Annotated in this window: 52 protein-coding genes (1 of these 52 running past the window's edge); 24 read left to right on the top strand and 28 right to left on the bottom strand. The window is 57.5% G+C overall.

The genetic code is table 11. The annotated features are described in order from the left end of the window. On the top strand, positions 1 to 718 hold the 3' portion of the coding sequence (locus EDF73_RS00270) for a proteasome-type protease (protein ID WP_132724589.1). 23 nt of this gene lie to the left of the window's left edge; 718 of the gene's 741 nt are visible here — the last part of the coding sequence; the start codon falls outside the window, past its left edge; it ends in the stop codon at positions 716 to 718. Here EDF73_RS00270 and EDF73_RS00265 read toward each other — a convergent pair. After that, complete coding sequence (locus EDF73_RS00265; protein WP_132724587.1) at positions 715 to 1494, bottom strand: helix-turn-helix transcriptional regulator; 780 nt, start codon at positions 1492 to 1494, stop codon at positions 715 to 717. The two genes, EDF73_RS00270 and EDF73_RS00265, sit on opposite strands and share 4 nt — an antisense overlap. A 94-nt stretch (positions 1495 to 1588) precedes the next feature. Between EDF73_RS00265 and EDF73_RS00260 the strand changes: the two genes are divergently transcribed. Then, positions 1589 to 2743 carry an MFS transporter gene (locus tag EDF73_RS00260; protein WP_132724585.1) on the top strand — a complete coding sequence of 385 codons (1155 nt, stop codon included), beginning with the start codon at positions 1589 to 1591 and terminating at the stop codon, positions 2741 to 2743. A gap of 14 nt (positions 2744 to 2757) precedes the next feature. Here the strand turns inward: EDF73_RS00260 and ugpC are convergent, their stop codons facing one another. Genes ugpC through EDF73_RS00235 form a run of 5 tightly spaced genes read right to left on the bottom strand, consistent with a single transcriptional unit; the run spans position 2758 to position 7789 of the window. After that, a complete protein-coding gene (ugpC, locus tag EDF73_RS00255; RefSeq protein WP_132724583.1) occupies positions 2758 to 3843 on the bottom strand; it encodes a sn-glycerol-3-phosphate ABC transporter ATP-binding protein UgpC in 1086 nt (361 codons plus the stop codon). Then, a complete protein-coding gene (locus EDF73_RS00250) occupies positions 3830 to 4792 on the bottom strand; it encodes a carbohydrate kinase family protein (protein WP_132724581.1) in 963 nt (320 codons plus the stop codon). Before EDF73_RS00250 ends, ugpC begins: the two co-directional genes overlap by 14 nt. Positions 4793 to 4794: 2 nt before the next feature. Continuing rightward, on the bottom strand, positions 4795 to 5634 hold the full coding sequence (locus EDF73_RS00245; RefSeq protein WP_132724579.1) for a carbohydrate ABC transporter permease: 840 nt from the start codon (positions 5632 to 5634) through the stop codon (positions 4795 to 4797). Next, on the bottom strand, positions 5624 to 6532 hold the full coding sequence (locus EDF73_RS00240; RefSeq protein ID WP_132724577.1) for a sugar ABC transporter permease: 909 nt from the start codon (positions 6530 to 6532) through the stop codon (positions 5624 to 5626). Before EDF73_RS00240 ends, EDF73_RS00245 begins: the two co-directional genes overlap by 11 nt. A 9-nt stretch (positions 6533 to 6541) precedes the next feature. Then, entirely contained in the window at positions 6542 to 7789 is a 1248-nt protein-coding gene (locus EDF73_RS00235; protein WP_132724575.1) for an extracellular solute-binding protein, read from the bottom strand. A 211-nt stretch (positions 7790 to 8000) separates the two neighbouring features. On the opposite strand from EDF73_RS00235, the gene EDF73_RS00230 reads away from it, so the two are divergent. Further along, entirely contained in the window at positions 8001 to 9173 is a 1173-nt protein-coding gene (locus tag EDF73_RS00230; RefSeq protein WP_132724573.1) for an ROK family transcriptional regulator, read from the top strand. Positions 9174 to 9307: 134 nt separating this feature from the next. On the opposite strand, the gene EDF73_RS00225 is transcribed toward EDF73_RS00230, so the two are convergent. Continuing rightward, complete coding sequence (locus tag EDF73_RS00225) at positions 9308 to 9751, bottom strand: 6,7-dimethyl-8-ribityllumazine synthase (RefSeq protein WP_132724571.1); 444 nt, start codon at positions 9749 to 9751, stop codon at positions 9308 to 9310. Between the two features lie 297 nt (positions 9752 to 10048). Here EDF73_RS00225 and EDF73_RS00220 point away from each other — a divergent pair, with 297 nt between their 5' ends. Next, positions 10049 to 11029, top strand: coding sequence for a fatty acid desaturase (locus tag EDF73_RS00220; protein WP_132724569.1), 981 nt, complete (start codon positions 10049 to 10051; stop codon positions 11027 to 11029). Further along, positions 11022 to 11822, top strand: a complete 801-nt coding sequence (locus tag EDF73_RS00215) for a PhnD/SsuA/transferrin family substrate-binding protein (RefSeq protein ID WP_132724567.1) — start codon at positions 11022 to 11024, stop codon at positions 11820 to 11822. The genes EDF73_RS00220 and EDF73_RS00215 overlap by 8 nt, the downstream gene beginning before the upstream one ends. Positions 11823 to 11858: 36 nt before the next feature. Here EDF73_RS00215 and EDF73_RS00210 read toward each other — a convergent pair whose 3' ends face one another. From EDF73_RS00210 to EDF73_RS00190, 5 genes are read right to left on the bottom strand one after another with little or no spacing between them, the layout of a single operon-like run. Further along, positions 11859 to 13211 (bottom strand): LLM class flavin-dependent oxidoreductase, encoded by a 1353-nt coding sequence (locus EDF73_RS00210; RefSeq protein ID WP_132724565.1) that lies wholly within the window; start codon positions 13209 to 13211, stop codon positions 11859 to 11861. A gap of 43 nt (positions 13212 to 13254) precedes the next feature. Beyond that, positions 13255 to 14154 carry an ABC transporter substrate-binding protein gene (locus EDF73_RS00205; RefSeq protein ID WP_132724563.1) on the bottom strand — a complete coding sequence of 300 codons (900 nt, stop codon included), beginning with the start codon at positions 14152 to 14154 and terminating at the stop codon, positions 13255 to 13257. A 45-nt stretch (positions 14155 to 14199) separates the two neighbouring features. Next, positions 14200 to 14868 (bottom strand): ABC transporter permease, encoded by a 669-nt coding sequence (locus EDF73_RS00200; protein WP_132724561.1) that lies wholly within the window; start codon positions 14866 to 14868, stop codon positions 14200 to 14202. Further along, positions 14868 to 15497 carry an ABC transporter permease subunit gene (locus EDF73_RS00195; RefSeq protein WP_132724559.1) on the bottom strand — a complete coding sequence of 210 codons (630 nt, stop codon included), beginning with the start codon at positions 15495 to 15497 and terminating at the stop codon, positions 14868 to 14870. Before EDF73_RS00195 ends, EDF73_RS00200 begins: the two co-directional genes overlap by 1 nt. Then, positions 15490 to 16578 (bottom strand): ABC transporter ATP-binding protein, encoded by a 1089-nt coding sequence (locus tag EDF73_RS00190; protein WP_132724557.1) that lies wholly within the window; start codon positions 16576 to 16578, stop codon positions 15490 to 15492. The genes EDF73_RS00195 and EDF73_RS00190 overlap by 8 nt, the downstream gene beginning before the upstream one ends. A gap of 759 nt (positions 16579 to 17337) precedes the next feature. On the opposite strand from EDF73_RS00190, the gene tdcA reads away from it, so the two are divergent. From tdcA to tdcG, 7 genes are all read left to right on the top strand, one after another. Then, positions 17338 to 18276: a transcriptional regulator TdcA gene (gene tdcA / locus EDF73_RS00185; RefSeq protein ID WP_132724555.1), complete on the top strand. Its 939-nt coding sequence runs from the start codon at positions 17338 to 17340 to the stop codon at positions 18274 to 18276. Between the two features lie 187 nt (positions 18277 to 18463). Beyond that, a complete protein-coding gene (gene tdcB / locus EDF73_RS00180; protein WP_132724553.1) occupies positions 18464 to 19453 on the top strand; it encodes a bifunctional threonine ammonia-lyase/L-serine ammonia-lyase TdcB in 990 nt (329 codons plus the stop codon). A gap of 21 nt (positions 19454 to 19474) precedes the next feature. After that, a complete protein-coding gene (tdcC, locus tag EDF73_RS00175; protein ID WP_132724552.1) occupies positions 19475 to 20806 on the top strand; it encodes a threonine/serine transporter TdcC in 1332 nt (443 codons plus the stop codon). 28 nt (positions 20807 to 20834) lie between these two features. Next, complete coding sequence (tdcD, locus tag EDF73_RS00170; protein WP_132724550.1) at positions 20835 to 22043, top strand: propionate kinase; 1209 nt, start codon at positions 20835 to 20837, stop codon at positions 22041 to 22043. A 32-nt stretch (positions 22044 to 22075) separates the two neighbouring features. Then, positions 22076 to 24370, top strand: coding sequence for a formate C-acetyltransferase (gene pflB, locus EDF73_RS00165; protein ID WP_132724548.1), 2295 nt, complete (start codon positions 22076 to 22078; stop codon positions 24368 to 24370). Between the two features lie 13 nt (positions 24371 to 24383). Continuing rightward, positions 24384 to 24773 carry an enamine/imine deaminase gene (locus tag EDF73_RS00160; protein WP_132724546.1) on the top strand — a complete coding sequence of 130 codons (390 nt, stop codon included), beginning with the start codon at positions 24384 to 24386 and terminating at the stop codon, positions 24771 to 24773. 84 nt (positions 24774 to 24857) lie between these two features. Continuing rightward, complete coding sequence (tdcG, locus tag EDF73_RS00155; RefSeq protein ID WP_132724544.1) at positions 24858 to 26222, top strand: L-serine ammonia-lyase; 1365 nt, start codon at positions 24858 to 24860, stop codon at positions 26220 to 26222. Positions 26223 to 26278: 56 nt separating this feature from the next. Here the strand turns inward: tdcG and EDF73_RS00150 are convergent, their stop codons facing one another. Next, on the bottom strand, positions 26279 to 26977 hold the full coding sequence (locus EDF73_RS00150) for an RluA family pseudouridine synthase (RefSeq protein ID WP_132724542.1): 699 nt from the start codon (positions 26975 to 26977) through the stop codon (positions 26279 to 26281). A gap of 325 nt (positions 26978 to 27302) precedes the next feature. Here EDF73_RS00150 and EDF73_RS00145 point away from each other — a divergent pair, with 325 nt between their 5' ends. After that, a complete protein-coding gene (locus EDF73_RS00145) occupies positions 27303 to 27995 on the top strand; it encodes a type II CAAX endopeptidase family protein (protein ID WP_132724540.1) in 693 nt (230 codons plus the stop codon). Between the two features lie 15 nt (positions 27996 to 28010). On the opposite strand, the gene EDF73_RS00140 is transcribed toward EDF73_RS00145, so the two are convergent. Then, positions 28011 to 29045 carry a malate/lactate/ureidoglycolate dehydrogenase gene (locus tag EDF73_RS00140; RefSeq protein WP_132724538.1) on the bottom strand — a complete coding sequence of 345 codons (1035 nt, stop codon included), beginning with the start codon at positions 29043 to 29045 and terminating at the stop codon, positions 28011 to 28013. A gap of 316 nt (positions 29046 to 29361) precedes the next feature. On the opposite strand from EDF73_RS00140, the gene EDF73_RS00135 reads away from it, so the two are divergent. Genes EDF73_RS00135 through EDF73_RS00120 form a run of 4 tightly spaced genes read left to right on the top strand, consistent with a single transcriptional unit; the run spans position 29362 to position 33191 of the window. Continuing rightward, complete coding sequence (locus tag EDF73_RS00135; protein WP_132724536.1) at positions 29362 to 30393, top strand: ABC transporter substrate-binding protein; 1032 nt, start codon at positions 29362 to 29364, stop codon at positions 30391 to 30393. Between the two features lies 1 nt (position 30394). Further along, positions 30395 to 31249, top strand: a complete 855-nt coding sequence (locus tag EDF73_RS00130) for an ABC transporter ATP-binding protein (RefSeq protein ID WP_132724534.1) — start codon at positions 30395 to 30397, stop codon at positions 31247 to 31249. Next, a complete protein-coding gene (locus EDF73_RS00125; RefSeq protein WP_132724532.1) occupies positions 31221 to 32087 on the top strand; it encodes an ABC transporter permease in 867 nt (288 codons plus the stop codon). Before EDF73_RS00130 ends, EDF73_RS00125 begins: the two co-directional genes overlap by 29 nt. A gap of 27 nt (positions 32088 to 32114) precedes the next feature. After that, positions 32115 to 33191 (top strand): iron-containing alcohol dehydrogenase family protein, encoded by a 1077-nt coding sequence (locus tag EDF73_RS00120; protein WP_132724530.1) that lies wholly within the window; start codon positions 32115 to 32117, stop codon positions 33189 to 33191. Between the two features lie 43 nt (positions 33192 to 33234). Here the strand turns inward: EDF73_RS00120 and gap are convergent, their stop codons facing one another. The 11 genes from gap to EDF73_RS00065 form a co-directional block, all read right to left on the bottom strand. Next, positions 33235 to 34245, bottom strand: a complete 1011-nt coding sequence (gene gap / locus EDF73_RS00115; RefSeq protein ID WP_132724528.1) for a type I glyceraldehyde-3-phosphate dehydrogenase — start codon at positions 34243 to 34245, stop codon at positions 33235 to 33237. A 78-nt stretch (positions 34246 to 34323) separates the two neighbouring features. Then, positions 34324 to 35304, bottom strand: coding sequence for a helix-turn-helix domain-containing protein (locus EDF73_RS00110; protein ID WP_132724526.1), 981 nt, complete (start codon positions 35302 to 35304; stop codon positions 34324 to 34326). Positions 35305 to 35502: 198 nt separating this feature from the next. Then, entirely contained in the window at positions 35503 to 36780 is a 1278-nt protein-coding gene (locus tag EDF73_RS00105) for a TonB-dependent receptor (RefSeq protein ID WP_132724524.1), read from the bottom strand. A gap of 116 nt (positions 36781 to 36896) precedes the next feature. Continuing rightward, positions 36897 to 38303: an FAD-binding oxidoreductase gene (locus EDF73_RS00100; RefSeq protein ID WP_165905608.1), complete on the bottom strand. Its 1407-nt coding sequence runs from the start codon at positions 38301 to 38303 to the stop codon at positions 36897 to 36899. 26 nt (positions 38304 to 38329) lie between these two features. Next, on the bottom strand, positions 38330 to 39145 hold the full coding sequence (locus EDF73_RS00095) for an ABC transporter permease (protein ID WP_132724522.1): 816 nt from the start codon (positions 39143 to 39145) through the stop codon (positions 38330 to 38332). 1 nt (position 39146) lies between these two features. After that, positions 39147 to 39977: an ABC transporter ATP-binding protein gene (locus EDF73_RS00090; RefSeq protein ID WP_132724520.1), complete on the bottom strand. Its 831-nt coding sequence runs from the start codon at positions 39975 to 39977 to the stop codon at positions 39147 to 39149. Continuing rightward, positions 39974 to 40963, bottom strand: a complete 990-nt coding sequence (locus EDF73_RS00085) for an ABC transporter substrate-binding protein (RefSeq protein ID WP_132724518.1) — start codon at positions 40961 to 40963, stop codon at positions 39974 to 39976. The genes EDF73_RS00090 and EDF73_RS00085 overlap by 4 nt, the downstream gene beginning before the upstream one ends. An 11-nt stretch (positions 40964 to 40974) precedes the next feature. Beyond that, positions 40975 to 41844, bottom strand: coding sequence for a creatininase family protein (locus tag EDF73_RS00080; RefSeq protein WP_132724516.1), 870 nt, complete (start codon positions 41842 to 41844; stop codon positions 40975 to 40977). Positions 41845 to 41866: 22 nt separating this feature from the next. Then, complete coding sequence (locus tag EDF73_RS00075) at positions 41867 to 42322, bottom strand: RidA family protein (protein WP_132724514.1); 456 nt, start codon at positions 42320 to 42322, stop codon at positions 41867 to 41869. Continuing rightward, positions 42312 to 43595 (bottom strand): amidohydrolase family protein, encoded by a 1284-nt coding sequence (locus tag EDF73_RS00070; RefSeq protein ID WP_132724512.1) that lies wholly within the window; start codon positions 43593 to 43595, stop codon positions 42312 to 42314. The genes EDF73_RS00075 and EDF73_RS00070 overlap by 11 nt, the downstream gene beginning before the upstream one ends. Before the next feature lie 11 nt (positions 43596 to 43606). After that, positions 43607 to 44575, bottom strand: a complete 969-nt coding sequence (locus EDF73_RS00065; protein ID WP_132724510.1) for a PDR/VanB family oxidoreductase — start codon at positions 44573 to 44575, stop codon at positions 43607 to 43609. A gap of 208 nt (positions 44576 to 44783) precedes the next feature. On the opposite strand from EDF73_RS00065, the gene EDF73_RS00055 reads away from it, so the two are divergent. The 7 genes from EDF73_RS00055 to metK all read left to right on the top strand — a co-directional run bounded on the left by EDF73_RS00055 (position 44784) and on the right by metK (position 53385). After that, on the top strand, positions 44784 to 45683 hold the full coding sequence (locus EDF73_RS00055) for a LysR family transcriptional regulator (RefSeq protein ID WP_132724508.1): 900 nt from the start codon (positions 44784 to 44786) through the stop codon (positions 45681 to 45683). 302 nt (positions 45684 to 45985) lie between these two features. Then, a complete protein-coding gene (locus tag EDF73_RS00050) occupies positions 45986 to 46975 on the top strand; it encodes an ABC transporter substrate-binding protein (RefSeq protein WP_132724506.1) in 990 nt (329 codons plus the stop codon). A gap of 11 nt (positions 46976 to 46986) precedes the next feature. Beyond that, positions 46987 to 48405, top strand: coding sequence for an amidohydrolase family protein (locus EDF73_RS00045; protein ID WP_132724504.1), 1419 nt, complete (start codon positions 46987 to 46989; stop codon positions 48403 to 48405). Between the two features lie 21 nt (positions 48406 to 48426). Beyond that, positions 48427 to 49416 carry a 2OG-Fe(II) oxygenase family protein gene (locus EDF73_RS00040; protein WP_132724502.1) on the top strand — a complete coding sequence of 330 codons (990 nt, stop codon included), beginning with the start codon at positions 48427 to 48429 and terminating at the stop codon, positions 49414 to 49416. Positions 49417 to 49778: 362 nt separating this feature from the next. Beyond that, a complete protein-coding gene (locus EDF73_RS00035; protein ID WP_207896570.1) occupies positions 49779 to 51008 on the top strand; it encodes a PocR ligand-binding domain-containing protein in 1230 nt (409 codons plus the stop codon). Positions 51009 to 51025: 17 nt separating this feature from the next. Continuing rightward, positions 51026 to 52078 (top strand): AraC family transcriptional regulator, encoded by a 1053-nt coding sequence (locus tag EDF73_RS00030; protein ID WP_132724498.1) that lies wholly within the window; start codon positions 51026 to 51028, stop codon positions 52076 to 52078. Between the two features lie 134 nt (positions 52079 to 52212). Beyond that, positions 52213 to 53385, top strand: coding sequence for a methionine adenosyltransferase (metK, locus tag EDF73_RS00025; RefSeq protein WP_132724496.1), 1173 nt, complete (start codon positions 52213 to 52215; stop codon positions 53383 to 53385). 186 nt (positions 53386 to 53571) lie between these two features. Here metK and EDF73_RS00020 read toward each other — a convergent pair whose 3' ends face one another. The 3 genes from EDF73_RS00020 to EDF73_RS00010 are packed head-to-tail and all read right to left on the bottom strand — an operon-like array spanning position 53572 to position 57531. Beyond that, positions 53572 to 54300 (bottom strand): hypothetical protein, encoded by a 729-nt coding sequence (locus EDF73_RS00020; RefSeq protein ID WP_132724494.1) that lies wholly within the window; start codon positions 54298 to 54300, stop codon positions 53572 to 53574. A gap of 3 nt (positions 54301 to 54303) precedes the next feature. After that, positions 54304 to 56637 carry a sialate O-acetylesterase gene (locus EDF73_RS00015; RefSeq protein WP_132724492.1) on the bottom strand — a complete coding sequence of 778 codons (2334 nt, stop codon included), beginning with the start codon at positions 56635 to 56637 and terminating at the stop codon, positions 54304 to 54306. 9 nt (positions 56638 to 56646) lie between these two features. Further along, entirely contained in the window at positions 56647 to 57531 is an 885-nt protein-coding gene (locus tag EDF73_RS00010; protein ID WP_132724490.1) for a tail fiber assembly protein, read from the bottom strand. Between the last annotated feature and the right edge of the window lie 140 nt (positions 57532 to 57671).

Below are 57671 nucleotides of genomic sequence, written 5' to 3'. Positions count from 1 at the left end.
TTTAGCGGATGGACTGGTGTTTGCCTCCGACTCCCGCACCAATGCGGGTGTGGATCATATCGCGACCTTTAAAAAGCTCCATGTCTTTGCCGAGGACGGCGAACGGGTCCTGGTGCTGCAGTCCGCAGGCAACCTGGCCACCACCCAGAGCGTGATAAGCCTGCTGAGTACGCGGATAGCGACTCAGCAGGAGCCTAATCTGATGCAGGTCAACTCGCTGTATGACGCGGCGATGCTGATTGGCAAAACGCTGCAGGAGGTGATTCAGCGCGATAGCAGCAATCAGCAGCACTGCGGCAATACTAACTTCAACTGCAATCTGCTGCTGGGCGGGCAGATTGCCGGCGAAACGCATCGGCTGTTTCATATTTATCCGGAAGGGAACTTTATCGAAGCCTCGCGCGATACCCCGTACTTCCAGATTGGCGAGAGCAAATATGGCAAACCGATCATCGATCGGGTGTTAAGCCAGGAGACGCCGCTGGAACAGGCGATGTGCTGTGCGCTGATCTCGATTGATTCCACGCTGCGCAGCAATCTCTCCGTTGGCCTGCCGCTGGATACGCTGCTGTACCGCAGCGGGAGCCTGAGCAGCGCGGGGCAGCATCGCATCACCGAAAGCGATCCGTACTTCAACACCATCCGCAAGGCGTGGTCCGAAGGGCTGCAAAGTACCTTCCTGAAGCTGCCGCCCTTTGCGCCAGAGTGCGAGCGTTAAACCCGCGCCGATGACGAAAAATAGCGCCCCGGCGTCATGCCGGTCATGGTGCGGAAAAAGTAGATAAAGGCGCTGTCGCTGGCGAAGTCCAGCGCCTGCGCGGCGTCGGTGATGCGTTTTCCCGTCGCCAGCAGCTCCACCGCCTTCATCAATCGCCACTGCTGCCGCCACTGCTGATAAGACATCCCGGTGTCGCGGCGAAAAAGGCGGCTGATGGTCTTTTCGCTGGCTCCGCAGTCCGCGGCAAGGGCCTGTAAGGTCGGCGGCAGGGCGTGGCCGTCCAGCGCGGCAAGGCGTCTATCCTGCGGCAGAGCGAGCATCATCGGCTCATGCGCCGCCGCGCCAATCTCCGCCTCGCACAACGCGGCCAGGTGCCAGCCGGTACCGCTCTCCCAATCGCTTTCCCACGGGCTTGCCGCCATGCATTCCAGCAGCTCGCGCAGCAGCGGACCGACGTTCAGGATCGCCGGGCGCTGAGGGAGAGCAGGGAAGCGCGCCGGCTGAAACCAGACCGAACGATAGTCGACGATATTTTTCATTTCCGCGCGATGGCGCATCCCCGCCGGGATCCACGCCGCCCGGGTGGGGGGCAGCAGGCACAGCAGGGCGCCGTCGTTAAGCGTCAGACGCACGCAGCCCTGACGGGTAAACAGTATCTGCGCCATGCTATGCCGGTGGCTGCCCGAGTCATGGCTGCCCAGCGCCGACTGGACACCGACCACCGCGTTGTTCAGCGCCTCGGGGTTGAAAGCCTCATGGGCATCGAGCCACGCCATAATGTCCGATTTCCGATAGATAAAGTCATTATGTTTATAATGTCCGGTTGACGGCCTGCTTACAATAGCGCCTCTTATTTATCAGGAGGTGGATATGTTCGGGCGTTCGGCCATGGTGCTGGTCACCGCATTACTGATGTTTCCGCAGATTGTGGAAACGATATACAGCCCGGCGCTGACCGATATCAGCCGCTATTTTTCCGTCAGCGCGCCGCAGGCGGCGCAAACTCTGGCGGTGTACTTTGTCGGTTTTGCCCTCGGTGTGCTGATCTGGGGACGGGTGAGCGATCTTTATGGCCGGCGGCCGGCGCTGCTGGCGGGGCTCGCGGTATATGCCCTGGGCTGCCTGATGGCGTTGATGGTGGCGGATTTTACGCTGCTGCTACTGGCGCGGGTGGTGGCGGCGTTTGGCGCGGCGACCGGGTCGGTGGTGAGTCAGACGGTGCTGCGGGATTGCTGTCACGGCCGCCAGCTTGCCAGCCTGTTTTCGATTATCGGCCTGGCGCTGGCGGTGAGTCCGGCGGCTGGCGTCTATATCGGCGCTTTACTCACCGCCGGATGGGGCATGCACGGCGTGTTTTCCGCCCTGGCGCTGCTGGCCGCTGCCTTACTCCTGCTTTGCGGCTGGTTAATGCCGGAGACGCGCCCGGCGCAGAGCGTCAGTACCGCATGGCTGCCGGTGTTGCGCCGGATGGCGATGGACGGGCAGATTGGCCTGGCGGTGGTGCTGGTGGCGGTATTCAACATCAGTCTGTTCAGCTACTACAGCCTGGCGCCGTTTATCTTCGCCCGGCTGCGTCAGCCGGGCGATCTTTTTGGCGTCAGCGGCGTTGCGCTGGCCGTGGGGTCCGTGGCGGGGGCGCTGTTGAATCGGTGGCTGTTACGTCAGGGCGTCGCTCAGGGACGCATGCTGTTGCTCGCCTGTTGCCTGCATTTTGTCAGCGGCGTGGCGGTTTACCTCTGGCGTGACTCCGTGCTGTTTCTGCTGCCGATGGCCGGGGTTACGCTCGCCTATGCCATGGCGATTCCGCTGGTGCTCGGTTCGGCATTGAGCGCGTATAGCGATTGCCGCGGCACCGCCGGGGCCCTTTTCGGGCTGGCCTACTATGTGCCGATCGGCCTTGGGCTGGCGGCGGCCGGATGGGGGCAATCGCTGGGGGGAGCGCTGATCGCTTGTGCCATCCTCGGCGGTTTCGCCGGGATGCGCTACCTGGCGTACTTTGGCGAAAGCCGGGCGGGCGTCGCGTAACCCGCCCGCGGCGGTTATGAGGTCTGCGCCAGTCGTTCGCCGCTGGCGGCATCGAAGAGATGGATTTTTTCGCGCCGGGCGGCGAGGGATAATGGCTGCCGCACCCGGGCCCCGGAACGCCCGGCGACCTGTACGTGAATCGGGAAGCCCTGCCAGTCCAGGTGCAGCAAGGTGGACTCGCCGGTGACCTCCATAATATTGACCGTGCCCGGTAGCCCATCGGCGGCAGGCTGGATATCCTGCGGCCGCAGGCCGACAATCACCGGCGCCGCCCCCTGCCGCGCGGCGGCCTGATGCCAGCGTTCGGGCAGCGCCAGCCAGAGCTCGCCGCACTGCACCCCCGGCTGACCGTCGCGAGCGGCAATCTGACCTTCCAGCAGGTTCATCGGCGGCGAACCGATAAAGCGGGCGACAAAGGTGTTGCAGGGGCTGTCGTAGATGGCCAGCGGCGCGCCTTGCTGGATGATAACCCCATCGCGCATCACCACGATTTGGTCGGCGAGGGTCATCGCCTCGACCTGATCGTGGGTCACGTAAATCATGGTGGTGTTAAAACGCTGATGCAGCGATTTTATTTCGGCCCGTAGCTCCATGCGCAGCTGGGCGTCAAGGTTGGAAAGCGGCTCATCAAACAGGAAGACCTGCGGGTTGCGCACCATCGCCCGGCCCATCGCCACGCGCTGGCGCTGGCCGCCGGAGAGCGCCCGCGGATAGCGGGCGAGCAGCTTATCGATTCCGAGCATGCTGGCGATCTGCTGTACTTTGCTTTTTTGCGTCGCCTTATCGACCTTTTTGACCTGCATATGAAAGGCGAGGTTTTCCGCCACCGTCAGGTGGGGGTAGAGCGCGTAGCTCTGAAAGACCATGGCGACATCACGGTCAGCGGGGTCGAGATCGTCGATCGGCTGACGGTTCATCAAAATGGTGCCGGATGACAAGGCCTCCAGCCCGGCCAGCAGCCGTAGCAGGGTCGATTTTCCGCAGCCGGAGGGGCCCACCAGCACCGTGAAACTGCCGTCAGGAATGGTCAGATCCAGCGGATGCAGCACCGTCTGTTTACCGTAGTGTTTAGCGACTTTTACCAGTTCAACGCTGGCCATCGGCGACCTCCTCAAGATGCTGTTGCAGGGTGCGCCAGTCGGGATACTGACGCGGGGACGAGCTGATGGCGTGCGCGGCAACGGCATTGCCCCAGCGTAACGCCTGCGACGCCGGCTGGCCGTTTAACAGCCCGGCGAGAAAACCGGCATTAAAACTGTCGCCGGCGCCGATGGTGTCGATCACCTCAATCGTCGTGGCTGGCGCATGATGGCCCGCCGCCGCCGTCCACCACCAGGCGCCGTCGGCGCCGCACTTGACGATGCAGCCCCCCCGGCCGCTCAGCCTGGCCGCCAGCGTACGGGCCGCCTCTGCCAGCTCGCGGCTATCGGCCAGGCCCAGCGTCTCTACCTCATTGAGCAGCAGCCAGTCGCAGTCCCCGAGCCACCGATTCGCCGTCTCGCGCAGGGCAGGGGTCCAGCCGTGTGGCGGCCAGCCGGTATCCACCGCCACCTGAAAACCGCGCGTCTGCAGCGCCCTGAGCAGTTGAGGATACTGCGGCAGCAGCGTGGTGCATAAAAAGGTGCCGCATAGCAACAGGATATCGCCAGGCGTCGCCTGAGCCGGGAGCTGGGCGACAATATCGTCGGCGGATAATCGGGTGATATGCCCGTAGTTGCTGAGAAACGATCGCTCTTTATCCGGATGCGTCACCGCCACCGTCAGCGAGGTCTCGCACGGATACTGCGGCCAGCGTTCGGCGCTGCCGGGAAACCGCGACGCCAGCCAGGCGGTAAAGGCGTCGTCCCCCTGGCAACCGACGGTGCAGTGCGGGATCTGCATTGCCGCCGCCGCCAGGGCGCAGTTGCCCGCCGAGCCGCCGGGGCGCAGCGCGCTATGCTCCAGCATCACTTCGGTGCCGGGGGCGGGCCAGTGCGCCAGGGTACCCATAATTAAATCAATATTGTAATTGCCTGCGATATACAGCGCGGGCGCGGTGAGCGTGTGCATAGTTATCCTTTACTTCCACCGTTAGTGAGGCCGCTGACCAGCGTTTTTTGTAACCAGATAGCGATAAACAAGGGCGGGACCGAGGCGAGAATACCGACCGCGGCCACCAGACCGTCGTCGGTGGCGCGCCCGGCGGTAAAACCGGCGATGGTAACCGGTAGCGTCTGGGCGGCGATATTGCTGGTAAACAACAGCGCGTAGAAAAACTCATCCCACGCCAGCAGCCAGCCAAACAGCGCCGACGCCCCCAGCATCGGTTTTGCCAACGGAATGGTGATCCGCAGCAGGACCTGCCAGACCCGCAGCCCATCCAGCCGCGCGGCCTGTTCAATGTCCTGCGGCAGGGCGTCGAACTGGTTTTTCACCATCCAGGTGAGGAACGGCATGATCAGCGAGCAGTAGACCAGCACCAGCCCGCTGCGGGTATTCAGCAGCCCGAAGTGTTCGAGAATAAAATAGAGCGGCAGCACGAAGGCCACCGGCGGCACCATATAGATACCCAACCCGGCGTACAGCCAGCCGTCGCGTCCAGGATAGCGCGAGAAGCTGAAAGCGGCGGGGACCGCCAGCAGCAGCGAAACCAGCGTCGCGCCGGCGGCCACCAGCAGGCTGTTGCGCAGGGCCGGGAGAAACAGCGCCCCCGGTTCGCCGGGCTGCAGCGACAGCAGGCGGCCGTAGCGGCTAAAGTCCCACTGGCGGGGTAGCCATTCCAGCGGCACCCGGGTCAGATCGGCGGTGGCGCTGACGCTCATTAAAAATAGCCACGCCATCGGGGCGAGAATCGACAGGGCGACCAGCAGCGCCGCCAGATAGCGCAGCAGAGTGCGGATTTTACGCTTCATATTCTCGGCTCCGACGACGCTGGCGCAGCAGCATAAACAGATACAGGGCGATCAGCAGGGCGCACATCAGGGTCATCAGAATGGCATACGCCGCGCCGCTGCCGGCGCGGAGATAGCTAAAGGACTCCTGATAAACGAAAAAGCTCAGCGTGCGGGTGCTATCCAGCGGGCCGCCGCGGGTCATCACGTAGATGATATCGAATACCTTGAAGGCGTCGATGGTGCGCAGAACCAGGGCTACGCCCAGCGGCGCGGCAATCGCCGGGAAGGTAATGGCGCGGAACCGCCGCCACGCCGAGGCGCCGTCAAGGCGGGCCGCCTCGTACAAATCTTCAGGAATGGACTGCAGCGCCGCCAGCACCAGTAAGGTGACCAGCGGATAGTTCTTCCAGATATCCGCCAGCATCACCGCGTTGAGGGCTGAGTCCGGCGATCCCAGCCAGCTGCGATAGCCGTCGATGAGGCCCAGCTGGCTGAGCAGGGCGTTGACGCTGCCGTAGTCTGGGTTGAAGTTGAGCCGCCACATCATCGCGTTAACGATAGTGGGCAGCGCCCAGGGCAAAATGACCAGCACCCGCAAAAGGGTGCGCCCGACAAAGCGCTGATTGAGCAACAGCGCCACCAGCACGCCGATGACCCCTTCGATGGCGACGGAGACCACGGTGAAATAGAGCGTGCGGGCGAAGGCGGCGCGAAAGTCCGGGTCGGTTAACGCATACAGATAGTTATCCAGCCAGACGTAGTTCGTCGCATCGCCATTCCCCACCAGCGCGGTATCGGTAAAACTCAGCCACAGGGTGCGTGCCAGCGGCCAGGCCGTCAGCAGGAACATCACGATCAGCATGGGCGCCAGCAGCACCCATGCCTGACGATGCTCGCGTTGTTGCAAACTCAGCATCAAAAGTCCTTAACGCAGGCGCGCCGCGCTTTTATCGACGGCTTGCATGGCGGCTTCCGGGGCGGCTTTACCTTGTAAAACGGCCTGAAGCTGCTGTTGCAAGGTGTTGGAGAGTCGCGAATAGTCCGCGGTTTCCGGCCGTGAGAGCATGACGTTCAACGACTTATCCGCCGCGGCGATCAGGCTCTCCTGACCGTTGGCGACCGCCGGGTCGCGATAGGAGGATTTCCACACCGGCAGGCTCAACTTCGCGTATTTATCCTGGACCGGTTGCGAGGTCAGATAGTGAATATACTGCCACGCCTGCTCCGGATGCTGGCTGGCTTTGGCAATCCCTAACCCCATTGACCCGTTCACGGCTCCGGGTTTGTCCGGCGTATCGCCGGGCGCAGGAATAATGCCGACATCGCCGGCCACTTTACTCTGTTTCGGGTCGTTGGCCATGTTGTACATGTAGGTCCAGTTCAGGGCGAAGGCCGCATCGCCGTTGGAGAAGGCCTTGCGGACGTCCTCTTCCAGGTATTCGCGGGACGCCGGGTTGCTCAGCCCCTCATCCAGCGAGGTTTTCATCAGCGTCACGGCTTTCAGCGAGGCCGGGGTCGAGAAATCCAGTTTGCCGTTCTGATAAAACTGACCGCCAAAGCCGGAGACGAGGGTCGTGTAGTCGCACACCAGCGCCTCCGCCTGCGACCAGCTCCATACCAGCGGGTATTTCACGATGCCTTTATCCTTGATGATTTTGGCGTCGTCCAGCACCTGTTGCCAGCTGGTCGGCACCTGCTTGATCCCGGCTTTGTCGAGCATCGCCTTGTTGTAGTAAAGATACTTGGTGTCGAGGATCCACGGCATGCCCAGCGTTTTGCCCTTATAGACCACGGTATTCATCGCCCCGGGGAAGACTTTCTCCCGTTCATCGGCGGGGATGCGGGCGGAGACATCCTGCAGGAGATCGAAATGGCTAAATTCGGCAGGCCAGATGGCATCGAAGAGCACCACGTCATAGCCGTTGCCGCCGGCGCCGCGCGCGGCGACGATTTTGTCATGCAGCGCTTCGTAAGGGACGAACTCGAGGTTGATTTTAATATCCGGGTTCTGCTTTTCGAAGTCGGCGGTCATGGCGCGAATATCGTTTTCACTGTACGCCGCCTGGGTCATAAACAGGGCGTTAACCTGGGTAGCGGCGGCTGCCGCACTGCCGCTGATGACCAGCATCGCCAGCAGACCGACTTTCATCCGAAGTGCACTGTGGTATTTCATGTTGCTCTCCACTGTACTGAAAAGAGGGATATGATTAATTAAATCAATTTGATTGATTTAATCGGGGCGACAATACGGCCGGGACTTCATTCGTGGCCCTTGGCATAAGCGTAGCAAAGCTTATGCCAGCCGAAAGGCCGTCTGAGAATGTCATTGCGCGAATTGTGACGCTGGCTAAAATTGCAGCATGATGCGACCAGGACGGGACACAATGAAAACATCGGGAACCAACCTTGAACATGCGCGTGTGCACAACCGGCGGGTGGTGATTGAAGCCGTGCGCCTGCACGGAAAATTGACCCGGGCGGAGCTGGCGCGATTAACCGCTCTGACCCCGCAGACGGTCTCCAATATTGTCGCCGAGCTGCAGCAGATGGCGATCCTCACCAGCCACGAACCGCGGCGGGCGGCGGGGCGCGGCCAGCCTGCGGTGCCGGTGAGCCTGAACCCGGCCAGCGCCTGGTCGATCGGCATCCACCTCGATCACCAGACGCTGATTATCGTGCTGGGTGATCTCACCGGGGAGATCCATTTCCGCCGGCTCATTCTGGTGCAAAAGCCCCAACCTGGTGCCACCTTTGCCTGCATTGCCGAGGTCGTGCAGGAGATGAAAACCCTCCCCGGGCTCGACTGGAGCCGGGTGCTGGGCATGGGCGTGGTGATGCCCGGGCCGTTCGGCGTGGAGGGGATCTCATCAACCGGACCGACCACCCTCAACGGCTGGGAGGGGGTGGATGTGGCAGCCGAGCTGGCGCGGATAAGCGGACTGCCGGTGACCCTGGAAAACGATGCCACGGTGGCGGCCATCGGCGAACGTTTCCACGGCGTCGCCCGGCGGCTTAACTCGTTTGTTTATCTGTACATCGGTACCGGGCTGGGAGCCGGGATCTTTACCGACGGCCATATTTATACCGGCCATGCGCATAACGCCGGCGAGATCGGGCATATCGTGGTGCAGCCGGGCGGACGGGCCTGTTATTGCGGCAATCAGGGCTGCCTGGAGCGCTACGTCTCCCTGCAGGCGGCCTATGAATTTTGCGGGCTCGATCCCTACCGGGCGCTGCCCGAGGATCTGCTGGCGGTAGAGGAGGCGCTTTTCGACCGCTGGATTGAGACGGCGCTACCGCCGCTGCGCCAGGCGATCAACCTGCTGGAGTGCGTCTTCGATGCGGAAACGGTGGTGGTCGGGGGGATGATGCCGGCGCCGCTGCTGGAGAAAGTGCTGGCCCGCTTGCCGCCGCTGTATCAATCGGTGCGCGGACGCTACCTGCCGGCAATGCGGGTCAAGATGGGGATGACCGGCACCGACACCGCCGCCCTCGGGGCAGCCGCCCTGCCAATTTTTGATGAGTTTAACCCGCAGTTTCAGGCGCTGATGAAGTAGGGCCGCTGCGCGGGTTACGGCGTCGGCTCCGCTCAGCAAGGTCCCGGCCCGCAGTTCATCGGCGACAGGTCCCCGCAGAGGACCACCGCCGCCGGAGACCCATCGCTAGCGGGAAAGCGGTTCATTTCATCGCATTATGCTTTCGGCAGCGGCAAATTATGGATCTGGAGTACCGCCTTCGCCGCTTCCTGGCCCTTTTTGATGAAGTGCTGGCTGTAAAAATCGATGAACTCGGCGGCGGGCTGGAAGTTGTGTGGCGTCAGGGAGACGGAGAACACGGGGACTTCGGTCGCCAGCTGAGCCTGCATCAGGCCGCTGACCACGGCCTGGGCCACGAAGTCATGGCGATAGATGCCGCCATCGACCACCAGCGCGGCGCACACGATGGCATCATAGTTTCCGCTTTTTGCCAGCCGCTGGGCGAGAAGCGGCATTTCAAATGCGCCGGGAACATCCCAGCTGTCGAGCGCATAGTCGACCTGCTGACGATCCAGCTCCTGCTGAAAACCGCTCTGGGCCTGGCTGACGATGTCGCTGTGCCAGTTGGCTTTGATGAAGGCGACGTTTAACGATGGCATGACACACTCCTGTAAAATGAGCGCCTCAGGCGAGGCGCGTCTAATGATATCTCTTATATTCCGCTTTCAGCGCGAAGCAGCGGTACGGATTGGAACAGACTGTTAACATTATACTGTAATGTCAAGAGACGAAGCCCGCCTTTCTCCTATGCGCGGTACTTAATATGAATCCTGATACTGTTTAGCCCGCCTTCGCCGCTTTCTGGCAAAGCTAAGTGATTTAAATACTTTGTTATTTTTCGCGTTATCTCACATCTTCGGAGGTAAAAAAACAACGCGGAAAGAGTACCGGCAGTCATGGCAAAAAAACCGTCGATCTATTTGCATCAGCAGCAGCGCGACCTGATTCGTCAGCTTTCCCGAAGCTGGCTGTGGCGCAGTGAACTCCCCACCTGGCTATTAATTATAACGGTTTATGGCGGCTGGTTCGCGACGCTGGCCTGCTGGCAGAGGCTGGGCCTTTTCCCGGCCACCGTGCTGCTGATCTGGTTTAGCGCCTGGTATATGTCTTTGCAGCATGAGCTGATCCACGGCCACCCGACGTCGCGTCCCTGGCTGAACCAGCTCCTGGGTACCCTGCCGCTGGCGGTATGGTATCCCTACGGTCTCTATCGCGATTCGCACCTCGCGCACCATCACAACGTCAGCCTGACGCTGCCGGTGGACGATCCCGAATCCTACTATTTTACCGCGGAACGCTGGCGGCGTTTCGCCCCCTGGCAACGGCAGGTGATTCATCTGCGCAATACCTTTCCCGGCAGGCTGCTGCTGGCACCGCTGCTGGACATTATCCAGACGCTCGCCGGCGCGGTCAGCGCCTTTCGCCATCGTCAGGGCAAAGCAATGGCGATGTGGGGGATTCATGGCGTCCTGCTGGCGGGGGTCTTTGCGTGGATCGCCCGCTGTGATTTTTCGCTACTCTATTTCGTGCTGGCGGTCAGCTATCCGGCGCTGGCGCTAACCAAAGTCCGTTCCTTCCTGGAACACCGGGCCGCTGACGACCCGCTGGCCCGGTCGGTGATCAATGAGGCGGGGCTGCTGTGGCGGGTGCTGTTTCTTAACCTCAACTACCACGCCGTGCATCACGACCTGCCCGGCGTGCCCTGGTATGGTCTGCGCAAAATTTATCTGCGGGAGCGGGCGCATTACCAGCAGCGTAACCACGGTTTTCTGGTGCGCGGCTACGGCGAGTGGTGGCGCGCTTTTTGGTTTAAGGCGGTGAATGTCAACGCCCATCCCGGCGTCAGGGAAGCGCCCCCAGGAGAGAATCATGAGTGATGCGATCGATTTTCCGATGTATGCCATCGGTCTCGAGGAGACCCGCGCGCTCTGGACGGCGGTGCGGGAGCTGCTGCTGGCGCAGGGGATAGCGGTGGGTGAGGGGCCTGCGTCAGCAGCATCGCCGGATCTGCTCTCCCGCTGGCGTCAGCCGGATCTCCTTCTCAGCCAGACCTGTGGTTATCCGCTGGTCACCCAACTACCGCAGGTACAGACGGTGGGGTGCTTTCACTATTCGGCGCCCGGCTGTGAAGGGATCTATTATCGTAGCCTGCTGGTGGCGCGTGAGGCGGATAAAGGGCGGCAGCTGGCCGATTTTCGCGGCCGGCGGGTGATATGCAATTCGCCCGATTCGCAGTCCGGCTATAACGTACTGCTGAAAATGGTCGCCCCGCTCGCCCACGAAGGGCGCTTTTTCGCCGGGGTGATTTTTAGCGGCAGCCACCGACAATCGCTTATCGGCCTGCAGCAGGGGGCGGCGGATATCGCCGCCATCGACTGCGTCACCTGGGCGTTGCTGCGACGCCACGAGCCCGCGTTGCTCGATGGCCTGGCGGTGGTGGGGCAAAGTCCGCTGGCGCCGGGGCTGCCGCTGATCAGCGGGCCGCAAACGTCGGCGGCAACCCTCGCCGGCTTAAGAGCGGCGTTGCGCCAGCTGGTGAGCGCGCCGCGCTATCGCGATCTGTGCGAAGCGTTGCTGATCCGCGGTTTTAGCCCGCAGACCCGGGAAGCCTATTCTATGCTGCTGGCGTGGCGCGAAACGGCAAGAAACAGCGGCCTGACGCGGCTATAAAAGCCGGAGAAGGCCGGACCTTCTCCGCAACGTCCGTTAACCCGCGCCCTGCGCTTGCTGTAGGCGGGCAAAGCGGTTTTCCGCGGCCGGGAGGCCCAGCTTTTCCCGCAGCGTTCCTGGCCGATAGCCGTTATGCATCGCGCCGTTGCGTTGCAAAATGGGCACCACCTGCTCGACAAAGCGGTCAAAATCGCCCGGTAGGAGCGGGAACATCAGGTTAAAACCGTCGGCGGCGCCGGCCTGCCAGGTTTCGCTCAGCGCGCTGGCGACCTCTTCGGCGCTGCCCATCAACAGCCAGCTGTCGGAGCTTTGCAGCAGCAGACGACCCAGTTCGAGAATCGTCAACGCCGGGTCGTAATGGCGGATCAGCCGCAGCGCGGTGCGAATACCGTCAAAGGTCTCTTCATCCGGCAGCGGCGGCAGCGGCTGGTCGACAGGATAGGGGCTGAGATCCATCCGCAGGTAGGAGGAGAGCAGATCGATCGCCATCTGGTCGCTCATCAGGCGGTCGTTGAGCTGCTGGCGCGCCGCTTTTTCCGCATTTGAGTTGACCACCACCGGCAGGACGCCGGCAATGATTTTGAAATGCGCCGGGTCGCGTCCCTTCGCCTGCAGCCGCTGATTCATCTCCTGACGATAGGCCAACCCCTCCTCGATAGACTTAATAAACACGAAATGCATATCGGCCCAGCTCGCCGCCAGGTTTTTCCCCGCCTCCGATGACCCCGCCTGTACCAGCACCGGATGGCCCTGCGGCGGGCGCGGTACGTTCAGCGGCCCGCGCACGTTAAAGAACTCCCCCTGATGGTTGAGAGAGTGCACCTTCTGCCGATCGGCAAATAGACCGCTCGCTTTGTCATACAGCACGGCGTCGTCTTCCCAGGAGTCCCACAGTCGGGTGACAACGTCGATAAACTCACCGGCGCGCTGGTAGTGGTTGCCATGCTGCGGTAGCTGGTCGAGGCCGAAATTCGCCGCTTCCTCCTCCAGCCATGAGGTGACCACGTTCCAGCTGGCCCGGCCGTTGCTCAGCAGGTCGAGCGAGGCAAAATAGCGCGCCAGGTTATACGGTTCGTTATATGACGTGGAGGCGGTCCCCATCAGGCCAATGTGCTCGGTGACGGCCGCCAGCGCAGAAAGCAGGGTGATAGGCTCCAGTCGCGCGTTGGCGTAGTGCGTCAGACCGCTGGGCACCGTATCCCAGATGGCGATATGATCGGCGACAAAGATGGCGTCGAGACTGGCCGCCTCGGCTTTTTTCGCCAGGCTGGCATAATAGTTCAGGGTAAAGATTTCTTTGCCGGGCGCCTGCGGGTGGCGCCATGAGAAGCGGTAATCTCCCTGGGGATTAAAGAAAAACAGGTTCAGAATCATCGGGTTTTTAGACATGGATGCGGCTCGTTTTGGTGATGGCCATCCCTGGCCGGGGAGATTACCGGCGCGTGAGGTTGGCATTAACCCACTGTTCGGCGACGGCGGCCGGATCTTTGTGCTGCAGATCGACCTGCTGATTCAGTTCGATCAGCGCCGCGTTGTCGAGCTTGCCGGAGATGTCATTGAGGACGTTGCCGATCTCCGCAGTCAGGCTGGCCTTGCGCACCAGCGGCACCACGTTCTGACTGGGTTGCTCGTGCTTATCGTCGACCAGAACCACCCAGTCCTCTTTCGCCAGGTTACCCTGCGTAGAGACTACGGTGGCGACATCGATTTTGCCGGAGTTCAGCGCCAGGCGGGTCAACGGTCCGCCCATATCCAGCGACTTCACCGCCTTAAACTCAAGGCCGTAGACGCGCTTGAGGCCCGGGAGTCCAAGCGCGCGAACCGCCAGCTCCGGCGGCCCGCCGATGGTCAGCTCATGGGCGATCGGCTGAAGATCGGAAAGCGTTTTTAAATGGTATTTTTTCGCCGTCTCCGCGCGTACCGCCCACGCGGTAATTGAGGTGGCCGGCGAGGGGGCGAGCAGGGTGAAGTCGGCAGGCAGCACCTTCGCCAGCTCCGCTCTGACGTCGCGTTGCCGGGTGGCCAGCGTTTTGCCGTCATAATAGTTGAGCAGGGCGCCAAGATACTCCGGCACGATATCGATCTCACCGCTCGCCAATGCCGGCAGAATAATCTCGCGGTTGCCGAGATTGAGTCGGGTTTTCACCTCGATATTATTTTTCTTTAACGCGCTGGCATAAATATTGGCGAGAATCGAGCTCTCGGTAAAATTAGCGCCGCCGACGGTCACGCTTTCCGCCAGGGCGCTAAAACTCAGGCTCACTAATCCGGCGGCCAATAATGAAATGCGCAAACGGCGATGATGAACAGAAAACCCCGGTATATGTTTCATAGTGCCTCTTTCAGTGCAGGTGATTTATGGTTATTGGATGTTGACTCAATACTCTGGCGCGAGGGGGGTATGGGTCACGCTTCGGTTAAGAGAGGAAAAGAGCAGTTCGCAGCCGATGGCCAGCAGCGAGACCACCAGCGAGCCGGCGATAACCTGCGGGATATCCCGTTGCCCCAGACCGTCAATCAGGAAGCGGCCCAGGCCGCCAAGACCGGCATAGGCGGCGACCACCGCGGTGGCGATCAGCTGAACCAGCGCCGTGCGCATCCCGGCGAAAATCAGCGGCGAGGCCAGCGGGATACGGAGCTGCCAGAGGCTTTGCCATGGCGTCATTCCCAGCGCGGTGGCCGCATCGCACAGCGAGCGATCGGCGTGATAAATTCCCACCCAGGCGTTGGTGAGAATGGGCGGAATCGACATCGCCACCAGCGCAGTGAATAGCGGAATATCATTAAAGCCAAATAAAATAATGCACAGCAAAATCAGCCCTAATGAGGGGATGGCGCGGCCAATATTAAACAGGTTGATAATTAAAAAGGCGCCTTTACGCCAGTAGCCGAGCGCAATACCCAGCGGCAGGGCGATGGCCGAGGCGATCAGCATGCTGATGAGCACATAATAAATATGCTCGCCCAGACGGATCAAAATACCCGCCTCGCCGAGCCAGTGTTCGGGCTGTGTCAGCCAGCGGAACGTTGCCAGTAAGATATCCATTAGCGTGCCCAGGGGGTTATCCAATAGCCGACGCGCGCTATCAGTGAGTCCAGTACCAATGACAGCATGAGGCTGAGAGCCAGGCTGACAACAATGGGGGTGAGAAAATCCTGGTTAAAGCCCGCCAGCAGCAGCTGCCCCAGTCCGCCCTGGCCAATCAGGGCGGTGACGGTCACCAGCCCGACCAATGTCACGGCGGCAATGCGCAGGCCGGCAAACAGAGCAGGCGCCAGCAGATGCAGCTCAATATCAATAAAACGATACCCGCGGGTGTAGCCGAGCGCGCGCGCGGATTCCAGCACGGCAGCTGGCAGTTTCTCAATCCCGGCGACGACGTTGCGTACCAGGATCAGCAACGAATAGAGCGTTAACCCGATGACCGACGTGGTAAGCGACAGGCCGGTAAAAGGCAGCAGGAGAATAAAGAGCGCCAGCGACGGGATGGTAAACAAAATCCCGCACAGATAAATTAACGGCTGGGCGGCCGCGGGCCAGCGCAGCGTCAGGCCGATCAAGGCCCCCGTCAGGAGGGTAGCGAACAACAGCGAGACGCAGACCAGCTGCGTATGTTGCCACAGCAGTTCGCCGATCATGACGTCGTTATCGACGATCCAGCGCCAGTCAATCATAGCGGCGTATTTCCACATGGCCGTCCAGGACGTGCCGGAGCAAGGTGTGAGAAATGCTGCCCTGGTATTGCCCGTCGGCATCGACATGAACCAGCACGCCGCCGGGCGCATCGAGTAGCGCGCTGTAGGCAAAGCGCAGGCTGTTCGCCGCCGCTAACGGCGGCGCGAGCGGCAGGTTAAGGCGTTTATCCGGATCAAACCAGTGCAGCGGACGCTGCTGGCTATCCAGCACCAGCCGCAGCGGGCTGTTCACCACAGGATGGGGGCTGGCGATCGGCGCCAGACTTTCATCTATCAGCGCGACATCATGTCGCGGCAGCTGGCCGACCTGGATCATTCCCAGGCGTTGCAGATTCGGTTCCGGGCCGATAAAGCGGCGGACGAACTCGCTGGCCGGATGCGCCAGAAGATGGTCCGGGCTGGCAAATTGCGCCAGCGCGCCTCCTTCTTCAAAGATCGCGATTTTATCGCCCAGCCGAATGGCTTCATTGATGTCGTGCGTGACCAGAACGATGGTTTTATGCAGGCGCTGCTGCAGGAGTAACAGCTCATCCTGCAGACGCTGGCGCACCACCGGGTCAATCGCGGCGAACGGTTCGTCCATCAACAGAATCGGCGGATCGGCCGCCAGCGCCCGGGCAATGGCCACGCGCCCCTGCTGTCCGCCGGAGAGCTGATGCGGGTAGCGCGTCAGCAGATGGCGATCCAGAGACATCAGGTCAACCAGCTCGTCAATGCGCGCGCGGATCTGCGCTTTGCTCCAGCCCAGCAGCCTGGGCACCGTTGCGATATTTTGTGCTACCGTGCGATGGGGAAACAGGGCGGCGCTTTGCATGACAAAGCCAATGCTGCGGCGTACCTGAATAATATCGGCCTGCGCAATATTGACCCCCTGGACATACACGTTGCCGGAGTCCGGTTTATCGAGCTGATTTATCATGCGTAATATCGTGGTCTTGCCGCATCCGCTGGGGCCGACGAAAGTGCAAAACTCACCGCGATTAATCATCAGGTTAAGGCCGCGTATTGCCGCGTGCGCGCTGCCGGGGTAGGTCTTGTTGATGTTTTCTAATCTGATCATGGGGAATAGTAGCGCTCTGAATTTACTGGAAATTTATAATTTTCATCGGCGGAGATGCATAAAAAACAAATTACAGAGAGGCATCAGGGAGGGCAAATACGTTATTTGCATTTGCATAGTTGGAATGCGCGGGTTTTTGCCGTTCTTGTCCGCCTGATTAGCACGTTGTTTTCATGATTTGTGATGCTCAGCACAAATGGCTATAGGGTTGGTTTTTGTTCGTATGAAAAATTGCATTTGATTTTAATCAAGAAATTACGTGCTGGAAAAATGACAAAATGCAGTGTTAAATTTATGTTTTAAATGATGGTGGGTTTGTATGAAATAGTTTGCGTAATAATGAATAAAACATACTTTTACAAACAAATAAGGCCAAAAAGTGTGACCTCCTGCGATATTTAAACCAGGGAAAATCTTATTTGTCATTATATTTTATTATTTACGCCGTGAGTTTAATGATGATTTCGACGAATAATCCCCCCGATAGCGGTTAAATATCAAACTCCGACCCCGTAAAATAGCCTAAAAATTAACCTTTGTTATCCCCATAAAATATTTTTATCCGCGCATATTTTTTTGACTGAAATCATGATTATTTTTGGTTTTTTTAATTTAACTGTTTGAAATTTATCTTTGTTTTTTGGTTTAGCTCGCCAGGTAAAATACCGCTTCGAGGTGTTTGTGAGTGGTCTCACATAACCGTGCGATCGCCATTTGCTACACTCCACGGCGTCGAGAAAATAAATAAAGTGGGTTGCTATGAATACGATTCCTCTGCCAAAAACACAGCACCTGGTGGTTTTCCAGGAAGTGATCAGAAGTGGTTCCATTGGCTCGGCGGCAAAAGAATTAGGATTAACGCAACCGGCGGTCAGTAAAATCATTAATGATATTGAGGCTTATTTTGGCATTGAGCTGGTGGTGCGGAAAAATACCGGCGTGACGTTGACCAATGCCGGCCAGGTGCTGCTGTCGTGGTCTGAGTCGATCACCCGCGAAATGAAGAACATGGTGAATGAGATGAACAGCATGACCTGCAATACGGTCGTTGACGTCTCCTTCGGCTTCCCGTCGCTGATTGGTTTTACCTTTATGTCTGACATGATCCATAAGTTCAAAAAGGTGTTCCCCAAAGCCCAGGTCTCCATGTACGAAGCGCAGCTCTCCTCATTCCTGCCGGCGATTCGCGACGGACGGCTCGACTTCGCCATCGGTACGCTGAGCGATGAAATGAAACTCCACGATCTGCACGTGGAGCCGTTGTTTGAATCCGAGTTTGTGCTGGTGGCCAGTAAATCCCGAACACGCACCGGCACCACCACGCTGGAATCGTTGCACAACGAACAGTGGGTGTTGCCACAAACCAATATGGGTTATTACAGTGAGCTCCTCGCCACCCTACAGCGCAGCGGCATCAACAGTGAAAACATTGTTAAAACCGACTCCGTCGTCACGATTTATAATCTTGTTCTCAATGCTGATTTCCTGACAGTTATTCCCTGCGATATGGTCACGCCGTTCGGTTCCAACCAGTTTATTACCATTCCCGTTGAACAGGCCTTACCGGTGGCGCGCTATGCGGCGATTTGGTCGAAGAATTATCGAATCAAAAATGCCGCCTCGGTATTGGTGGAATTAGCGAAAGAATACTCAGCCTATAATGGCTGCAGGAGACGCCAGTTAATTGAAGTTGACTGATTAAACGAGCTTATTTTTATTAATTATAAATTCATACCAGCGCGCTGATTTTCAGCCTTTGGTAACGGCTAACTATACCCTGAATAATTTAAATTGTCGCATCATCGCCGGTTGTTTATCCGACTGCGGAACGGACAGTTTGAAGCGTGAGGGGATGATGATTTAATACCCTGATCAAGAGGCTATAATGCATATTACATACGATCTCCCGGTTGCCATTGAAGATATCCTCGAAGCAAAAAAAAGATTAGCAGGTAAGATTTATAAAACGGGAATGCCGCGCTCGAATTATTTCAGCGAGCGTTGTCAAGGCGAAATATTCCTCAAGTTTGAAAATATGCAGCGCACCGGATCTTTTAAAATCCGCGGTGCGTTTAATAAGCTTAGCTCATTAAGCGAAGCGGAAAAACGCAAGGGGGTGGTGGCCTGTTCCGCCGGTAACCATGCGCAAGGGGTCTCGCTTTCCTGCGCGATGCTCGGCATTGACGGCAAAGTGGTGATGCCAAAGGGGGCGCCGAAATCGAAGGTGGCCGCCACCTGCGATTATTCCGCGGAGGTCATTCTTCACGGCGACAACTTTAACGATACCATCGCCAAAGTTAGCGAAATTGTTGAGCTCGAAGGCCGTATTTTTATTCCGCCTTATGACGACGCCAAAGTGATTGCCGGACAGGGCACCATTGGTCTGGAAATTATGGAAGATCTGTATGATGTCGATAATGTCATTGTGCCAATTGGCGGCGGCGGTCTGATTGCCGGAATCGCCATTGCGATTAAATCCATCAACCCGACGATTAGAATTATTGGCGTCCAGTCCGAAAATGTCCACGGCATGGCGGCATCGTATTATGCGGGGGCGATCACCAACCATCGTACCAACGCCACCTTAGCCGACGGCTGTGATGTTTCGCGTCCGGGAAATCTGACCTATGAAATTGTGCGCGAACTTGTCGACGATATTGTGCTGGTCAGTGAAGATGAAATTCGACATAGCATGGTGGCATTAATTCAGCGGAATAAAGTGATTACTGAAGGGGCTGGCGCGTTGGCCTGCGCCGCATTATTAAGCGGCAAGTTAGATAGCTATATCCAGAACCGAAAAACGGTCAGCATTATTTCTGGTGGCAATATCGACCTTTCCCGCGTTTCGCAAATTACGGGTTTAGTTGACGCTTAATCTTATTGTTGAGGACAGGATATGAGTACTACTGATAGCATTGTATCCAGCGAGACAAGACAGTCATCCTGGCGTAAATCGGACACCACCTGGACGCTGGGATTATTTGGTACCGCCATCGGCGCCGGGGTGCTCTTTTTCCCCATTCGCGCCGGGTTTGGCGGGCTGATCCCGATTCTGTTAATGCTGGTTTTAGCCTACCCCATCGCCTTCTACTGCCACCGGGCGCTGGCGCGTTTATGCCTCTCCGGTTCTAATCCTTCCGGCAACATTACGGAAACGGTGGAAGAGCACTTTGGTAAGACCGGCGGGGTGGTGATCACGCTCCTGTATTTCTTTGCCATTTGCCCGCTGCTATGGATATACGGCGTTACCATCACCAATACCTTTATGACCTTCTGGGAAAACCAGCTCCAGATGCCGGCGCTGAACCGCGGCTTTGTGGCGCTGTTCCTGCTGCTGCTGATGGCGTTCGTCATCTGGTTCGGGAAGGACCTGATGGTTAAGGTGATGAGTTTTCTGGTCTTCCCGTTTATCGCCAGTTTGATTCTGATTTCACTGTCGCTGATTCCTTACTGGAACTCTGCGGTTATCGATCAGGTTCATCTCAGCGATATCGCCTTAACCGGCCACGATGGCATCCTGGTGACCGTATGGCTGGGGATCTCGATCATGGTCTTCTCCTTTAACTTCTCGCCCATCGTCTCTTCTTTCGTGGTTTCAAAGCGGGAAGAGTATGAAAAGGATTTCGGTCGCGACTTTACCGAGCGCAAATGTTCACAAATTATCTCCCGCGCCAGCATGCTGATGGTGGCGGTGGTCATGTTCTTCGCCTTTAGCTGCCTGTTTACGCTGTCTCCGCAAAACATGGCGGATGCCAAAGCGCAGAATATTCCGGTGCTCTCGTATCTGGCCAATCACTTTGCGGCCATGTCCGGCAGCAAATCGACTTTCGCCACGGTACTGGAATACGGCGCGTCGATTATTGCGCTGGTGGCTATTTTCAAATCGTTCTTCGGCCACTACCTCGGCACCCTGGAAGGTCTGAACGGGCTGATTCTTAAGTTTGGCTATAAAGGCGATAAAACACAGGTCTCCACCGGCAAACTGAACACCATCAGCATGGTCTTCATTATGGGCTCCACCTGGGTTGTGGCCTACGCCAACCCCAATATTCTCGACCTGATTGAAGCGATGGGCGCGCCAATTATTGCCTCGCTGCTGTGCCTGTTGCCGATGTACGCCATCCGTAAAGCGCCGTCGCTGGCGAAATACCGTGGCCGGCTGGATAACGTGTTCGTCACCGTGGTGGGATTACTGACCATCCTGAACATCGTCTACAAACTGTTTTAATTAAGCTCGGGACCCGCGGAGTCGTAACATGAATGAGTTTCCGGTAGTACTGGTGATTAACTGTGGATCGTCTTCAATTAAATTTTCAGTCCTCGATGCCACCACCTGTGATGTATTAATGGCGGGGATTGCCGATGGTATTAATACGGAACAGGCCTTTTTATCGATTAACGAAGGAGAGCCAGTAAAACTGCCTCACCGCAGTTACGAAGGCGCATTAAAGGCGATGGTATTTGAACTGGAAAAACGCGCTTTAATGGCCAGCGTGGCCTTAATTGGCCACCGTATTGCCCACGGCGGAAATATATTTACCGAATCGGTGATGATTACCGATGAAGTCATGGAGAATATCCGCCGGGTTTCTCCGCTGGCCCCGCTGCATAATTACGCCAACCTCAGCGGTATTGAGTCTGCACAACAGCTCTTTCCCGGCGTCAGGCAAGTGGCGGTATTTGATACCAGCTTCCATCAGACGCTGGCGCCGGAAGCGTATCTCTACGGGCTGCCGTGGAAATATTATGAGCAGCTGGGCGTGCGCCGCTATGGCTTCCACGGGACCTCGCATCGCTATGTGGCTCAGCGGGCACATAGGCTGCTGGATCTGGCGGTAGAGGATTCGGGGGTGGTGATTGCCCACCTTGGCAACGGGGCCTCTATCTGCGCGGTGCGCAACGGGCAGAGCGTGGATACCTCGATGGGCATGACCCCGCTGGAGGGGCTGATGATGGGCACCCGCAGCGGGGATGTGGACTTCGGCGCGATGGCGTGGATCGCCAGCGAAACCCACCAGACTCTGAGCGACCTGGAGCGGGTGGTGAACAAAGAGTCCGGGCTGTTAGGCATTTCCGGCCTCTCTTCTGATCTGCGGGTGCTGGAGAAAGCATGGCATGCCGGCCATGAGCGCGCGCAGCTGGCGATCGGGACCTTTGTCCATCGTATTGCCCGACATATTGCCGGACATGCCGCGTCGCTGCATCGCCTGGACGGTATTATTTTCACCGGCGGCATTGGCGAAAACTCGGTATTAATTCGCCGTCTGGTGATTGACCATCTGGCGGTGCTGGGGGTGAGGTTAGATCCGCAGATGAATAATTTACCTAATTCCCATGGTGAAAGAGTGATTTCCGCACTGCGCTCTCAGGTTATTTGCGCCGTTATTCCCACCAATGAAGAGAAAATGATTGCCCTCGATGCGATTCACTTAGGAAAAATTAACGCACCAGCGGAATTCGCATAACTTATTTTTGTCCTGTAGAGAGACTATTTTTCATGAAGGTAGATATCGATACCAGCGATATGCTGTATGCCGAAGCGTGGCAAGGTTTTAAAGGTACGGACTGGCAGCACGAAATTAATGTCCGCGATTTTATTCAGCACAACTATACGCCATATGAAGGGGATGAATCATTTCTCGCTGAAGTGACGCCGGCCACCGCGGCGCTGTGGGAAAAGGTGATGGCGGGTATTCATATTGAAAACGCGACCCATGCGCCGGTCGATTTCGACACCAATATTGCGACCTCCATTACCGCGCATGACGCCGGATATATCGACCAGGAACTGGAAAAGATCGTCGGCCTGCAAACCGACCAACCGCTGAAGCGAGCTCTGCATCCGTTCGGCGGCATCAATATGATCAAAAGTTCCTTCGATGCCTATGGCCGGGAAATGGATGCCCACTTTGCGTATCTGTTTACCGAGCTGCGCAAAACACACAACCAGGGAGTATTCGATGCCTACTCCCCGGATATGCTGCGTTGCCGCAAATCCGGGGTGCTGACCGGTCTGCCGGACGGCTATGGCCGCGGACGGATTATCGGCGACTATCGCCGCGTGGCGCTGTATGGCATCCGCTATCTGGTGCGTGAGCGCGAGCTGCAGTTTGCCGATCTGCAGGCAAATCTCGAGTACGGACAGAATCTGGAAGCGACCATTCGCCTGCGGGAAGAGCTGGCGGAGCACCGCCGGGCGCTGCTGCAAATGCAGGAGATGGCGGCGAAGTACGGCTGCGATATCTCGCGCCCGGCGCGCAATGCGCAGGAGGCGGTGCAGTGGCTCTACTTTGCCTATCTGGCGGCGGTGAAATCGCAGAACGGCGGCGCCATGTCGCTGGGCCGTACCGCAACCTTCCTCGATATCTACATTGAGCGCGACTTCAACGCCGGCTGCCTGACGGAGCGGCAGGCGCAGGAACTGATCGACCACTTCATTATGAAGATCCGCATGGTGCGCTTCCTGCGCACTCCGGAATTCGACACTCTGTTCTCCGGCGACCCTATCTGGGCTACCGAGGTGATCGGCGGAATGGGGCTGGACGGGCGTACCCTGGTTAGCAAGAACTCGTTCCGCTACCTGCATACCCTGCACACCATGGGGCCGGCGCCGGAGCCAAACCTGACGGTGCTGTGGTCCGAAGCGTTACCGGTGGCCTTCAAAAGGTATGCGGCCCAGGTCTCCATCGTCACCTCATCTTTGCAGTATGAAAATGACGATCTGATGCGGGTGGATTTTGACAGCGACGATTACGCCATTGCCTGCTGCGTCAGCCCGATGATTATCGGTAAGCAGATGCAGTTCTTCGGCGCGCGCGCCAACCTCGCCAAAATCCTGCTGTACGCCATCAACGGCGGGGTGGACGAGAAGCTGAAGATCCAGGTGGGTCCGAAGATGGCGCCGCTGCTGGACGACGTGCTGGACTATGAAACGGTGATGGCCAGCCTCGATCGCTTTATGGACTGGCTGGCGGTGCAGTACATCAGCGCGCTGAATATCATCCACTACATGCACGACAAGTATAGCTACGAAGCTTCGCTGATGGCGCTGCACGATCGCGACGTCTATCGCACCATGGCCTGCGGGATCGCCGGGCTGTCGGTCGCGGCGGATTCGCTGTCGGCTATTAAGTACGCCCAGGTGAAACCGGTACGCGACCACACCGGACTGGCGGTTGATTTTGTTATCGACGGCGACTATCCGCAGTACGGCAATAACGATCGGCGGGTCGACAGCATCGCCTGCGATCTGGTCGAGCGCTTTATGAAGAAAATTAAAGTGCTGCCGACCTACCGCAACGCCGTCCCGACCCAGTCGATTCTGACTATCACCTCCAACGTGGTGTACGGCCAGAAAACCGGCAACACCCCGGACGGCCGCCGGGCCGGAACGCCGTTTGCGCCGGGGGCCAACCCGATGCACGGCCGTGACCGCAAAGGGGCGGTGGCGTCGCTGACCTCCGTGGCGAAGCTGCCGTTTGCCTACGCCAAAGACGGCATCTCCTACACCTTCTCCATCGTCCCTGCGGCGCTGGGCAAAGAGGCGGGCGTTCGCAAAACCAACCTCGTGGGCCTGCTGGATGGCTACTTCCATCACGAAGCGCAGGTCGAGGGCGGTCAGCACCTGAATGTCAACGTGATGAACCGGGAGATGCTGATGGATGCCATCGCTCACCCGGAAAACTACCCGAACCTGACGATTCGCGTCTCCGGCTATGCCGTACGCTTCAATGCGCTGACGCGCGAACAGCAGCAGGACGTCATTTCACGCACCTTTACCCAGGCGCTTTAACGCCGGAGGAACGATGAGAAAGAGGATTGCAACACAACGCGCGCCCGGCGCTATCGGCCCCTATGTACAGGGTGTCGATCTGGGCAACCTGGTGCTGACCTCGGGGCAAATTCCGCTCTGCCCGCACACCGGCAATATTGCCGACAACGTTGCCGATCAGGCGCGGCAAAGCCTGGAAAACGTCAAAGCGATTGTCATGGCGGCGGGACTGGAAGTGGGCAGTATCGTCAAGACCACCGTGTTCATCACCGATCTTAACGACTTTGCCACCATCAACCAGGTGTATCAGCAGTTCTTCGATGAGCATCAGGCCGCCTATCCGGCACGCAGCTGCGTGCAGGTTGCCCGACTGCCGAAGGATGTGAAGCTGGAAATTGAAGCCATCGCCCTACGTGAAGTCTGAAGTTCCGGCGGCGGGGCGTGCGCTCCGCCGCCAGCAGGAGAGTGGCATCCGCTCTTTACTGAACGGTAAGCCGAGGGGGGAGATATGATTAGCACATTCGATATTTTTAAAGCGGGCATCGGTCCTTCCAGCTCGCATACCGTCGGGCCGATGAATGCCGGGAAACGGTTTATCGATCGCCTGGTAAGGCTGGGGGATATTTCCCAGGTTACGCGGATTGTGGTCGATCTGTTTGGTTCTCTGTCGCTGACCGGGAAAGGCCATGCTACCGATGTCGCCATTATTATGGGGCTGGCGGGAAACAGCCCGCAAAGCGTGGATATCGACGCCATCGCCGGCTTTATTCAGCAGGTGACCCGCAGCGGACGCCTGCCGGTCGCCAACGGTGCGCAGACCGTGGACTTCGATATTACGCAAGATATTATTTTCCACACCGAAACGCTGCCGTTTCACGAAAATGGCCTGCGTATCACCGCGTGGAACGGCATAAGCCCGTGGGAAAGTCAAACCTATTACTCTATCGGCGGCGGCTTTATTGTCGAAGAAGGGGGGACGGAGCAGGCGCATGATGCGCAACGCCCGGTACCCTTTGATTTCCGCTCGGCCGCCGACCTGCTGCACCTGTGCGCGCGCAACGGACTTTCGGTCTCCGGGCTGATGATGCAAAACGAGCTGGCGCTGCGCGGTAAAGCGGAGATTGATGCCGGTTTTATGCGCATCCACGCGGTGATGTGCGACGGCATCGACCGGGGGATGAATACCGAAGGGGTACTGCCCGGCCCGCTGAACGTTCCGCGTCGCGCGGCGGCGTTAAGGCGACGGCTGGTCTCCAGCGATAGCCTCTCCAGCGATCCGATGAACGTCATCGACTGGATCAATATGTTCGCCCTGGCGGTCAGCGAGGAGAACGCCGCGGGCGGGCGGGTGGTTACCGCGCCGACCAACGGCGCGTGCGGCATTATTCCCGCGGTGCTGGCCTATTACGATAAATTCCGTCGCCCGGTCAACGCCGGTTCGCTGGCCCGCTATCTGCTGGCGGCCGGGGCGATTGGCGGGCTGTATAAAATGAATGCCTCCATTTCCGGGGCCGAAGTGGGCTGCCAGGGGGAGATAGGCGTCGCCTGTTCAATGGCGGCGGCCGGCCTGACCGAACTGCTTGGCGGCAGTCCGGCACAGGTTTGCATTGCGGCCGAAATTGCGATGGAGCATAACCTGGGACTGACCTGCGATCCGGTGGCCGGTCAGGTGCAGATCCCCTGTATTGAACGTAATGCCATCAACGCGGTAACAGCGGTGAATGCCGCGCGGATGGCGCTGCGTCGAACCTCCGAGCCGCAGGTTTCGCTGGATAAGGTTATCGAGACCATGTATGAAACCGGCAAGGATATGAACGATAAGTACCGCGAAACCTCCCGCGGCGGGCTGGCGATCAAGGTTGTTTGTACGTAGTCATTTCCGCAAAGACGGGGCGGCGTGTCGCTCCCGGTTGCGTCGCATGATCGGGTTCAGAACGGGCTGTCATTTCTGGCGTGGATGGGCTCCCCGCTGACGGGATGGACAAAGTGCAGCTCACTGGCATGCAGCATCAGGCGCGGGGTCCTTTCGCTACCGGGAAACGACAGGCCCCCGTAGAGATCGCAGCCTAAAATCGGGTGTCCCCGCAGCTGACAGTGGATGCGCAGCTGATGGGTGCGCCCGGTCTCCGGGAACAGCTGCACCCGGGTCACCGCCAGCGCGCTACCGTCTTCCCCCCTGCGCTGCAGACGTTCCAGCACCCGATAGCGTGAGCGGGCGGGCTTGCCGCGGGTTGCACAAATCGTCATCCGTGGGAAGCGCGGCGGATCTTTGGCGATAGGCGCATCAATGACCCCTTCATCGTCAAGCAGATGACCGCACAGCAAGGCGCTGTAAACTTTACTCACCGTTCGCTGGCTGAACTGCTGGCAGAGCGCGGCGTTGATCGCCTTATTTCTGGCGACCACCATCAGCCCGGAAGTCCCAAAATCCAGGCGGTGAACCAGGGTGCAGCCGGGGAACGCCTGCACCAGCCGATAGTGAACCGAATCGAGATTTTGCGGATTTTTCCCCGACAGGCTGAGCAGGCCGCCGGGTTTGTTAATCAACAGCAGGTGTTCATCCTGATAGAGGATCGCTATCGGGGTATGGCACGGTGGCGCAACGAAAGTATCGACAAGGGTGGACATGGCGTGGCACTTAAAAAGGGTGGCAGCGGATGATAGCGAATTTTTCGCCCTCTGGCGACCGCCGGCGCTGAGCTGGGGGAGGCGTGCCGCCAGGCCGTAGCGTTCAGCCGACGGGGGAAAGGGGCGATGGCCCGGCGAAAATGCTCACCAAAAATAAGGGGGTTATGCGATGGCGCTCATTATTTCATTGATAATAAGTCTCATCTGCATTTAAATGGCGATGCCGCGACCGATCGCCCATCAGGCTATCCGGCATGCGTAGGATGGTGCGGAAGGTGCGGCGCAGACCGATATCATTGAGCAGACACCTTGTCAGGGAGAGACGATGGAAAGCGTAAAATACGGTGAAGAGTTTATTGCCAGGAGTAAAGCGGTAAGCGGATGTTTTGCGATGTTTATCCTGGCGATGGGCATCACCTTTTTTCCCCTTTTTATTAATAACAGCGCCGACCTGATGGCTCGCGGGCTGCTTATCCCGCTGCTGTTGGCGACAGAGTTTCTTATTATTGTTCCCCTTTACTACTTCTTCTTCAGGAAAAGAGAGGGGCTGGGGCGCGGGAGCGTCGATCTGAAAACGCTGCTGTCGCTGTTTGCCATCATTCTGCTTCTGCAGTGTATTTTTCCGTGGCTGACGGGGATGAGCAAGCCCGAAGGCTGGAGCGTCTCCCAGGTGGCGCTCCCGGGATATCTCTTCTGGCTCAATGCCATCGCGATGGTGGTGCTTGCCCCCGTATACGAAGAGATTGTCTTTCGCGGCTGCCTGTTTAACGCCTTCCGCTTCTGGTTCAACGATCGGATTTACGGGTCAGCGATTGCGGTGTCCGTGCTGTTTTCGCTTATGCATCTGCAGTATTCCGATTTTCGCACCTTCCTGCTGTTATTCATGATCTCATTAACCCTGGTGGCGGCCAGGGTGAAATCAAAGGGGCTCCTGATGCCGATCCTGCTGCATAGCGCAATGAACGCCATGGTGCTCGGCATCCAGTACAGCGCCTGGGGAGCGGGCGCCGCAGGCTAAAGCCGGCTTCATATCTCAACGCTGCGGCGCAAACAGGGCGCCCTCCAGCGCTTTGAACTGCTGCCAGCTGACATCATCGATTTCAATACCGTGCTGCAGGCGATATTGCCGCTGCTGCTGCTCCGCATCGCCGGGCAGCAGCAGCCCGTCGTCGTCCCGCGATGTTCGGGTCCATGCCAGCATGTCGGCCACGGCCTCGCTATAGCGCTCGCCCGCGCCGAGCAGGGTCGGGTCGAAGACGATCGACAGCATGTTGTTGATGATACCGGGCCCGGCGGGAGGCGGGGCGCTTTCGGTTTCTCCGCCGGTCAACGCCGCGCCGAGCAGGCTGCAGATCAGCGCCAGTCCGGCGCCTTTATGGGCGCCGAACGCCAGCAGCGCGCCGAGCGGCTCCTGCATCAGCCAGCGCGGATCGCGGGTCGGGTTGCCCGCATTATCCACAGCGCAGCCCGGCGGCAGCTCCCGTCCCGCGTTCCAGGCGATGCGCGCTTTGTTGCCGGCAATCGTGCTGGTCGCGAAATCAAGCACTACAGGCGGCCTGCCGGCGACAGGAATACCGACGCAGAAAGGGTTGGTGCCAAAGCGCGGGCGCTGGCCATTGAACGGCAGCACCACCGAGCGGGCGCCGACGTTAGCGAAATGTAAGGAGACCAGCCCCGCCGCCGCCGCCTGTTCTGCCCAGGCGCCGATGCGCCCAAGATGATGGGTCTGCGCCAGGCCCATAATACACACGCCAAACTGCCGCACCCGCAAAATGGCCTGTTCGATAGCCAGCCGACCGGTCAGCTGGCCAAAACCGTTGCCGCCGTGAAAGGAGATAACGGGCCCGGCATCGCGGAGCAGCCGCGGAGTGGCCTGCGGATCGAGTTCCCCGGCCCGAATGGCCTGGATATAGCGGGGAATAAGCGTGACCCCGTGCGAGTCATGGCCTTGCAGCGACGACTCGACAAGATTATCCGCCACTTCGCCGGCAATAGTCTCCGTCACTCCGGCTTCCTGCAGATGCTGGCGTAAATAACGACGTAGCTCATGATGATTGAAAACCGGCATAACCGCTCCCTGTTTATTCCACTCAACAATATGAGCGGCAAACTATAGCGCCGTTTATTTCTTAACATAACGACAGAAACTAACTTTATATATCTGAAAAACGCATAGTGATAATCGGGTGTTAATTCTTGCCGGCAAAATAGACCACGATGTCATTTAACTGTTATCACCTGACGGACGTCCGGATTAACGGGAATAATATATAGCAATAAATAATTTATTAATCCCGGGAAATGGCTTCAGGATAAATCGACTTTTTTATATACGCCTCAGGATATGACGGCGATCGGTGGGTTGATTATTGACGGGAGCGGCAATGAATTTACGGCAAGGCAACGGGATATCTTATCGATGGAAACGGTCGGCAACGGCCTTATTCCTGTTCAGTACCCTGCTGGCGGCGACCGGGGCCAGGGCAGAGGGCACCATCGGTATTGCCCAGCAATACGGCATTGGCTATCTGATCCTCGACGTGGTGAGAGATCATCAGCTGATCGAAAAGCATGGCAAGGATGAAGGGCTGGATATCAAAGTCGAATGGCGAACGCTGTCCGGGGCCACCGGACTCAATGAAGGGCTGCTTTCCGGTGCGCTGGACGTGGTGGCCGCCGGCGTCCCGCCGGCGCTGACGCTGTGGGACCGCACCCGGGGCAAGCAGAATGTCAAAGCTATCGCCGCATTAGGGTCGATGCCGAACTACCTGCTGAGTAACAACCCGGCGGTGAAGAGCGTGCAGGATCTGAGCAGCAAAGACCGTATCGCGGTACCCGCCGCCGGGGTGGGTTTTCAGTCGCGGACGCTGCAGATAGAGAGCGCGCGGCTGTTTGGCGCCGCTGACTATAAGCGCTTCGATAACATTACGGTCAGCCTCCCGCACCCGGACGCCAGCGCGGCGCTGATTGGCGGAAAATCGGAAATTACCGCCCATTTTTCCAGCCCGCCTTTTCAGTATCAGGCGCTGGAGCATGCCGGTATTCATAAAATATTAAGCTCCTATGATGTATTAGGCGGACCGGGAACCTTTAATCTGCTCTATACCACGGAGAAATTTCATGATGACAATCCAAAAACCTATCGCGCCTTTTTCGCTGCCTTAGCGGAAGCGCAGGAAATCATTAAAGCCGATAAAGCCGGGGCCGCGCAATCCTATATTCGGGTGGAACAGTCTAAGCTCCCGGCGGCGTTTATCGAGAAAATGATCGCAGACCCGGAAAATAATTTCACTATTACCCCGCAGCGGACGTTTGTTTATGCCGATAAGCTGTATCAACTGGGGATACTGAAACATAAAGCCGAATCCTGGAAAGATTATTTCTTTAGCGAAGCGTATACCCTGCCGGGGAGTTGATATGTCTGAAATATCCGCCGCATTACCGCCGCCGCTGCTGCGCGTTGAGGGCGTTAATCTGCAATACCGCACCCGCGAGCGGCTGGTGCAGGCCACCCATGACGTCAGCTTTGACGTCTGGCCGGGGGACCGGTTTGTCCTGCTTGGGCCGTCCGGCTGCGGAAAATCCAGTTTACTGAAAGCCATTGGCGGGTTTCTGCCCCCGGTCTCCGGGGCGATCCGCCTGGCGGGAGAAACGGTTAATCGCCCTGGCCCCGATCGGATGATGGTTTTTCAGGAGTTTGACCAGCTGCCGCCGTGGAAAACGGTGGCGGAAAACATCGCTTTCCCGCTGATCGCCAGCCGCCGGGCGGGGCGAGCGGAGGCGATGGAGCGCGCGGAGTACTTTCTGCATAAGGTGGGGCTCGGCGCGTTTCGCCATGCTTACCCCAATACGCTCTCCGGCGGGATGAAGCAGCGGGTCGCCATTGCGCGCGCGCTGGCGCTGCATCCCCAGGTCCTGCTGATGGACGAGCCTTTTGCCGCCCTCGATGCGTTGACCCGGCGCAAAATGCAGGAGGAGCTGCTTAGCCTGTGGCAAGAGGTGCGGTTTACGCTGCTGTTTGTCACCCATTCCATCGAAGAGGCGCTAATCGTCGGCAGCCGGGTACTGCTGCTGTCGCCGCATCCCGGGCGGGTGAAGGCCGAGCTGAACTGCCATCAGTACACGCTGGCGGACGCCGGCGGGGAGGGGTTCCAGGCCGATGTCGCGCGGATCCACGACCTGTTATTTCCGCCCCCGGCATCACCCGAGGTCGGCGCAAAGGATCATCACTCAGGGAGTCAATATGAGCAACCTACCTCCTGTCCGGCCTGAATTTCAGCGCGAGCTGCCGCCGCTGGAGAATTTCACTCTTGCCGAACCGCTGCCGCTGCTCGTGCGGCTGGGAAATCAGGCGTGGCTGCGTAAATCCCTGTTGCTGCTGGTGCTGATCGCCGTATGGGAAGGGGCGGCGCGCTGGCAAAACAATGATCTGATGTTTCCCGGTTTCTGGCAAACCTTTACCGCCCTGCATGAGGATATCGCGAGCGGCGAGCTGCTCCGCCGGGCGTGGCTGTCGGTCAGTTTGCTGTTAAAAGGCTATCTGCTGGGTACGCTTCTGGCGCTGCTCATCAGCGCGCTGGCTATCTCGACGCGCCCTGGCCGGGATTTACTGAGCACCCTGACGGCGATGTTTAACCCGCTTCCCGCCATCGCGCTGCTGCCGCTGTCGCTGCTGTGGTTCGGCCTGGGGAACGCGAGCCTGGTGTTTGTGATCGTCCATTCGGTGATATGGCCAATGGCGCTGAATACCTGGTCCGGCTTTATGGGGGTGCCGGAGACGCTGAAAATGACCGGGCGTAACTATGGATTAACCGGATGGCGTTACGTGCTGTGGATCCTGATCCCCGCCGCGCTGCCGGCGCTGCTCTCGGGGCTGAAAATCGGCTGGGCCTTTGCCTGGCGGACGTTGATTGCGGCGGAGCTGGTGTTTGGCGCGTCGAGCGGCAGCGGCGGGCTCGGCTGGTACATTTTTCAGAACCGCAACGAGATGTATACCGACCGGGTGTTCGCCGGGCTGGTCATGGTCACCGCCATTGGCCTGCTGGTTGAGGGGCTGGTATTTGCGACGCTGGAAAGGCTGACGGTGAAACGCTGGGGTATGCAGAACTAGCGCCGGGCAAGAGGGAGAAAAACGCGAATGATAGCGATGAAAGTGCCGGAAAATTATCTGCAGCAGGCGGGGGTACTCAACAAGGTGGGGGAATACGTTGCGCCGCTTGCCCGCCGGGTATTGATTGTCGCCGGCAGCCATGCCCTTGGCGTGGCCGGAGACACGCTGCGTCACAGCCTTCAGCGCGCAGGTATCGGTTTCGACGTCGCCCGTTTAACCGGGAAATGTACCCTCGCGACCGTGCAAAATCTGGCGCGCCAGGCGCAGGAGAGCGGTGCCCAGGGCGTGGTTGGCCTCGGCGGCGGCGCGGTGATGGATACGGCAAAAGGCGTGGGGGAGCTGGCCGGGCAACTGCCGGTGATTCAGGTGCCCACGGTGGCGGCAACCTGCGCCGCATGGTCGCCCTTCAGCGTGCTTTACAACCACCGGGGCGGGCATAGCGGCAGCCTGCCGCTGCGGCGGTTTCCCGCCTGGATCCTGGTGGATAGCGAGGTTATCGCCGCCGCGCCGGTGCGTTTTTTAAAAGCCGGGATTGTCGATGCGCTGGCGAAATGGTTCGAGTTCAGCCCCTATCAGTCGCCAGACGGCGACGCGCCCGGCCTGACGCTGCAGCTTAAGTTTTCGGCGATGGCGCTGGAAGTTTTTGAGTCGTCTGGCATGCAGGCGCTGGAGGATAATCGTCGCCAGCGGGTGACCCGGGAGTTAGTGCGAACCATCGATGCGGTGATTGCATTCGCCGGGCTGGCTAACAGCGTCCGCGATGAGAGCCAGCGGATTGGCGTGGCCCACGCGATTCACAACAGCATGACCCATCATGAGGCGTTTCATCACTGGCTGCATGGCGAAAAGGTGGGCTACGGGCTGGCCGTACAGGCGATGTTGCAACACCGTCATCCGGCCGACCGCGAGCCGCTGCTGGGCTGGCTGCGGCGGATGGACGTGCCGCTGACGCCTGCGGAGTGGGGAAGCGGCGATCCGCTCCCCCTGCTGGCAGGCATTGCGGCAGGGGTGCAGATTAAACCTGAGGCGCGTGAACATCTGCCCTTCCCGGTGGATAGCGCCAGCCTGCAGCAGGCGCTGCTGGCGACCCTCAACCGGCAGTAGACGGTGAACGCCCGCGTTCGTCGGGCGTTGATCCCGGGCAGGGCTAGCGCTCGCGCCGGGCCATGAACTGCGCCAGATCGACCAGACGGTTGGAGAAGCCCCATTCGTTGTCATACCATGCGAGGATCTTGACCATATTCCCGCCAATCACCAGCGTCGACAGGCCGTCGACGATCGATGAGCGCGGGTCGCCCTGATAGTCGCTGGAGACGAGCGGTTCGTCGCTGTAGCCGAGAATGCCCTGCAGCGGGCCGGAAGCGGCGGCCTGACGGAATGCCTCGTTGACTTCCTCCGCCGTCACCTCGCGTTCCAGCGTGACGGTAAGGTCGACAATCGACACCACCGGCACCGGTACGCGCAGGGAGTACCCGGTCAGGCGGCCATCCAGTTCAGGGATCACTTTGCCCAGCGCTTTGGCGGCGCCGCTGGAGTAGGGAACGATAGACAGCGCAGCCGCCCGGGCGCCGCGGAGATCTTTTTCCGGCTGGTCGTGTAACGCCTGGCTGTTGGTGTAGGCGTGGGTGGTGTTCATCAGGCCGTGTTTGATCCCGAAATGCTGATGCAGGACCTGGGCGGCGGGGGCAAGGCCGTTGGTGGTGCAGCTGCCGTTGCTGACGACCGCGTGCTGCTGCGGATCGTACCGTTCGTGGTTGACCCCCATCACGATGGTTAAATCATCATTCTTACCCGGAGCGGAGATGATGACGCGTTTTGCGCCGCCGTGATCAATATGTACCGCCGCCTTTTCGCGTTCGGTGAAGAAGCCGGTGGCTTCGATAACGATATCGACTTCGGCATCGCGCCACGGGATACGCGCCGGGTCGCGTTCGCTGTAGACGACAACCGGTTGACCATCGACGCGCAGCTGCCCGTCGGCGGCCTCCACGCTGACCGGCAGGGTGCCCAGCAGCGAGTCGTATTTCAACAGGTGGGCCAGCGTTTTGCTGTCCGTCAGATCGTTGATCGCCACAATCTGGATATCAGGATTACCCAGCGCCGCGCGCAACACGTTACGTCCAATCCTGCCGAAACCATTAATACCGACCTTAACCATGATCCACTCCTTATTTGTTGTCTCTGGTTTTACTGTAGGTTGTCGGCATTTTGGCGTAAACGACAAATAACGATCACTTTACGCCATTTTGCGGCAGTGAAAGCGCTGCCGATATTCGCCCGGGGTGAGGTGAAGCTGTTTTTCGAAGATGCGGCGCAGGTTAATGGCGCTGCCGAGACCGGATTGTTCGGCGATGTTCTCCAGGGTGTCGCTCGTTTGCTCCAGCAGCTGCCTGGCGGCGGCGAGCCGGGCCTCGGCGACATAGCGCGCCGGAGACGCCCCGGTTTCACGGGTAAACACGCGGGTAAAATTGCGTGGACTCATCGCGACTTTTGCCGCCAGCGCTTCCACGCAGAGATCGGCGGTGATATTGGCGAGGATCCACTTCAGCAGCTCGCTTATCGGACCTGAGCTGCTGATTTGGTCGAGGTTGTAGCGGCTAAACTGCAGCTGACCGCCGGGGCGACGGAGATACATCACCATATCCTGGGCGATATCGCGGGCGAGGGTGAAGCCGTAATCGTCTTCCACCAGCGCCAGCGTCAGGTCGAAACCGGAGCTGACGCCGCCGGAGGTCCAGATCGGACCGTCCTGAATATACAGCGGCCCGCCTTCCACCCGCACCTCCGGGAAGGCCGACTGCATGGTGTCCAGCAGCTTCCAGTGGGTGGTGGCCCGCCGGCCGTTCAGCAGCCCGCTTTGCGCCAGCAGCATCGCGCCGCCGCAGACGGAGGCGATGCGCCGGGCGTGGGGCGCGGCGAGGCGCAGCCAGTCGACCACGGCGATACCTTCCTGCTCGTTTTGCCCTCTGCCGGTGATGATGATGGTATCAAGCGGCTCCCGCGGATCGACCTCGTGAAGACGATGGTCGGCAAGCAGGTTCAGCCCGGACTGGCCATGGATCACCTGATGCGGCTGGGTGGTGGCGAGGGCGATGCGGTAGCGCGGGCGCTCCACTCCCTCCGCGTGCAGTCGGTTGGCCTGCATCAGAATGTCGGCAATACCAGCGGATTCAAACAGCATCCCGCCGTCGGGGACGATAATCAGTATTTTCTTCATGTCCTGAAAAGTAAACCTTTGACAAAATAAGTCAACAGGGAGTCGGGGGAATGAACGGTTCAGAGGGGGATGATGGCCGGCTAGCGGCGCGATGTGGCGCTGCCCCGGGAGATAAAAAAGCAGCAATGCGGCCATAGCGCATTGCTGCCCGGAGGTTAACTCCGCTGGCGCGCAGGCCGCTCGCCGGCCGCCAGAGGATTAAAAGTCATACTGTAACGCGAGACGGTTTTGCCAGAAATTTTTATCCGAGGTGGAGTTGGTCTGTACGCCAGCAAAGTCCGTGAGGCTCAGTCCGTTCAGCGGCCCCCCGAAACGGTAGGTGCCGTAGATCAGGTATTCGGACTGATGGCTGCTGGAAGCGCCGGCCGCGGGGGTTAAATCCATAAACGAGTAGCGGCTGCCGAGGGAAACCTGCTCCGTGGCGGCCCAGTTCAGATCGGTGGAGTAGGCGTTGCCGCTGCCGAGGTCCTGCGTACTGGTAAAGAAGGGCTGCGCGAAGTAGGGACCGGAAGAGGTATTGTGCGCGTACGGCGTCACCAGGGCGCCGTTGCCGTAAGCGTTACCGTTGGCGGCGATGTGGTTATAATTCAGCGTCCATGCCAGAGCCGGGGCCAGCTTCATACTTAACTGCGCGCCATAGCTGGTGCTGTTCACCTCGCCGGCCAGCGCTTTGCCTTCGCTCAGGCCGCGAATGAACTGGAGGCCGATTTTGGGCGCAGCGGCATATTCGTTCCACGAGAGGAAGCTGTCGGCATAGACGATCCGCGTGTAGTCGTCATAGTTTTCGTACCACATCTGGGCGTTAACTTTTTGTTCGCCGAACTGCAGGGCCCGCCCGCCGCCGACGCCCCACATCCCGTTGGTGCGTTGCTCTACGTCGGTATAAGCGGTGGTATCCAGAAACTGGTCGTCGCCCCAGGGCTTATAGCGGGTGATTTTCGTGGCATGCAGGAAATTGTCGCTATCGCCATAGCTGGCATCAACCGCCCGGAAAAGTATCGGCGTAATGCGCCAGTCGTAGTCGCCGATGAAGGGAATATTAATCCGCTGGTCGCCGGCGGTGATTCTGAACTGGTCATAATGCCAGCTGAGCCAGGCTTCGCCGACGCCGGTTTCATTGGGCCCCAGCTCGCCGATCAAATGATCATCGTTATGGGAAATCCCGCGCTGCAGAATGCCGCTGACGCCGAGGCTGACGCCATAATATTCCGCCGTGGCGTATTTTACGTTGCCGCCGTAGCTGACCGTGTCCTGCGATAGGCCCGAAACAAAATAGGCGTTATGGGTCGAATAATATAGTGTGCGCAGGCTGCCGCTGACGCTACCGCAGGTAAAGAATTCCGCTAGCGAACCGGCGACGCCGGATTCACAGTCCGAGGTTAAGGGAATTGCGGCCTGGCCGGCCGGGATGAATAATCCCTGGGAAATGAGCAACGCCCCCAGCGTCAGTCCACGTTTCATGGTTTTGCTTTTCATTTACATCACCCTGTTAAATATCGCTTCAATTTCGGGAAGAAAAATACCGGCCATTAAGATGGCGGGTAATAACGTTGTGCTTTTATTTTGTAGGGCGGCTGGTAAGCCTCGGGCTTTTATTTATCGGTTAAGGACAACGGGTTGTTGTCTAAGACTAACTGGTCGCGCAGCGCCCAGCCGCGCAGCTTACCTGGGTTAAGCAAACCGTCTGGGTCGATATATTTCTTAACGGCGACGACGTCCGGGCGAATAATTCCCTGCTTGCCGTCTTCAACCTGAAAAACATGCGGGTTATTAATCTTGATATCGTTATCGCGGAATATCTGCATAATTTCATTAAGCCGTTCTTCTGTCGAATAGCGCACCAGCTGCAGGCCGCTGGCGGTAATATTGCCATCATTATCGCGCAGGAATTCAATATGCGAGATGACCTCCCCGGCGAACCGCTGCTCCATCTGCAAAATTTGCTCCGGGAAATGCTGATAATTAAACGCCGTTTGTAAATAGGTCAGCGTATTGTCAATTTTGAGCGCATGTAGCGTGGTGTGGTTCCAGCAATATTCCATTAATGAGGCATGGTTCTCCCGGGCCTCGTCGCCGCTCTGGCGGATGGCGTTTTCTCCCCGATGCTTCGGCACCAGACCGGCGCAGAGCCCTTCACTCTCCTCGGCGATAACGCTGATGACCGCGTGCTGCCCGGCCCGATAGTGGCCCTTGAGGTGGCTAAAATAGGCGGGGATCGGCGCGGCAAGCAGCGCGAGCTGGCGCTTGACGAAGCCGGGCGAGCGGAGGCACTCGTTGGCATAATTCAGGGCGTCGGCGAAGTCGTCAAACACATCCAGGCGTTCGATCCAGCGGTGCACGGGAGCCAGCGCCAGTTCGACTTCAAGGATGATGCCGTTGCTGCCGTAGGCGTGATGAAGCAGCAGCGCCTGCGGTGCCGGAATGGTCAACACGCGGGGAGAGGCCTCCACGGTCATCACTTTGACGCTGAGCACATTGCCGGGCGCCGCCAGGGGACCGTAGTTAATGGAACCGATGCCGCCAAAACCGCCGCAGTAGAGGCCGCCTAAGCTGGCCAGACGAAAGGTCGACGGCATACAACGCAGCTCCCATCCCGTCGGGCGGGTGGCGTCTTCAATCTCCGCCAGGCGAATGCCGGCCTGGGCGCGCACCGTGCCGTTTTTGAGTTCGCAGATCCGGTTCAGGGCGGTCATCTCCACCAGGATTCCTCCCTCCAGAGGCACCAGCTGGCCATAATTACCGGTGGCGCTGCCGCGTAGGATCAGCGGCAGCTGCTGCTGTACGCAGGCGGCAACCAGCTGTCGCAGCTCTTCTTCGTCCCGCGGACGGACCACCGCATCCGCCTGTTTTCCCTCAAGCTGCTGGTTGAGCACCGGGCTGAACCAGTGAAAATCGCGGGAAAGACGTTTGATCTTCGCCGACTGTAAGGTCCACTCCAGCTCCGGCAATGCCTGCTGGATCAGCGCGACCGCCTGTTGACGTTGCTCACGAGTCATCATTTTTCTACCTGTTAATCATCAATACGTTAGTGAGATTGCACCGCTTCGCTTTCATGCCATGCGCTGAGCGCCCGCCGCGACACCCAGGACATCACTCCAAACAGCGCGATACCGGCGAGGGAAATTAACAGCAGAGCGGCAAACATCAGCGGGATGTCCAGCTGGTAACCCGCCTGCAGAATCTGATAGGCGAGGCCGGTATTCGTGCCGCCGGTGCCGGCGACAAACTCCGCCACCACGGCGCCGATCAACGACAGGCCGCTGGAAATACGCAGGGCGCCGAAGAAATAGGGCAGCGCGGAGGGAATGCGCAGTCGCACCAGAGTTTGCAAACGGCTGGCGTGATTTAACCTGAAATAGCTCAGCAGGCCGGGCGATACGCTACGCAATCCCTGGGTGGTATTGGCGATAATCGGGAAGACCGCCATCAGGGTTGAGCACACCACCAGTGAGAGGGTGGCGTCTTTTACCCAGATAATGATCAGCGGCGCGATAGCGACAATTGGCGTCACCTGCAAGAAGACGATGTAGGGAAACAGCGCGGTTTCCACAAAACGGTTCTGCACCAGGATAAACGCAATGGCGGTGCCGATGACGATCGACAGGAGAAACGAGATCAGGGTGATCTTCAGCGTGAACAGCAATGACAGCAGCAGCGGCGTCAGATGCGTCCACAGACTTTCCACCATCACCAGGGGGGAAGGCACCAGAAATTGCGGAATGCGGAAATAGCTGACCGCCCCCTGCCACAGCAAAATCACCAGTACCGCGACGAGGGTTGGATAGAGAATTTTGAGAAAACGGGGATGATTAATCCACGGTGTCGATTTAGCGGGTTTCATATTATGGCTCCATACCGGATTGGCTTGCCTGTAAGAGACTGTCCTGCAGCTGCCGGGCATAGTGGGAGAATGACGGGCTGACGCGGAAATCCTCACTGCGCGGGAACGGCTCTCTGATGGCGATATCTTCGACGACCCGGCCCGGGCGGGCCGCCATCATAATCACCCGCTGAGAGAGGAACACCGCTTCATGGATCGAATGGGTGACGAATACCACCGTCAGGTTCTGCTCCTGCCAGAGACGCAGGAGATCGCTATCGAGCTTGTTACGCGTAATTTCATCCAACGCGCCGAAGGGCTCATCCATCAGCAGCAGTTTTGGTCGCGTCACCAGGCCACGGGCGATGGAGACGCGCATCTGCATGCCGCCGGAAAGCTCACGCGGCAGGACGTTGGCGAACTTGCCCAGCCCCACCAGTTCCAGAGCTTCGCTCACCCGGGTGTTGGCTTCCGCCCGCGGGACGCCGGCAAGATCCAGAGGCAGCCGGACGTTGCTGTGGACGCTGCTCCAGGGCATCAACGTGGCCTCCTGGAAAACGAAAGAGAGGGGGACCTGGGCTTTTTCCCGGCTATCGCGACGCCACAGCATCAGCTTGCCGTCGCTGGGCTCCACCAGACCGGCGACCATTTTCAACAGGGTGCTCTTACCGCAGCCGGAGGGGCCGAGCAGGGTAACAAACTCCCCCTGATTGATGGTCAGATTGACGGGCAGCAGCGCCCGGGTGCCGTTGCTGTAAATCTTCTCCGCCGACAGCACTTCGATGGCGGGGGCCGCGGACGGCTGAGCGAAGCGGCTGTCGCTCATGACGGTGAGTTTAGGGGCGGTATTCATGGCATGACTCCGGCATCTTTGACCATATCCAGGGTATAGGTCTGCTCAAAAGGCACTTTGCTGGCGTCGATAAGCTTGTTTTTCACCAGCATATCCCAGGTTTTTTTCAGCCGCGGTCGGGTGATGATACCGATGCCGTCGGTCATGGCGTCGCCGCCGGTGACCAGCTGATATTTCTTCATCTGGGCAATACCGAAGGCGATCTGCTCGGCCCCCATTTGCGGATTCGCTTTGCTAATTAGCTCATTTCCGGCGCCGGGATCCTGAAGATAGCTTTTCCAGCCCTCCATCGAGGCTTTAACGAACGCCGCCACGGCCGCCGGACGTTTCTTGATGGTGTCGGTCATACAGATAATCGAGTTGCCGTAGGGAGGGTAGCCCCAGTCGCTGAGCGGATAGACGTAGAACGGCTGCCCCCCTTTGGCGACGGAGAACGGCTCGGAGGTCACGTAGCCCTGCTGCACCAGATTTTTGTCCGCCAGGAACGGCTGGACGTTGAAGGTATAGGGGCGCACTTTGGCGCTGCCCAGCCCCAGCCCCAGCTCGCTCTTCGCCCACGGCCAGAAAGAGGTATAGGCTTCGGTGGCGAGCAGGAAGGTTTTATCTTTTAATTCTGCGGGGTTACCCACCTTATCATGGGTGATAAATACCGTTGGCGAGTGCTGAAAAACGGTGGCGACGGTGACGGCGTGCACGCCGGCCTGCCAGGTTTCCAGCGCCTGGCCGTTGTCGCCGAGGGTACAATCGGCCTGACCCGCCGCCATCAGCTGCATCACGTTGATCTGCGGGCCGCCCATTTTAATGTCGACATCGAGGCCGGCGTTTTTATACAGCCCTTTGGCCTGAGCCTGATAGAAGCCGCCGTGTTCCGCCTGGGCATACCAGTTGGTCAGGAAGGTAAACTTTTCCGCGGCGAGGCAGGATGCGGAGGTGGCGATGGCCGCAAGGGTCAGCATTGTAGAAGCCGGAGTACGCATATTTTTCATCAGAGTTCCTTTTACTCAGCAACGGAAGGGGAAGGCGTGGACTGTACAAAGCCGTTCCAGTGGTGTTTTCCCCAGCTTGGTTCAGGACGTACGACCCACTCCATGCGGTGGATTTCGCTAATCGCCTGTGCCCAGCTGACGGCCAGGGATTCAAGCAGCCCCTGGCCCTGTTCCAGAGTCGCCGGGGTCGGATCGCCGATGACGCCGCTGGGGCCAAAGTCGTAGGAGGCCCAGGCCGCCGCAGGGCGGCCTTTCGACAGGGTCGGACAGGGGAACGGCGGCGGAAAGTTAGCGACGGCGCGCTCCATATGGACGCACTCCGGCGCGAGGGCCAGCATCAGCGCCGTTTCGCTATGGCCCGCGTGCATCGCCATTGTCTGTTCCTGAGGGCTAAGAAACTGCTTTTCGCTATTGGGGACGTTGAACACATCGTGCGGGATGATGATCATATCGCCGTGGCGCAGGCGCATTTCCCGGGAGGCCATCTGCAGGACCTGCGGCTGGCCGCCGTGACCGTTGATCATCAGCAGCTTGCGAAAGCCGGCCCGATACAGGGATTCGGCTATCTCAAGGAGAGTGTGCAGCAGCGTGTCGCCGCTCAGGGTCAGGGTGCCGGGAAAATGCAGATGCTCGTCGGACTTACCGTAGGTAATTGGTGGGATGGCGTAGGCCGGGATATCCGCCGGCAGCCGGGCGAGAGCATGGCCCGCGACGCCGGAAGAGATGACGCTGTCCACGGAACAGGGCAGATGCGGACCGTGTTGTTCAATCGCACCGGTGGGGAGCACGATAACCGTATTGCTTTTGTCTGGCAGGTCGGCAATCGCCGTCCAGCTCAGAAAAGGGAGAAAGCGCTCTGCAGGAATATAACCGTTGATCATCGCTGTGCCTCTGGGTCAAGAATTATTGGGGTAACCAGACCGTTGCTTCAACTTCAATAAGCACCGTGGCGTCGGGCAGCATTTCGCTGACCTGCACCACGGTAGAAACCGGCGGCTGTTGGGGGTAAAACAGCTTTCTTACCCGGCTGTAATAGGGAAAATGGTCAAGATTGCGAAAGTACTGCACCAGTTTGATGACGTCGCTCATCTGCCCTCCCGCGGATTCCACGGTCCGGCGGATGCTTTCCAGGACGTACCAGCTCTGGGCCAGGATCGGTCCCTGTTTCGCATCCGTCGAAAACTCGCCCGTTTCTCCCAGTAGTTCCCGCACCTCCTCCGGCACATCCTGAAAGCCGTTGACGATGGTGCCGCTCAGCGGGTTGACCGGGATAATGCCGGAGAGAAAAATAAAATCGCCGGCTCTGCGCCAGGCGGCATACCGCGCCAGCGGAGCGCCCGCGCCTGCTTCAAGACTCATACGTCATCTCCTGTCGCCACACCCGCTGGTGGGTTAACCTGCCGCGGTTAACCACCAGACGAGCTGCGCTGTTTAAAGGCCAGGTAAACATGTCGCTACCCGGGAAAATCACCAGCGTGGCCGCGTTGCCGACGGCGAAAGGCGCTGCGTCCTCCGGCGCACCGGTTAACGCCGCCCGGTCGCAAATCAGCCGCGACTGCCGGTCGAAAACATCGCTGAGCTGGGCGCTGAACAGGCCGCAGGCCAGGGTATCCAGCGGGTCATAGCTTCCCGCCGGGCAGAAAGCGTCCTGCACATTGTCGCAGCCGAGCAGGGTGGCAACGCCGGTGGCGCGGGCCTCCTGGAGTAGCGTGATCCCCCGCTGGCGCGGCGTGCGGCCAGTAACCGCATCCTGTAGCAGCAGGTTGGTCATCGGCAGGGCGATAAGGGTGACGGAGTGCGCTGCCAGCTGACGCAGGATCTTCTCCGCCTGCTCTTCGCTGCCGCAGGCCAGGGCGCAGCCGTGACTGCAGCAGATGTGTCGCGGAAAAGCGTGGCGGGAGAGGTACTCCGCCAGCCAGGCCAGCCCCCGGGGATTGTCGTTGAGCTCCTCATCGATATGCAGATCAAGATCCAGCCGCCAGCGGGCCGCGCTGCGTAGCAGGTTTTCCATGGCCGCGGGCTCCCAGTTGGAGGAGTGGACAAAACCGCCGAGTAAGCAGCCTTCGCCGCTGTTGGCCACCGCCTGCGCAATGGCCTCCGCGGCGGCCGGGTCGGCAAACAGTCCCAGCGGCGCCAGCGCCACCCGCTCCAGGGTGACGCCGGGATGGTCCAGACGGGCGATTTCGCGCCAGGCATCAGGCGCGGCGGCGGTAAACCAGTCGATATGGGTGCGCAAATGTGTGACGCCATTGGCCGCCGCCCGGGCCAGCGCGGCGGACGCGCGGCGCTGGAGATCCTGTGCGGTCCAGTACCGGCGATCCTCGTGCATGGCGCGGATGGCGGCCAGCAGACCGGGTTCCGACGGACGGCAGCGTTCAATGGTATAGGTCTTATCCAGATGGGCGTGGGGTTCGACAAGGCCGGGCAGCGCCAGCGCGCCGCCGAGATCCCATAAGCTGAGATTCGGTTGGCCGGTTGGCGCTATCGCCGCGATCCGCCCGTCGGCAAAGGTCAGGTCCGCCGTCAGCGGCGCGCCGTTGTGCCGCGTCGGCCAACCCGCAGGCAGCGCCCATGCCGGAAGGCGGGCGTTGCTGACGCCGGCAAGCGGCGCGTGGCGTGAGGGGATGCGCATCGTCAATCTCCTCACAGGTCGAGGACCAGAACCGGCGTTTTCGAACGCGAACAGCACAGGGTAATCTGACTGTTGCTGGCTTTTTCTTCCGCCGTCAGGACGCAATCCCGGTGTTCAGGAATGCCGTCGATAACGTCGGTAATGCAGGAGCCGCATATTCCCTGCTCGCAGGAGAGCATGACCTCGACTCTGGCGTGCAATAATACCTGGGCGATGGTTTGTTCCGGCGCAACCGGCAGGCGCTGGCCGGTTGACGCCAGCTCAATATAAAAACTTTTATTTTCTGCTTCATTATTCAGCCCGACGGGAGTAAAGCGCTCAAAAAAGAATTGCGTGGCCTGCCAGTTATATATTGGCATCAGATCCTGTAGCCGCTGAATAAAGCCATCCGGGCCGCAGGCAATCACGGCGGTATCGGCTTCAGACACGGTTAAACAGGCGGGGATCCGTCGGCGCAAAGAGTCGCCCTCGTCGCTGCAATGGATAACGACATTTCCCGCCGCAGAGAGCTGCTCCAGCCGTGCGGTAAAGGCCGCGTGCAGGGCGGTGGCGACATAATAATGAATTTCAAAATCAATCTGTTGCCGTGCTATCTCTTCAGCCATCGCCAGCAGTGGGGTAATGCCGATACCGCCGGCCAGCAGCAGGTAACGCCCGGCCGCCGGCAGCGGGAAATGGTTGCGCGGGCGGGAGATGGAGAGTCGGTCGCCGGGTTGAAGCTCATGGTGCAGATAGCGGGAGCCACCGGAGGAAATATCATCCAGCTTGACGCAAACTTCATAACTCTGGCGGTGGTCAGGTATCCCGCAGAGGGAATACTGCCGCGGGCCGATGCCGGGAATCATAATATCGATATGGGCGCCCGCAGAATAGCCAGGGAGTATTTTCCCGGCTGCGGGAATGAATTTTAATGACAGATTACCCAGCCCATTTGGGCTTATTTCCTTGACTGATACAGGAATCAGATCGCCGTCTTTCATTAACGTTTACCATCCCACATTAGGCCGTCTGCAGGGCAGCGAGGGTCAGCGAAGGGAGAAAACGCCCTCCGCCGTTGGCTGCCCGGTGTGTGAGTTAATCGGTGAAACGATTGTTTCTCCGCTATGAATGCTACGGTATTGTGATAAAACTGTTGCGTCCAGAGCTTTGATTCGCACAACCCGTTGCAAAAAAGAGAGCACCCAGACCATGTTTGCATTCTCCCGTTTTCTGCTGTATTTCACCGAAGTGGCCCGCCAGGGGTCGTTTCGTAAAGCGTCAGAGGCGCTGCATGTCTCGGCGTCTTCCATCGATCGTCAGATTTTGCGCGTCGAGAATGAGCTGGCGATGCCGCTGTTCGAACGCCATCCGACGGGGCTGCGCCTGACGGCCGCCGGGGAACTGCTGCTGCATGCGGCAAATAACTGGAAAAAGGACTTTACCCGGGTGTGTGAGCAGCTGGATGACCTGCGCGGGCTGCGGCGCGGGCATGTACGCATCGCCACTATCGATGCCATTAACCGGCATTTCTTTTCGGCGATGCTGAAGGAGGTGCATAACCATTATCCCAACATTTCTTTTACATTAACCACCATGAACAATATCAACATCCAGCAGGCGCTGATCTCGGGCGAGGCGGATTTTGGTATCATGCTCAACCCCCAAAGTTCCCGTGAACTGCAGGTCCGGGCCTTTGCCGAAATGAATATCGGGATCGTGGTGCCCAAAGGCCACCCGCTGGAAAGCCGCAGCGCCGTGCGGTTTAATCAGTGCATCGAATACCCGTTTATCATTCCTTCCGCGCCGCTGATGATCAGCGAACCGGTGGAGGCGCTGGTGAATATCAGCGGCAATGAGGTCAGGGAAGTGGCTGTTTCTAATAACATTCACATGATAAGAACCTTGATTAAAGAGCAGATGGGCATCGGTATTTTGTGTCGTCTGGATATTCTGGATGAGATACAGGCGGGCCAGCTGGCGTTTATTCCGATGACCGATCCACAGCTTAAACCTTTCACCCTGGCGCTATGTGTATCCCCCGCCCGACAGCTGTCGCTTGCCGCCTCTATGATGCTCAAGCAGCTGGAAATCCTCTTCAGTCAGATTTGACTCGCAGGCACTAAAACATTCCACGGGTGCACTATTATGGTGCGTTTTATGTATTGATGAATCAAAGGTTGCATGAAGGTAGTCGCTGACAAAGCGCTATTCTGGCGGAGACGCCGGGGATGAGATATGCCGATCGTCCCTGGCATAGTTTTTGTATAACTGAACATGAGTATAAGCGGTCAGTCCGGTTTATCCGTACGGGACATTGCTCAGTAACCATTTCGCGGTTCAATGTCGACCGGGGTGGGAGGCTGAGCCGTTGTCCGCTCGTCCTCTTTCCCGGCGTTATGAGGAGAGGGGCAATGAAAATACGTTCATGCATTCCCTGGGGCTACCGTATGCTGGGCCTGGTTGCCCTGAGCGGTATGTCTCTGGCCGTTCAGGCCGAGGATAAAATTGTGCTGCTGACCTCCTGGTACGCCCAGGCGGAGCAGGGCGGCTATTATCAGGCTCAGGCAACGGGGATCTACAAAAAATACGGTCTGGACGTCGAAATTCACTCCGGCGGCCCCCAGGTTAACGGCATGCAGCTGCTGTTATCAAAACGAGCTGACGTCATTATCGGCTACGATCTGCAACTGCTGGAAGGCATTCAGCGGGGATTCCAGGCCAAAGCCATCGCCGCCCCCTTTCAGTATGATCCCCAGGGACTGCTGACCCACGCCAATGTTACCTCGCTGGAGGGGCTGAAAGGGAGAACCATTCTGGTGTCCAGCTCCGGCCAGGCGACGTGGTGGCCGTGGCTGAAGGGGCAGTATCAACTGAATGATGCCCAGGCCCGACCCTATACCTTCAATATTCAACCCTTTGTCGCGGATGACAACGTCGCCCAGCAGGCCTACGTCAGCTCCGAGGTTTTCCAGGTGCAAAAGGCGGGGGTGAAATCGAACTTCTTCCTGTTTTCTGAACACGGCTATCCCCCCTATGGCGGCATTCTGATTGCCCGCCCGGAAACCATCGCCGATCGCAAAGCGGCGATGGCGAAGTTTGTGCGCGCGTCGATGGAGGGATGGGTGAGCTACCTGAATAATCCGGCCCCGGGAAATACGTTGATTAAAAAAGATAACCCCAAAATGACCGACGATCTGCTGGCCTGGGCCGTCACGCAAATCCGCCAGCATCACCTGATTGATGGCGGCGACGCCGCTACCGAGGGCTGGGGAACGATGACGGAAACGCGCTGGCAGAAGACCCGTGATTTTATGGTCAGAGCCAACCTGCTGGATGCCGCGACCGACTGGAAGCAGGCCTACACCACCGAATTTGTGCAGGATATGCAGGTTAAACCCTGAGGAGCGACGCCATGTCATTATTGATTAAAAACGCGCATGCCATCCTCAGCGGTCTCCCGGGGGATGCTGCGCGGCTGGCCGGGCCGGATATCCGTATCCGCGATGGCGTTATCGCCGCCATCGGTTCGCTGGCGGCGCTGCCGGAGGAGCGGCAGATCGATGCCCGGGACTGCGTGGTCTATCCGGCTTGGGTGAATACGCATCACCATCTTTTTCAGTCGCTGTTAAAGGGGGAACCCCAGGGGCTGAATCAAAGCCTGACGGCATGGCTGAGCGCCACGCCATACCGTTTTCGCGCCGCGTTCGATGAGCACACTTTTCGTCTGGCGGTGCGTATCGGGCTGGTGGAGCTGCTGCGTTCGGGCTGCGCCACCGTCGCGGATCACAACTATTTATACTGGCCCGATATGCCTTTCGACACCTCGGAGATTGTGTTCAGCGAAGGCGAGGCGCTGGGCATGCGGATTGTTCTGTGCCGCGGAGGCGCTACCCAGGGGCGAGCCGTTGAGCAGGATCTGCCGGTCGCGCTGCGTCCTGAAACCTTCGATGGTTATATGGCGGATATTGAACGGTTGGTTAAACGCTATCACCACCCTGGAGCCGGCTCCCTGCGGCGGGTGGTGATGGCTCCCACCACCGTGCTGCATTCCGCGCCGGGCGCCCAGCTGCGGGAGATGGCCAAACTGGCTCGTCGCCTGGGAATTCGGCTGCACAGCCATTTGTCGGAAACCGTGGATTATCTGGATGCCGCGCGGGAGAAGTTCGCGATGACGCCGGTCCAGTTCTGCGCCGAACATGACTGGCTGGGGAATGACGTGTGGTTTGCGCATCTGGTGAAGCTACTGCCGGAAGAGATCGCGCTGCTCGGGCAAACCGGCACCGGTATCGCCCATTGTCCGCAAAGCAACGGGCGGCTGGGAAGCGGGATTGCCGATCTGCTGGCGCTGGAAAAGGCGGGGGTGCCGGTATCGCTGGGGGTGGACGGCGCCGCGTCCAATGAAGCGGCGGATATGCAAAGCGAAGCCCACGCCGCGTGGTTGCTGCAGCGGGCGCGTAAAGGCATGCAGGCGCAGCCACGCTACGCCGGCGGCACCTTTGAGGGCGGCGCCGACGCCGCCACGGTGGAGGATGTGGTGCGCTGGGGAAGCGCGGGCGGCGCGCGCATCCTCGGCCTGCCGCAGTGCGGCGCCATCAGCGTCGGGATGCAGGCGGATTTAGCGATTTATCGCCTCGACGATCCGCGCTACTTCGGACTGCACGATATCGCGATTGGCCCGGTAGCCTGCGGCGGTCGGGCCTCGCTGAAAGCGTTGCTGCTCAATGGGCGGCCGATCGTTGAGGAAGATGTGATTCCCGGTCTGGACCTTGAAGCCATGCGTCGCGAAGCGCTGGCGGCGGTACGAACCCTACAACAGCGTGCGGCTGTTTAAACCCAATACAGGACAATCATAATGACGCAATCCATTCAGAATCAGGGCTATGCATTACAGGAACTGGAGAACGAAGCGCTGATGGGCGCGCCGGGGGAAGAGACGTTTACCCGCGAAGTCCGCTGCATCGATCTCTCAAATTTTGAGGAAAGGAAAAGTGAGATCGCCGATCGCCTGTGGGAGGCGGCAGTGGAGATTGGCTTCTTCCAGGTTAGCCATCACGGTATTCCGCTGGCGGATATCCGCCAGGCGTTCAGCATGACCGAGGCGTTTTTCGCCCTGCCCGATGAGGTGAAGGGGCAGTATCCGTTGGCCCGCAATGCCGGTTGGGAAAGCAAGGCGCAGGTCCGACCGTCGACGAAGACGCCGGATCAAAAAGAGTCATACCAGATTACCCGTCCGCTGATGGCGGGGCTGTGGCCCAGCGACCAGGAGCTGCCGGCGTTCAGAAAGACGATGCTGGAGTTTGAATCCCGGTGCTGGCAGCTGGGGATGAAGCTGCTGTCTTGCTTTGCTTTAAAGCTGGGGTTTCCGGAGTCGTTTTTTACCACCGCTCACGATCCGAATCGTGAAACCTACCAGAGCACATTGCGCATGCTGCACTACTACGCCAGCGACCAGGCGCAGCAGGGGATGTGGCGCGCCGGCGCCCATACGGATTTTGACTGCCTGACGCTGTTATTCCAGCGCCTGGGGCAGGGCGGGCTGCAGGTGTGTCCGGGTAAGGACCGCGAGAGCCAGCAGTGGACCAGCATTGAGCCTCGCGAGGAGGTGATCACCTGTAATATCGGTGATATGCTGATGCGCTGGAGCGACGACCAGCTCCCCTCTAACTTCCACCGGGTGAGAAGCCCGCTTGCGCATGAGTATCAGGGACCGCGCTATAGCCTGGCGTTTTTCTGTCAGGCCAATAAAGATGTCGAGATCCTGGGACCGCAGGCGAAATATCCGCCGATTACCGCGGAGGCCTATCTGCAGCAGCGTATTCAGGCCAATTTTGCCAAAGGATAGGTGTCCTGACGGCGGTCGTTACGCGCCGCTTCATGAAGCGGTCATAAAACAACAAACCACGCCATGGCGTGGTTTGTTGTTCATCGGGAGCGGCTATTCGCGAAACAGGGATTTCATTTTAATCGCCTGAACGGCAGCCGGTTAGCGAGCGTCTCTTTTTTATTTTATTGATAAATCGAGGTGCGCGACTTTATATTATTTCCCGTTAAAGGATGTTAATTAATATAATAAAAACAGAAACAACATAGTCACTATATTAACATTACTCATACAATTCATTTTTTGTTTGTGAGCGATTTCATCATTTTTAAGCGGTAAATAGGGTATGGTTTAGCTGCATTTGACCTGACCTGGTGGATATCATGAAAAATAACTACAAATTACACGAATTTCTTGATGTTGACCGCCTGCAAACGCTGCAGGACAATTTTAGTAAATCCATGATGATTGCCCTGGTGGTGGTGGATCAGGAAGGTATTCCGGTGACGCGCCCCAGCGGGTTTTCAGATTTTTGTGCGCGCTCAAGGATGAATGCCACGCTGGCCCGCCATTGCTATGACAGCGACAGCGCCGGTGGGCAGGCGGCCATGCTCGCCGGAGAGCCGGTGGTGTATCGCTGTTACTGTGGTTTTGTCGAGTTTGCCGTCCCCATCATGATTAACGATCACTATCTTGGCGCGTTTATTTCTGGCCAGGTGAAGGTCGAAGCTGAGAAAGAGCAAACCATCCCCTACATCCTGAATAATAATCATCTGTGGCAAGAAAATCCCTGGCTGATTAATCTGCATGAAAATACGCAGCGCATGCCTTATGAACGGTTCGAATCCACCGCCTACACGTTACTCCACGTCGCGTCATATCTGGTTGAGCAGGCTCATGCCAACAATATTCAGCGTGAACTGCGGCAAAAGGATCAGGAGTTAACCAACGAGTTGCGTAAACGGGTTGAAATTGAACGCTCATTACATGAAGCCGAGTTTAAAGCGCTTTCATACCAGATTAACCCTCATTTTCTGTTTAATGTGCTGAACACCATCGGTCGTCTGGCGTTTCTCGAGGATGCCAGCCGTACGGAAACGATGGTGCATGATTTTTCCGATATGATGCGCTATTTACTGCGCAAGAATAACAATGGCCTGATTACTCTTGGGCGGGAGATGAATTATGTGAATTGCTACATGTCAATTCAGAAGGTCAGAATGAATGAGCGGTTTGACTATGTTTGCGATATCCCCGAAAAATACAACGAAACAGTTTGCCCGTTCTTAATTCTCCAGCCGCTGGTGGAGAATTTCTTTAATTATGTGGTGGAACCACGTGAAACCAAAAGTCATATCGTTCTGCGGGCTAGTGACGATGGCAAGGATGTGATTATCGAAATCACCGACAATGGCGACGGCATTTCACCAGAGGATATTGAGCATATTCTCTCTGGCAAGCAGAATCGGCAGAAAGGGGGCATTGGTATTAATAATATTAAAAACCGTCTCCAGCTGTTATTTGGTGAAAGTTATGCTTTGCAAATTACCAGTCCCCATAAGCCGATGCTTGGTACCACCATAAAACTACGGTTCCCGATGGCCCCGGCCTGAGCCTGGAGTGTGTGAGTATGTACAATATTGTGATTGTCGAAGATGAATATATTGAATCCGAATCGTTAAAACGCATCATTTCCCGCTGCGTAGAGAACTCCGTTATTCATGAAGCGGCGACGGGAAAGAAAGCAATTCAACTCATCGATCGGCTTAGTCAAATAGATATGATGTTTGTGGATATCAACATCCCGCTGCCTAATGGTAATCAGGTTATTGAGTATCTCAAGCAGAAGAATACCGCGACCAAAGTGATTGTCACAACGGCAAACGATGACTTTGAAATTGTTCGCCAGATGCTAAGCCTGAAAGTAGATGATTACCTGTTGAAACCCGTGAAGCAAAGCATTCTGCACGATACTATCCGCAAAACGTTGCGGGTAGATGAAGAGGGGGCCGTCGCCACGCGTGAGCTGCGGCAGAGGATCCACGATCTGATTAGCCGCTGTGATTATCCTGGCTGGCACGAATTTTTACTTAATTTGCTTAATACGGCGTACGCGGAGCAAACCCCCGCTAGCGATCGGCCGAAAACGCTGACCGACGTTCTGGAACTGCTCCAGCAGCATCTTGCCGGTCTGGGGGATAAATATGCCCCTGGCCGTAACAAAATAGGCGCAATGATTCACAGCATTCACCAGCAGGGTTTGCCCGCCAGCCATTACTGGCGGGTGATGAGCGGATTGTTAAATATCAGTGGCGACATTTTTGAACAGCTGTTTAAAAGTACCTGTAGCAGCATGGATTTTGTTACCAGAGCATGTTTTCATATTGAAAAGAATATCCTGCAAAACATGACTCTCGATGATATTGCGGCAGAGTCCTTTGTCAGCCCATGCTATTTGAGCCGGGCGTTTAAAAAGAGCATGGGGACCGGGTTCTCAAGCTATATTACCAACCGTAAAATCGCCATGGCAAAATCGCTCCTGCAATTCAGTGATTTGAAAGTCAATACTATTGCACTGGAGCTTTCCTGGCAGGATGCCAATTACTTCTGCCGGATCTTTAAAAAAGAAACGGGGATTGCGCCGTCAGATTATCGCCGTCTCACCTCGTCGCAGGCGTGCTGATATTGCCCTGCCATTTTTTGCGCTTGCGCAACAGGGGAGCGCAAAAAAGTCCGCTATGGCGGCAAGATAGTTTATTCGCCGCGGCGCCGCGGGCCGCTAAGATGAGACTCTCTTCTTCATAAAGTGGCCCTGCCGTGGATGAATATCTTTTTACTTCGGAATCCGTTTCCGAAGGGCATCCGGATAAGATCGCGGACCAGATTTCCGACGCCATTCTTGACGCCTGTTTGCTCAACGATCCCTGGTCCAAAGTTGCCTGTGAATGTCTGGTAAAAACCGGCGCGGTTATTCTGGCCGGGGAAATCTCTTCCGCCGCGACTATCGATATCGAACAGATTGTCCGCGCGACCGTTAAATCTATCGGCTACGACCACTCCTCGAAAGGCTTTGATGCCGCGACCTGTGCGGTCATCAGCATGCTGGGCAGGCAATCCGCGGATATTGCCGCAGGGATTCGTGCCAGCGATCCGCTCTCACTCGGCGCCGGCGACCAGGGGATGACGTTCGGCTATGCCTGCGATGAAACGCCGCAGCTGATGCCCGCGCCCATTCTGTACGCCCACCGGCTGATGGAACGGCAGGCGATGTTACGTAAAACGCGCCAGCTGGATGGATTATTGCCGGATGCCAAAAGCCAGGTCACGCTGTATTACGGCAACGGGCAAATAGGCCATGCCGATACCATCGTTATCTCAACACAGCACCGCGCCGATATCCCGCTCGCCACGCTGCGTGAAGCCGTGGTTGAAGAGATCATTAAACCGGTTATTCCGGCGCGCTGGCTGACATCAGCCACCCGGCTATTGATTAATCCCGCGGGCTCCTTCATCCACGGCGGGCCAGCAGCGGACTGCGGTTTGACCGGGCGTAAGATCATCGTCGATACCTACGGCGGCGCGGCGTGTCATGGCGGCGGGGCGTTTTCGGGTAAAGATCCGTCTAAGGTCGATCGTTCAGCGGCCTACGCCGCGCGCTATGTGGCGAAAAATATCGTCGCCGCCGGGTTAGCTACGCGCTGTGAAGTTCAGCTGGCCTGGGCCATTGGCCTTTCCCGCCCGGTCGCGGTGCGCATTAACACCTTTGGCACAGGCAAAGTGGCGGCGCAACGTCTGCAGCAGCTGGTTGCGCATCATTTCGACCTCAGCGTTTACGGCATTATCCGTCAGCTCGATTTGCTGGCGCCACGTTACCGCCAGACGGCGTGCTACGGCCACTTCGGCCGGGAAACATTTCCATGGGAACGCACGGATAAGGCTGAGCAGCTGCGTGACGATGTCGCCGCGCCGCTGTGTCCCCCATTGCATTGAAAATAACAGGAGAAAGTTATGTCCGGGCAGAGTTTAGGCTTAATTGAAACCGTCGGCTTAACTATAGCGCGCGAAAAAATTTGATACTGATTTGAAAATCAATCGATACCAATAAATTAAGCAACAATAAAAATATTTGATACTAAACGGGTGTCTGAAGACGCCCGTTTAGGTTTGAACGTGTGGTTAGAGTACGATTGACCGCCGTGCGAAATACGCCTGAAAATAGTCATAAGCTGCTTGAATCTCAGCATCAGACAATGCACGGCCAAAAATCATGGCGACAGCAATTGCCGACGCTTCCGGGACTTCGCCGCTGTTACTTCGCCCAATCCGGTACGTCAAAGCGGGGTTGGTGAAAGATTCAGCACTTCCGGGTACTATAACATTCGCTCCTGTTTGGCTGGTCATATTCTTGATCGTCAATTTTTTACCTGTATCTCGTCCGTACATAAACGCCGGAGTTCCGTCAGTGATGTCCTGTTTTGTTGCTGCAAACTGCACTGATGAAACATCAGTGGTCGGGTCTTTATAATGCGAATACATCGCCAGGTTAGGATTACCCGTATCCGTGACCAGACTACGCCCTGCATCATTAGTACCTCTATATGAAGCAATAAAATACTGGCGTTTCGCTGGATTAATACGCTTCGAAATCGTGATCAGTGTTGTTTCCTTCGTTGTCGGCACTCCAGTTTCAATGAAGTTATTTAAATCGAAGGTGGCAAAATGATTACTTACTACCGGTGAGCCTGTCACTACGGCATCGACACCGCCAGGCGCATAGTTCTTTGACAGATTTCCGCGTCCGTAAATTCCAGCATAAAGAAGACCATCAGTCGTAAACGGCGGATTCCATCCATCCGGGTTTGCGATAATGTTAGACGGTACATTTGATTTAATAACCATGACCATTGTTTATTCTCCGTAAGGGATAGAAAGACAGAATTGGACCGATGCATTGTTTAACGGGTACGGCTTACCAACCAGTTCCGGGATGTTTTCCGTCTCGTACTGGCCAGTACCTTCTTGAAAAATGAAACTATCCAGCGAGTTAAAATTGTCGCTGTCAAAAACGTTACCGTTACCTTCATGAGTAGTTTTATCGCCGTACCATAGTTTTGCGCTGGCGGAAATATCCCGACCTGTCGTTATTTTGATAATCGTATCAGCCACAATCTCAACATTGCTGATAGCAACGGTTCCCACGCTGTCAGTCACCCGAAAACCTTTATCGGCATACAGCGTTGCAACGTTTTTCACGTATGACGGTCTGAATGTTAGCGGCGGGGACGGTACGTGATAAAACACATAAATCTCACGCCCGATAATGATAATTTTAATCGGCCCCAGTGGCTCCCAGCCTTGCCCTTCGTTTAGTACCTGGTGCATCACTTTGGCGAATTGCATATCCATCCAGCGATAGCCGTTTGGTCCCAGGTGCCCCCCTTTATCCGGGAAGGGGTAGGCAGGCGTGACGAGATACGCATTCTCATGCTCACGGCAGAATTCCCACTGTGCCATCCCGATGGATAAATCAGCGTCATCACGTGTAAAGCCAGCACCTGTCTGGTACATAAAAATAGCGGGTGGTGCTTTCTGCCCGGCGATGCCGATGGCCATATCGGACACCATGTCGGTATACAGCTTTTCGAGACTGGCTTTATAGGTCGCCTTGTCGTTAGAGCCGTTGGTCTTACTGTAATTCCACTCGCCCTGAATCCAGATAATTGCACCGATGGAATAAGATACATCCTCTATATCTGCCAATGCTTTCACCTGCTGAACAGCCTGAAGCGGACGCTGGTATAGTTCAGGTGTAGCCCCTTTTGAAAGCTGCTCGATACTACGGCCATTAACGCCGGTACTGGATAAGACAAATCGACGGGATGGGTCACGCTCCAGGCAATTGCGCTGCAACCAAAGGCGGCGAAGGCCGTTTGCAATAGCAACACCACCTTCGCCCTCATTGGGTGAACCGGCTGGCAGGGCTGCAACCTGCTCATTGTTAATTACGGCGCTCCCTGTGCTGTTCTGAACCACTGCGTGCAGCGGTTTTAATACGGCATCACCCACCGGTACAAATTCCGGGTTAGAGCGGTGTGAGGGACGGATTGAATCACCCAGCATCAGATTATCGAAACCCTCAACAGGGGTTTGACTAAGCGCGGGATACCCTTCCTGCTGCGTACCTAGGCTCTGACTGTAAATCAGGAGATGAATCAGCCCGGTAACAAGGCGTTGCACTGCGGCGTTATAGCGGCTGCGAACATTCTGCGAAAACGCTTTGTTTTGCGCATCTGCGGCTGTGAGATCAAAAGTTTCATACGGGATTTCTTTACCTCCGATGAGTTCGCCATCAGCATCAGTCAGCGCTTTGAAAAACCCCTCTTCATCCTCAAGGTTTAGCCAGCCCATACCACCCGCTTTCGTGGTGAATTGACCATCACCGCTTAAGGCTTGCGGAGCGGCTTTTCCTGACTGGTCGGCCACGTTAGAATAAAAACCGTCGATATCCTCCAGACGCAACCACGCACCATCGGTGGTTTCGGTATGGAATTTTCCTCCCCCATTCAGCGTTCCGGGGCGTTGGCCAATACCTTCCGGGCCAATAAGTGTGACAGTAAAACCGTCAGGATCCTGATATATCAATCCCTGACTGGAACTATCAGCATGAGTGAATGTGAGGTCAGAAAGAAAAACGCCTTCTGGTGATACGATAGATTTTATAGTGCCGAATACCCCGTTCGTATATAACCGCCAGAGCGAAAAACCCTCACTATCAGTCAAATCATGAGTAACCTCAGGAAAAAGGTCCTTCAGGTTAATCATCTCGGTTAACGACTGAACAACGTCACCGCTGGGTGTAGTTTTTCCGACAAATGTGGGAACACCTTTGACGTTTTTCCATACCTCATAAACGTAATCACCATTTTGCGAAATAACATTATAAAAATATCCGTCCGCTACCCCATCAATGGGGTCCACTCCGGCCTCAGGGGTATCATAGATTTTCCCTGTTTCACGCATTCTTATAATGGCGGTTGCGAGTTGATTAAACTTTCCTTTTTCTGGCGAAATATTTGCCATCTGCAATATATTCAGCAATTCAGACTGAACAATATTAAACCAGTCAGCGCCCGGCCATGTCGCCTTGTCCTTTTCTTCGGTAAAGAAGCGGGGTTGCTCGCTGAGCACGTCCCCTACGGTAGGCATAGTTGTTGCGCCGCTTTTATTATCAATATGAAACATAATCTATCCTTACGGTTTCACCGGCCATGAAATATTCGGTGCATCGTCAGGATTGACGCGCATGATCAAGACTCGATATTCAGAGAGGGAATCGAATCTCACTTTTTCTTGCTCAGTAGCCATGTTGAACTTGATCGCATCAGACAGAACGGCAATTTCGTCGCTGGCCTCAACCCATAGGAGATTTTTTCTTTCTTTCGCACTGGCTACCTGTGCTGCCTTCAGTGCGTCTGCGTTGGTATGCCATTCTCCATCTTCCCATTCATCGTATTGCGTTGTGGGGGCGGTAAATGTGTACTCATTGGGCAGAGGACCAGGATTAGTAACTGTGATAGCTGAACCATTATTTTTCAGGTACGCCGTTTTTCCCCGATAATCTTCCAGATATCCCCATTCAATGCCATTCCATGAAACGGTATAACCTGGCTTATTCTCCGGAGGAGTAACCATCGTGTAACCTTCAGGCAGGGTGAAATAAGCATCAGGTACTGCATAAGCAATGCCGTACTGGTCGTAATACACTTTTCCGGTATTGTTGGTCAGAATTTGCCATTCTCCATTCTGAAAAATAACGACCTGACCTGAATCCTTTTTCGGCGGTTCAATAAAAATTGCATCCTCGGGAATAGTTTCATCGACGGAAAGTACAACTGAACCTACACCATATTTATTCCAGTAACGCATCCCGCGCTTATCCTCAACATAATTCCATTTTTCGCCATTCCATACACCAGTAAACCCGTTCGATGGTTGGCATGGCTGGAGCGTTGTTTTAGCTGGTAAACCTGTCCCGGCAGGAATAACCGCCAACCCGCTACCAATATAAACACCGGCGCTATCGAAGTGGTATAACCATAACGCCTGGTCAGTATCTGAGAATGAGAAATTACTCATTAAGCGAGCCTCACAATGTAGTTAAATGCGATGTTTTTGACGGTGTTCTCTGCGCTACCAAAAGCATCAACAATGATGGTATGAAGATGCGCCCCCAGTTCTATCAGGTGCTTATGAATGCCGGCAGGGTCGGTGTTTCC

This window comes from Klebsiella sp. BIGb0138 (assembly GCF_004342285.1).
Lineage (GTDB): Bacteria > Pseudomonadota > Gammaproteobacteria > Enterobacterales > Enterobacteriaceae > Klebsiella.
Note: the sequence above shows the minus strand (reverse complement) of the source record. Positions and strands in the feature narration are given on the sequence as shown.

Coding starts and splice junctions, on each gene's coding strand:
- EDF73_RS00265 (WP_132724587.1), bottom strand. CDS start 1,494: ATGGCGTGGCTCGATGCCCATGAGGCTTTCAACCCCGAGGCGCTGAAC.
- EDF73_RS00260 (WP_132724585.1), top strand. CDS start 1,589: ATGTTCGGGCGTTCGGCCATGGTGCTGGTCACCGCATTACTGATGTTT.
- ugpC (WP_132724583.1), bottom strand. CDS start 3,843: ATGGCCAGCGTTGAACTGGTAAAAGTCGCTAAACACTACGGTAAACAG.
- EDF73_RS00250 (WP_132724581.1), bottom strand. CDS start 4,792: ATGCACACGCTCACCGCGCCCGCGCTGTATATCGCAGGCAATTACAAT.
- EDF73_RS00245 (WP_132724579.1), bottom strand. CDS start 5,634: ATGAAGCGTAAAATCCGCACTCTGCTGCGCTATCTGGCGGCGCTGCTG.
- EDF73_RS00240 (WP_132724577.1), bottom strand. CDS start 6,532: ATGCTGAGTTTGCAACAACGCGAGCATCGTCAGGCATGGGTGCTGCTG.
- EDF73_RS00235 (WP_132724575.1), bottom strand. CDS start 7,789: ATGAAATACCACAGTGCACTTCGGATGAAAGTCGGTCTGCTGGCGATG.
- EDF73_RS00230 (WP_132724573.1), top strand. CDS start 8,001: ATGAAAACATCGGGAACCAACCTTGAACATGCGCGTGTGCACAACCGG.
- EDF73_RS00225 (WP_132724571.1), bottom strand. CDS start 9,751: ATGCCATCGTTAAACGTCGCCTTCATCAAAGCCAACTGGCACAGCGAC.
- EDF73_RS00220 (WP_132724569.1), top strand. CDS start 10,049: ATGGCAAAAAAACCGTCGATCTATTTGCATCAGCAGCAGCGCGACCTG.
- EDF73_RS00215 (WP_132724567.1), top strand. CDS start 11,022: ATGAGTGATGCGATCGATTTTCCGATGTATGCCATCGGTCTCGAGGAG.
- EDF73_RS00210 (WP_132724565.1), bottom strand. CDS start 13,211: ATGTCTAAAAACCCGATGATTCTGAACCTGTTTTTCTTTAATCCCCAG.
- EDF73_RS00205 (WP_132724563.1), bottom strand. CDS start 14,154: ATGAAACATATACCGGGGTTTTCTGTTCATCATCGCCGTTTGCGCATT.
- EDF73_RS00200 (WP_132724561.1), bottom strand. CDS start 14,868: ATGGATATCTTACTGGCAACGTTCCGCTGGCTGACACAGCCCGAACAC.
- EDF73_RS00195 (WP_132724559.1), bottom strand. CDS start 15,497: ATGATTGACTGGCGCTGGATCGTCGATAACGACGTCATGATCGGCGAA.
- EDF73_RS00190 (WP_132724557.1), bottom strand. CDS start 16,578: ATGATCAGATTAGAAAACATCAACAAGACCTACCCCGGCAGCGCGCAC.
- tdcA (WP_132724555.1), top strand. CDS start 17,338: ATGAATACGATTCCTCTGCCAAAAACACAGCACCTGGTGGTTTTCCAG.
- tdcB (WP_132724553.1), top strand. CDS start 18,464: ATGCATATTACATACGATCTCCCGGTTGCCATTGAAGATATCCTCGAA.
- tdcC (WP_132724552.1), top strand. CDS start 19,475: ATGAGTACTACTGATAGCATTGTATCCAGCGAGACAAGACAGTCATCC.
- tdcD (WP_132724550.1), top strand. CDS start 20,835: ATGAATGAGTTTCCGGTAGTACTGGTGATTAACTGTGGATCGTCTTCA.
- pflB (WP_132724548.1), top strand. CDS start 22,076: ATGAAGGTAGATATCGATACCAGCGATATGCTGTATGCCGAAGCGTGG.
- EDF73_RS00160 (WP_132724546.1), top strand. CDS start 24,384: ATGAGAAAGAGGATTGCAACACAACGCGCGCCCGGCGCTATCGGCCCC.
- tdcG (WP_132724544.1), top strand. CDS start 24,858: ATGATTAGCACATTCGATATTTTTAAAGCGGGCATCGGTCCTTCCAGC.
- EDF73_RS00150 (WP_132724542.1), bottom strand. CDS start 26,977: ATGTCCACCCTTGTCGATACTTTCGTTGCGCCACCGTGCCATACCCCG.
- EDF73_RS00145 (WP_132724540.1), top strand. CDS start 27,303: ATGGAAAGCGTAAAATACGGTGAAGAGTTTATTGCCAGGAGTAAAGCG.
- EDF73_RS00140 (WP_132724538.1), bottom strand. CDS start 29,045: ATGCCGGTTTTCAATCATCATGAGCTACGTCGTTATTTACGCCAGCAT.
- EDF73_RS00135 (WP_132724536.1), top strand. CDS start 29,362: ATGAATTTACGGCAAGGCAACGGGATATCTTATCGATGGAAACGGTCG.
- EDF73_RS00130 (WP_132724534.1), top strand. CDS start 30,395: ATGTCTGAAATATCCGCCGCATTACCGCCGCCGCTGCTGCGCGTTGAG.
- EDF73_RS00125 (WP_132724532.1), top strand. CDS start 31,221: ATGAGCAACCTACCTCCTGTCCGGCCTGAATTTCAGCGCGAGCTGCCG.
- EDF73_RS00120 (WP_132724530.1), top strand. CDS start 32,115: ATGATAGCGATGAAAGTGCCGGAAAATTATCTGCAGCAGGCGGGGGTA.
- gap (WP_132724528.1), bottom strand. CDS start 34,245: ATGGTTAAGGTCGGTATTAATGGTTTCGGCAGGATTGGACGTAACGTG.
- EDF73_RS00110 (WP_132724526.1), bottom strand. CDS start 35,304: ATGAAGAAAATACTGATTATCGTCCCCGACGGCGGGATGCTGTTTGAA.
- EDF73_RS00105 (WP_132724524.1), bottom strand. CDS start 36,780: ATGAAAAGCAAAACCATGAAACGTGGACTGACGCTGGGGGCGTTGCTC.
- EDF73_RS00100 (WP_165905608.1), bottom strand. CDS start 38,303: ATGATGACTCGTGAGCAACGTCAACAGGCGGTCGCGCTGATCCAGCAG.
- EDF73_RS00095 (WP_132724522.1), bottom strand. CDS start 39,145: ATGAAACCCGCTAAATCGACACCGTGGATTAATCATCCCCGTTTTCTC.
- EDF73_RS00090 (WP_132724520.1), bottom strand. CDS start 39,977: ATGAATACCGCCCCTAAACTCACCGTCATGAGCGACAGCCGCTTCGCT.
- EDF73_RS00085 (WP_132724518.1), bottom strand. CDS start 40,963: ATGAAAAATATGCGTACTCCGGCTTCTACAATGCTGACCCTTGCGGCC.
- EDF73_RS00080 (WP_132724516.1), bottom strand. CDS start 41,844: ATGATCAACGGTTATATTCCTGCAGAGCGCTTTCTCCCTTTTCTGAGC.
- EDF73_RS00075 (WP_132724514.1), bottom strand. CDS start 42,322: ATGAGTCTTGAAGCAGGCGCGGGCGCTCCGCTGGCGCGGTATGCCGCC.
- EDF73_RS00070 (WP_132724512.1), bottom strand. CDS start 43,595: ATGCGCATCCCCTCACGCCACGCGCCGCTTGCCGGCGTCAGCAACGCC.
- EDF73_RS00065 (WP_132724510.1), bottom strand. CDS start 44,575: ATGAAAGACGGCGATCTGATTCCTGTATCAGTCAAGGAAATAAGCCCA.
- EDF73_RS00055 (WP_132724508.1), top strand. CDS start 44,784: ATGTTTGCATTCTCCCGTTTTCTGCTGTATTTCACCGAAGTGGCCCGC.
- EDF73_RS00050 (WP_132724506.1), top strand. CDS start 45,986: ATGAAAATACGTTCATGCATTCCCTGGGGCTACCGTATGCTGGGCCTG.
- EDF73_RS00045 (WP_132724504.1), top strand. CDS start 46,987: ATGTCATTATTGATTAAAAACGCGCATGCCATCCTCAGCGGTCTCCCG.
- EDF73_RS00040 (WP_132724502.1), top strand. CDS start 48,427: ATGACGCAATCCATTCAGAATCAGGGCTATGCATTACAGGAACTGGAG.
- EDF73_RS00035 (WP_207896570.1), top strand. CDS start 49,779: ATGAAAAATAACTACAAATTACACGAATTTCTTGATGTTGACCGCCTG.
- EDF73_RS00030 (WP_132724498.1), top strand. CDS start 51,026: ATGTACAATATTGTGATTGTCGAAGATGAATATATTGAATCCGAATCG.
- EDF73_RS00020 (WP_132724494.1), bottom strand. CDS start 54,300: ATGGTCATGGTTATTAAATCAAATGTACCGTCTAACATTATCGCAAAC.
- EDF73_RS00015 (WP_132724492.1), bottom strand. CDS start 56,637: ATGTTTCATATTGATAATAAAAGCGGCGCAACAACTATGCCTACCGTA.
- EDF73_RS00010 (WP_132724490.1), bottom strand. CDS start 57,531: ATGAGTAATTTCTCATTCTCAGATACTGACCAGGCGTTATGGTTATAC.